The organism is Clostridium uliginosum, from assembly GCF_900112485.1.
GTDB classification, from domain to species: Bacteria; Bacillota; Clostridia; order Clostridiales; family Clostridiaceae; genus Clostridium; species Clostridium uliginosum.
This window is the reverse complement of record NZ_FOMG01000024.1, coordinates 1-57,671: the sequence shown is the minus strand read 5'-3', so window position 1 is coordinate 57,671 and position 57,671 is coordinate 1. Positions and strand designations below refer to the sequence as shown.

Below are 57,671 nucleotides of genomic sequence, written 5' to 3'. Positions count from 1 at the left end.
TAGTTGATCCGTCATCAGTTGAAGTACTTTGAGTAGTTTGTTTGCTTTGAGCACCTGTAGTAGTATTAGCACCACATCCCACCATTAAAGTAGTTGTTAACACTATACCAGCTAATGTATAAATAATCTTTTTCATCTTAATCCTCCAATGTAAAATATTATATAGATTTATTACTACTTTAAATAATACAACGATAATGTAACAGTTATATGACAATTTTGTTACTTAAACGACACAAATAAAAATTATTATAAGTATATAGTTAAATTTAAAATAAGTCGTAACATTATGTATCTTGGAATGTCAGCAATAATATTAGGTATTTCCTTTTATGAATAAATTAGAAGGAGCGGATCACATCACTATTGTTAAAAATATTTATAACACCTTTATAAATTAGAATAAATATGTAAAATTACTTATAAGTAAATTAGTTGATGGCGTGATATTTGCATCAGGTGGATTTAAGGTGTTAATTAGAGAAGGATATAGAGTGCCGAAAGATATTTCTATTTTAGGCTATGACAATATAAATATATCATATATACTAGAGCCTGAATTAACTACTATTGCTCAGCCAATTTATGAAATGGGACAAAGTGCCTGTGAATTATTAGTAAATATGATTAATGGGACTACAGAGAATTTAACCATAAGTTTAGATCCTACTTTAATAGAGAGAGATACTGTTAGTTAGTTACTACTTTAATTAATTAACTAATTAGACCCCCAACAAAGTACAGCCTATTATCCTGCTGTACTTTGTTGGGGGTCTAATTATGTTTTCTTATTTTACTTTATTTTTCTCTAATTTTTCTACCACTATACAAAGCTTCATAGGTTGAGGATATTTTATTCCAAGTAATTTCATCAACTACTCCAGTAACTTTTAATCCAAGTTGTTTTTGTAATTTTTCAACTGCAATCTTAGTATCATTATCAAATTTACCAGTTCTAGGTATCTCACTTATCCTACAATTATTTTTTGCAATAACATTTATATAGTCTTGTAATACCATAACATAGCCATCTTGATCCCCAAACCCAAGATCGAAACCAGGATACTCATATAATATATCAGATTTATTAACATTCTCTACACTATCTAAGCTAGTATATACTAATATTAATTTTCCCCAATCATTAACTCCAATTCTTCCATTAACATCTAATCCGAAGATTTTTTGAAAAATCATTACAGAACTTTTTGTTTTTTTATTAAACACTCCATCTACACATATACTTGGTATTTGTTTATAACGTTTTGCTATTGCTTGTAAATAAGTCTGTAACCACTTAACATCCTCACCAACTAAACACTCCCTTAGTACATATCCTGGGTATTGACCATCGAAATCTGGTTGTACATACCCAGATGGTTTTTCTTCATTATACTCAGGCTCTTGTTCAAGCTCTGCTAATCTCTTTACACCAACATAAATACTTGATATCCTATACCAAGTAGCCCTTCCTACAATTCCATCTTGAGTAAGATTAAAGACCTTCTGAAACATCTTAACAGCATCCTCAGTTTGCTTATCAAATTTCCCATCCTCAGATGGTATTTTAGGAATAGCTGGAAAGTTTTTAGATATTCTATTTAATTGTTTTTGAATAACCTTAACATTATTATTTTCATCATTAAGCCTAAGGGCAGTACCTGGATAAGATTCTGGTATTCCTTCAATCGTTGTTGCTCTAACTAAAGTTTTATCATAGCCAAAATAATACTGAATAATATCTAAAGCCTCCATACCGGCATTAGCTAAATCTACAGACCCCCATTGTGATAATCCATCACATTTAACTGTTGTTCCATTACAATACTGTGCAAAAAATGGTGTCTTATTTCCAACCGTTATAATGTATTTACTAAAAATTTCATCAACTATTTTGCTTATATTTTCAAATATATTTCTACCTTTTATAAAGTATTGATCATAAGCAGTTGAATTTGTTATTTGGAAAGAGTATCCCTTATTTCTATACCATTCTGTATAAATTCTATTTAACGCAAATGATATCTGACAATAAATGTTAGCCTTTAGGGATTCTTCTGGCCAAGTCGGGTAAATTTCACTTGATGCAACATTTTTAATATAATCAACAAATCCTACTGTTACATTTTCTGCTGCTGAACTCGGAGATCCCAAATGCACTACAATAAATTCTGGTATATAAGGTTTATCCAATACAAATGGTTGAACCATTGTACCCATTTGTTTATCTCTTGGAGCTTTAAGTACAAGTTGTTCAGGTGGTATAACAATTTTTTCTGGTGAAACATTAAATTCACTAATTTCATTTTCCTCGATTACCTCAATATTCTGTATTGAAGTATTTTCTTCAAAAACACTTACTCCCTCTACAATAACTTCTTTAAAACCTTTAGCTAAAATATCGATGTTATAAAGTCCATAAGGAATTACACCCTCTTCATATGGTTTTTGAGATAAACTTTTTTCAGGAGTAGTAACTTCTATTATTTCACTTCTTCCACTGATATCAAACGCATCATTATTTTCATAAATTACATTGCCGTTTTCAGCATTAGTAATCTTAAGCTTTGCATCTGTTTTAGGTAAAGCCTCTTTAACCTTAAATAGCCTTACTAATATATATCCTTTTGCCAAAGTAATCTCCTCACAAATTATTCTTACATTAATTTATGAAGATCACATACAAATGGTGCTATCTGTTTATTAGTGATATAACCTGGATTTTCATAAAACACCTTACATATTAAAATTAAAGAATCACCCTGACAGCCATCAGAGTGATTCTAATAGTATAAAGTTCTACTAATACTTGATTTAATAACTTTTTCACTATTACTCTTTTAAAATGTCATAGTTCTTTTATTTATATCATTTATTGTTTTATAATTATATTCGTGCATCACACTTTAATAAAGTAAATGTACATTATATTATATTGATTTCATAGTATTTGTACAATTTATTTATGTCTGAACTAGACAATATATCTATGCTATTTTTAATATGATTTTCTTCCCAATCCCACCATTTCATTTTAAGTAACATATCTATCTTATCTTTATCAAATCTTTCTTTTATATGTTTTGCAGGATTTCCTCCTACAACAGTATAAGGATCTACATCTTTTGTAACTACTGATCTAGATGCAATTATTGCACCATCTCCAATTGTAATTCCTGGCATAATCATTGCTTCTGTACCAATCCATACGTCATTACCTATAATTGTATCTCCTTTGGGCTTATATGAATCTAATAACTTATCTTTAAATGGATATACAGTTATCCAGTTAGGGTTATGATTGTGATTTCCTCCCATCATAAATATTACTCCGCTAGCAATACAACAATATTTACCTATTTTTATTCTATCTAAAGTCCATCCGTAGTCTTCTATAGGATTATACATTTCTTTAGATTTTTCATCGCCCCATATATATCTTACACATATATCTTCAAAATCTCCACCTGCGTAATATCCTGAATAATAAGTGTATTCTCCAACTTCAATTAAGGGATTTTTTATTGTATCCTTTAAATATTTTATTTCTGTCCAATGATTAAATGTATTATTCATCTTATCCTCCTAAATTTAATCTTCTAAATATCCCTTAACTTAATTCACACTGCCACATTCCTAAACTTTTTAATTCTCTTTACCATTCTAAGATACTTCCTTAAATTTTATTATTTCTTATATATAAGTGAATCTGTGTCAATATTTTAGACATAAATAATTAAAGTACGCTCTCTATTTTTTCATACTCACCTAAGATTATAAACCAAATACTTCTATGTATTTTTTTCATATTATACCATCCTTATGAACGAATATGTATTCATATAACAAAAGATATTACCATAATGTTATGACAATACTTTTTCATGGATTTCAATGGTTGAAACAATGTATACCTTACTACTATAATCTTATTTTAGTAAAAACCTCATTTATTTATGGTATGGTTCTCCATTACTTATTCTAAAGTTCCTATAAATTTGTTCTAGTAACATAACTCTAAAAAGTTGATGTGGAAATGTCATCTTACTAAAGCAAAGACTATAGTTAGCTCTTTTTAAAACTGAATCACTTAAGCCTAAACTACCTCCAATAATAAAACATAGATTACTATTTCCTCTTACTCCGCAATCATGAATAAACTTAGATAATTCTTCTGAAGATAACGTTTTTCCTTTAAGATCTAATGTAATTACAAACATATTATCTTTTATAATATTTAAAATTTTATTTCCTTCTTTATCTTTTATTATAAGTTCATCCTTTAATGATGCATTATCAGGTGTTTTCTCATCATCTAATTCAACTATATTCAATTTACAGTAACGTGATAATCTCTTTGAATATTCTTCAATTGCATGCTTTAAGTATTTTTCTTTAAGTTTTCCTACTGAAATAATTGTTATGTTCATAAAATCTCCTTAACTTAATATATTCATTAGTTTAAACATAATGAAAGAAAATAACAAATCAAAGTTGCAAAATAAACTAGCTGACTTAATTGTTATTTTTTTAATATGCCTTATATTAGGCTATGTTTTAAAATAGTGTTGATATTTTAAAACATAGCCTAAATAAAAGTAGCACCAATTCGGGATTTCTCCTGCACTGATGCTTCCATAGCTTAATATATTATATTTTTAATATCCTAAACTAGTATTCATAAAAATTACATGTATTCTATCTTTATCTACTTGCCTTTTTATTACTATGTATTCATTACATAGTCTTTCTTTGCTATTACAATCCATACAAGTACCTACTTTTGCACATGGCGTTACTCTATTTAACCTCTTTGCATTTGCTGGTGCAGATACTTGTCTATTTCTTTGTATAGCACCTTCTAGTGTTGGTACAATCTTATTAACTCCAACAATCACTATTACCCTTTTAGGCCCATATAACATAGCCGCAACTCTATTTCCAGTTCCATCAACATTATATAATTCCCCGTCTTCAGTAATTGCATTTGAGCTCACAAAATATGCATCACTGCTAAAAGCTTGAGTATAAATATCTTTAACTTCATCTTGTGTAATTCCAGGTCTATTTCTATCTAAAAAATCATATTTTCCATTTTTAAGATAATCAATAATACCTGACTCAAATAAAGTCATAGAACCTCCACATGTAACTGTACTTCCCGGCTTTACTATTTGTTCTATTGTATTTATTAACTCTTCTTTAGTAGCTACTAGATATCCATTCATGTTATTTTCTTTTAATGATTTTATTGTTCTTAGAATTTTTTGTTCATTTAACTGCATCATATTATTATCCATATCTATACCCCCAAAAGCTCTTTAATGTATTCCATTATATTATTGCTTCATAAATATTACTATAAATGTACTCTTAAATATCTATAAATTATACATATTAAATTAAAGTAAGTTTATATATAAGTAAATATATTAACAAGTTAAAAATACACATGTATTAACTAATACTTTAAATAAGAAACTTATGCGACTTTAATAAATATTATTTTGTTTATTACTTAATAATATAATTAAATGGAGTTATCTCAAGATACTTTTGAGACAACTCCTAATCATTTATCAGATAGCTGCATCCATAATACTCCTACTTCTACAATTGCAAGATAATGGCTACACGTTCCTAGATAAGCTCTTCTAATCTTCAGATATAGATTGATACTGCTATTATAAAAACTCCCTCTGAAGATAGGAATCACCTTATACTATTTGCCTTGTCCACAACATTTTTTATATTTTTTACCACTTCCACATGGACATAAATCATTTCTTCCTACTTTTTCAATGTTTCTAACAATTTTAGAATCTCTAAATTGTTTTTGAATTTCTTTTCTCTTTTCTTCAGAAAAAATTCCATCCCATTGAGGTAAAGTATAAAGATATTCAGCCTTTGCATCTAACATATTGTAGTATAAAGTTTCTAAATTGATATCTAATACTATTTCTGTATCTGCATCTATAATTTCAAGATCATATTGATCCTTTAAGCTATCATTTATTCCATCAATGAATCCCATCGTAAATTCTAATGAAGAATCATATTGCTTTGCTAATTCAGTAATTGTAGTCTTTTTAATTTCCTTATGTTTAGCTAATAAATCCTTATATATGCTCTTTTCTAACTTACTATATTCTTGCCAAAAAGCATTTTCCCCTTTATTCTTTACATAATCTACAACCATGTCAGTCCAATTTGTATATAAACTCATTTTTAAAATCCTCCCTTAAACTCATTAATTTATATTCTATTTATAAATTATAATTTTAACTAATTTATAATAAACCAAGCATATTTTTAGATTTGTATATATTCACTTGGTTGATTTCTATTTGCCATAGTTAATGTTATGTCGTGCTCATCACTGATTCCATTCTCTCTTAATACATTTATTACTGTTTGATATGCTAAGTCTGGTTGATTATTAGTATTACTTAAATGTCCTAAAATTACTCTTTTATTAAGACCATTTCTAACTAATTCTACAACTGCTAAAGCACAATCATCATTAGATAAATGTCCTATTTCACTTAGTATTCTTCTTTTTAATGAATATGGATATGGTCCATATTTGAGCATACTAACATCATGATTACTTTCAAGCAAAATAACTTGTGATTCTTTAATATTATCATAGATTTCTTTTGTGAATGTGCCTATATCAGTTGCTACACTAACTTGCTTATTATTATTGCTCACAGTATATCCCATTGGAGATATTGAATCATGAGGAATATTAAATGCTTTTACATCTAAATCATTTATTTGAGTAACTGATCTTTTATCGATAATTTTTATATTATGTTCTTTTATTTTGCCAATTAATGACTCCATTTTATCCCACGTATCACAATTTGCATATATTGGTATATCATATTTTCTAGATAGAACTCCTACTCCTTTAATATGATCACCATGTTCATGTGTAACAAAAATTCCATTTAACTCTTTTGGATTTTGGTTTATTTGTTTCAATGCTTCATCAATTTTTTTACCTGGAAGTCCTGCATCTATTAATATTTTTGCTTTATCAGAAGCAACAAACATACTGTTACCACTACTCCCGCTATATAAAGAACAAAATATCATTCAAATTCCCCCTATGATGACATTAAAAAATTATTCTTCGACTCTAATTCTTTTAATATCTGCTCCTAAAGCTTTAAATTTGTTTTCTATATGTGGATATCCTCTATCTATATGTTCTATACTTGTTATCTCAGTTGTACCTTCAGCTAACAGTCCAGCTATAACCATAGCAGCACCAGCTCTTAAATCTGTTGCTTTTACTACTGCTCCTGTAAGTTTATTAACACCTTCAATAATTGCTACTCTACCTTCTACTTTAATATTCGCACCCATTTTTTTAAGTTCATCTATGTGTTTAAGTCTGTTTTCCCAAATTGATTCAGTTATTAAACTTTTGCCTGGTATAATGCTCAGTAATGTTGACATAGGTTGTTGAATATCTGTTGGAAATCCAGGATATGGAGTTGTTTTTATATTAACACTCTTTAATTCCTTATCAACAGAAACCCTTATGCAATCATCACCTTCCTCAATTATTGCACCCATTTCTTTAAGCTTTGCTGAAATTGATTCTAAATGCTTTGGAATAACATTTTTTACATAAACATCGCCACGAGTTGCAGCAGCAGCTATCATAAATGTACCTGCTTCAATTTGATCGGGTATTACACTATAAGAACAACCCTTTAATTTTTCTACGCCTTGAATTCTAATTACATCTGTACCAGCACCTTTTATATTAGCACCCATTGTATTTAAAAAATTTGCTACATCAACCACATGAGGTTCTTTAGCTACATTTTCTAATACAGTAACTCCATCTGCTAACGTTGCTGCTATCATCACATTTATTGTAGCCCCAACTGATACCACATCAAAAAATATGTTAGCTCCAATTAATTTTTTTGCCTTAACGCTTACTGCGCCATGCTCTATTACAACATCTGCACCAAGTGCTTCAAATCCCTTTATATGTTGATCTATTGGTCTAACCCCTATCGGACATCCGCCTGGAAGTACTACTCTAGCTTCTTTAAATCTCGATAACAAAGCTCCTATAAAATAATATGAAGCTCTCATTCTTCTAACATCATCTGTAGATGCATCAAATTTATTTACATTTGTACTATCTATCTCTAATGTATTGTTATCTATCTTAACTGTATTGCAACCTAAACTTTTAAGTATTCTCTCTAAGCAGTGTACATCTTCAATATCTGGTATGTTATCAATTGTGCATTTGCCTTCACTAGCCATTATAGCTGCTGGTAATATTGCAACAGCTGCATTTTTAGCTCCAGTGATATCAACACAGCCTCTGAGGATATTCCCTCCGTTTATAACTAATCTTTCCATTGAATCCACCCTATTCATAAAATATATATTAATTATTTCGTTAAATTTTCATTATATTTATATTAACTAGACATTATTGCCCTATTTTATTATTAAAATCTACTTTAATCATTATATCATAAACTAAATTTATTTAAATATATTTTTTCCTTATATTAATAGTTTTTTCAAACATTTTACTTGATAAATTCCCTTATTTAGGATTTTAGATGAAATATAGTTATTTTTTACTTTAATATAAGCATATCTAGTAATTATTATATTAAATATTTCGTTACAAATTTATTATCCTCATTCATTATTTAATTATTCTTCTATTCTTTTCTTTTACTTATTATGTTATAATTTATTAAAACTTTGTAATTAAGAAAATAATTCAGATTGTGAGGTTTACATGAAATATTATATAGTTGCATTATTTGATGATGAAACATATCAAGTAATTTCACCAATTCAAAAAAATATGTCAAAAAAATTTAGAGCTAGTAGAAATTCTACTATGCCTTTTATTCCATTAGGTATAGTTGATAATCCAAATTTAGATAAATTATATCCTGTTATTCAAAAGATTATCTCACCATATAAAACTTTTAGAATTGATGCTACTGATTCTGTGTATTTATATGATAACACTAAAAGCATTAATTTAAGAATTGATAATAAGGGCTATATTAATAGAATTTCACGTTCACTTAAAGATATGCTTATATTAAATGGGTTTAATGTGAAATTTTTTGAAGATAACTTTATTTTTCTTGCTAGTATGGGATATATATCAAAAGATTATAAAAAACAAGATGTAAAATTAAATTTTCCTAATATATATAAAGATAATTCTTTTATAAAATTAAGAATTAAAAAAATAGAAGTATGGAAAATTCCTACAATAAAAAAAGATATTCCATTAAAGTCATATATATTAAAAGAATTTTAATTATGCAAGATATTTTAGAGGAATTGTTATATATACAATTCCTTTTTTCGTTGTAATTTTCTGAAATAGCAAGAAAATTTAAAAAATTTTTTTTGTATTCGTTTTCTGAGCTTTATTTTATTATAATTTTTTTGTAAAATGGTAATAATGATTTTAAAAGCAGGAGGATTCAGAATGGATATTAAAAACCTCTTTAAAGCTCAAAGAACGTATAATAGTCATTTAAGCTTAAATGATGAATTGGATTATTACAAATTAGAAACACGAAAGCATTTAGAATTTCATGTTAAAATTAGTGATTTAGCAAATGAAACAAAATGTTTTAAGTATTGGAAAGACAATAACAACCTTATAGATATGCAGGTAATATTTAAAAAATATATAACTTGTTTATCTCAAATTTTAACTTTAGGTATTGATAATAATTATGATGACATAACAGATGTTTGTGTAAAACCTAACGACTATTGTTTAAGTGATCAATTCTTAAATCTATACATTGATATTAATGACTTAATAATATCACCATCAAAAGATCATTATCTTACTATATTTGAAGATCTTTTAAGTTTGGGTATAACCTTAGGTTTTACACAAAATCAAATTCAAAATGAATTTTCAAAAAACATGTATGAAAAAGTAGCTCTTTAATGAGCTACTTTTTTTATTTTCTTATATTTACTATATCAAAGGGCATACTACTTTTGAGGTGATTTTTATGATGGGAATAATTTACGCAATAATTTCAGGAGTTTCTATGACTCTACAAGGTATATTTAACACAAAGCTCGGAGAAAAAATAGGTCTATGGGAAACAAATGTTATAGTTCAACTTACAGGACTAATAGTAACCCTAATTATTGCCTTTATTTGGGGTAAAGGTAATTACAGCAACATAAAAGATACCAATAAGATATTTTTATTAGGCGGATTGCTAAGCGTTATTATAATATTTACAGTAATGAAAAGTATAGGTGGAATGGGTACTACTTATGCTATTGGAATTATTTTGATAGCACAATTACTGTCTGCTGCTATAATTGATACTCTTGGTTTATTTGGTAACGAAAAAATTAAATTTTCATTACATGAATTTATAGGTGTTGCTATTATGATAATTGGTATTGTAATATTTAAGTGGAAACATTAAGCATATTCAAAAAATAACAAGTCAGTATGACTAGTCTATTTTCTTTCATGTACCTTAAGTGTTTTTGATAATGTCTTAGGAAGGAAGTATTAATTTTGAACTTTTTTAATAATATAAATTTTCTATTCCACTTAACTAGTAACAATGTAAAGGAATATTTTAAAAAAAGAATAAATACAAAATCTGATGATTTAATGTTAGATTCTATTAATTGGTTTGGTCATGCAACCACAGTTATGAATTTATCTGATAAGATTATTATTACTGATCCAGTATTATCTGATCTTTTAGGATATTTTAAGAGAGTTGTTGATAAACCTACCTATTTACAAAATATAAAAGTAGATTATATTCTTTTATCTCATGGGCACATGGATCATATGCATTTCCCATCTCTTCGTAAATTAAATAAAGATGCAATTGTAATAGTACCTAAGGGATATAAAAAAATTCTTAAACTATTAGGTTTTAAAAACGTATTTTTATTACATCCTGGTGAAATTTATGAAGATAATAATTTAAGAGTTACTGCTTATGAAGCAAAACATGATGGAAGAAGATTTTATGTTGGTTTAGATAATGAAAGTCTCTCCTACTTAATTGAAAGAAATGATAAAAAAGTTTTCTTTGCTGGAGATACTGCTTTAACAAATAATTTTAAAAATATTACTTGTGATGTTGCTTTGATGCCTGTTGGATGCTATAAACCCGAGAGATTTTCTCATATGCATTGTACTCCTAATCAAAGCTATGAAATGTTTAAAATGATGAATTGTCCTATAATGATTCCTATACATTACAAGACTTTTAAACTATCATTAGAAGACTTTGAAGAAACTAATTCTCTGTTATTAAATTTAAAAGACAACAATGTTAAAATAATTAATATCGGTGAAACTTATATGTTTTAATGCATTTGTAGTAATAACATCTTTTGCTTTATGGCAAGTGATAAAAGTAATATTAAACTTTTATATGTCTTTATGTATTAACAAACCAATTGTTATTCATATACTATATATTGAAATAAATAATTGGGAGAAAAATATGTTTTCATATAAAAATAAATTAGATTGTAATCTAAAGTACTACATGACTCATAATTCCTATAAAAATTATAGAGTACTTATAAAATATAGGAATTTTCAATCTTCTTTAGAAAAAAAAATAAGTTCATATAAAGGAAAAGTGCATTATATAATAGAGTGTGCAAATATTATAAGTGCAGATTTAAATACTAAGGGTATTGAACGAATTATAGAATATCCTGAAATAGAGAGAATTTGTTTAGATGAATATTTATTTCTTTGTGGCATGAGTGTTACAACTGCTAATAAAGTACATTTTGCAGATAAACATAGCTTGTCTGGTTGTGGCGTTGGTATAGGTGTTGTAGATAGTGGAGTATTTCCACATATAGATTTACTATCTCCTAGTAATAAAATTGCTCTTTTTATAGATGTGGTTAATAAATTAAAATATCCTTATGATGATAATGGTCATGGAACATCAATAAGTGGTATTTTATGTAGTAGTGGACTTTCTTCAAATAATATGTATAAGGGTATAGCACATAAAAGTAAGCTTTTTTGTTACAAAGCCTTTGATAAACTAGGCAAAGGCTTTGCTTCTGACATACTATTTTCAATTGAATCATTAATTAATATATCTAAAGAAAATAACATAAAAATATTGTGCCTACCATTTGAGCTTTTAACTCATAATACATTTATTACTTCTTGCTTTGAGTCAATTTTTGCATATGCTGTATCTAAAGATATTATACCTATAGTTCCTAGTGGAAGTAACTTAAATAATTCATCACCCATCATGGGAATTGCCACCTTAAATAATTGTATTACTGTAGGTGGTTTAAATACAGTTAATCCTTCAATAAGAGCATATGATTTTTCTTCATCAGGTTCATTTGGCAAATCAGCTAAGCCTAATTTATGTGCTGCTTGTGTTAATATAGTTTCTTTAAATAGTGATATTAATTATATTTGTGAAAAAAATGGTATTAAACTTTATCCAAACAAACTAGATGCCCCTTATAAAACTTTTACAGGAACTTCATTATCTACTGCCTATGTTAGTGGATTATGTGCTTTATTATTTGAAAATAATCCAAATTTAAACTTTAATGATATTCTTTCACTATTCAAGATTTCATGCGAAGCTGTTGAGGATATTCCTAAAGTTATTCAAGGAGAAGGAATAATAAATATTGATAAATTAATACCTTAGCCATTATTAAGGCATATGGAATAAATCAAATATTACTTTTATATTGGATTTATTTTTATATTTTCTTTCATATACCTAAAATATAACTTTCTGGATTTATAGGACTACCTTTTGATCTTAATTCAAAGTGCAAGTGTGGTCCTGTACTTCTTCCAGTATTACCCACTTCTCCAATAATATCACCCTTTTGAACTTGTTGTCCTTTGTTCACCTTAATTGTACTTAGGTGCCCATAAATAGTATCTATACTATCTTCATGCTTTATCATAATCATATTTCCATAGCCGTTTACCCATCCAGCTTCTTCTATTACACCATTATAAGCTGCTGTAACAGGTTCCCCTATATTCCCTGCTATATCTATTCCGTTGTGATTTCTGCCCCATCTTGCTCCAAATTTAGATGTAATTCCGCCTCCTCTTGTCGGACGTTCCAAAAAAGCAATATTATTTCCTATTGGGGTCTTAACTCCTCTGTACTCTAACCTATCTTTAGCTTGTTTTATAATATTTTCTGAAATAATCTTCTCTCTAGTTTTTGTTCCATTGCAATATACTACTTCTGCAATTACATTTTTACTTCCAGCTTCACCCTCTATTACTTTATTTTCTCCTATATACATTGATTCATCTAATTGAATTTTAGTTTTTGGATCTATTATAACCTCTTTATCTTCTTTGAGTTTTACTTCTATTTTTATATCATTTTTTATTGAATTATCATTATTTATATTGTCTACAATTTGCTTAACGTTATTAAGCTTTGAAACAGCAACTTTAGTATCTATATATTTAATATCAGCATCAACATTAATCTCTATAATGTTTTTTTCATCTGCCTTTAGGTTGTTTAAATAATATCTAGTTAAACTTTTAAGTATTTCATTCCCTTCTTCTTTATTAACTATTATTCCACAATTTTTATTATTAACATTAATAATTTTAGCATCAATTTCTGCATCCATAGTTTGCATAATATTTTTTTCAATCTGCTCTTTAGTAAATGCTTCTACTTGTTCTCTAGTATTTTTAAATTTCACCTTTTTTGTCTTAATTATTCCAGTTCCTATTCTATTACTTAATTTTTCTTTAAACTCCTTATATACATCTTTAAATTCCTTTTTATTATCAACATATCCTACTAGCCTATCATCAACGTAAGCTTCATATATTCTGTTGACATCAGCATTAACTATTAAGCTTACTGAATTAAATAAAAATATAATGCATATTATAAGTTTAATCTTTTTTATTTTTCTTGTGTTCATAACCTAATCCTTTCATTACATGCTTAAAAACAATACATCTTATAATTTATCCTATTAAATATATATTATTCATTTTTAAATAACTTAGTTATTTTGCCTCTTTATTGTGGTTATAATATTCGTTTGCTATAATTAATTTATAAAGAACTTAGACACATTCAAAAAATAACAGACCGGTACGCTTGTCTATTTTATTTCATGTGTCTTATTATGAAAGGTAGGTAGTAAAAAGAATGAGCACATTTATGCTTAAAAATAAATCTTTAACATTTACTCCTGTAAGTAATGTATTTATTGAAAAATACATGCCAAGTGCCCGAGGAGAATTTATTAAAGTTTATCTATTGATGCTAAAGTACAGTATTTGTGATGAATTAGGAGTTAGCTCTTCAATACTAGCTTCCTCACTTAACTTATTAGAATCTGATGTTATGAATGCCTTCAATTATTGGAATAATGAAGGAGTTATAAGGTTTACTCCTATTGATAAAATGGGCAATTTTAATGTAGAATTTGTAAATTTATCTGAAGAATCACTTGAAAATAATAGACAAGTAGATTTATTAGAAGCTTTAAACAGCGATGTTACAAAAGATATGTTAAAAGATATTGAAAAACTTTTAGCTAGACCTCTATCCCCTAAAGAAATGTCTGTTTATTTAAATTGGCAGAAAGAACTAGGGTTCTCTTCTGAATTAATTTTGATACTAATGGAATACTGTATATCAAAAGGAAAAGTTGATTCACGTTATATAGAGAAAGTTGCTTTATCTTGGCATGATCTAAAAATAACAACAATAGAGCAAGCTCAAAATTTAATAAAACAAACTGAAGATAAATGGATTAATATTAGAAAGATATTAAATTATTTAGGAATAAAAAATACCGATATTATGAAACCCCAACAAGATTTAATAGAAAAGTGGCTATTTATTTACAAATTTTCAACAGAGATTATATTCAAGGCTTGTGATATATGTTGTGAAAGATTAAATAGAGCGGATTTTAAATATATTGATGGAATATTATCCAAATGGCAAAAAAGTAATATAAAAACACTAGAAGACATAGCCCTTAAAGATAAAGCACCTAAGAACAATAATAACTATAGGAAAACACCTTATACAGCTCAAAAACCAACTCTTAAATTCAATGACTTTGAAGCAAGAGAATATGATTATGATTCTTTAGAAAAAAAATTATTAGGATGGGATAATAATGATTAAAGGGTATCAAAATGAAGTTTTAAAGATCTATGAGCAAATTAGAGAAACTGAAGCTAAAAATTTAAAGTTACGTAAAATAGAGATATCTACTAAGTTCCCTAATATTATTAACTTAGATAATAATATTAAAAAAATGTCTTTAAAAATGTCCTTAGATATCCTTAAAGCAGATGATCCAGAGAAAGTTTTGGATCACTTTAAAGAAAGAATTACTGATTTAAGAATGAGAAAATGTGAAATGCTAGTAGAAAATGGATATGATCCAGAATATCTAAATTTACATTTTAGATGTAATAAGTGTAAAGATACAGGTTTTATAAATTCAATTAAATGCAACTGTTATAAAGAAAAACTAGTTAAGCTATATTATAAAGATTCTGAATTAGAAAATACAATAAAATATAACAATTTTAATAATTTTGACTTAACCTTATTCTCAAATCGTAAACTTGAAGATGAAAAGTTTTCTCCAAGAAAAAATATGGAGAATAATTTAGAGTATATATTGAAGGAATATATACCAAATTTTTCAACAATATCAACTAACTTATTATTTTTTGGTAATCCAGGTAGTGGTAAAACTTTCTTATCTTATTGCCTATCTAAAGCTATATTAGATAAAGGATACTTGGTAGTATATAGAACTTCTGATGAGTTAATTAAGAACCTAAGAGATGTCAGATTTAATAATGATTCTAATTTAGAAGCATTATTGTTAGATTGTGACTTATTAATAATAGATGATTTAGGTGCTGAACATCTTAATGAATTCTCTATAACTGAGTTGTTTAATATTATTAATAAAAGGATACTTATTCAAAAGAAAATGTTAATTTCCACTAATTTTACATTACCAAAAATCACCAAACACTATAGTGAAAGAATTGCTTCTAGATTAATAGGTGATTTTAAACTTTGCAAATTCTACTCAGAAGATATAAGAATCAAAAAGAATTTACAAAGAAACAGATAAAAGACTAGAATATAAATATAATTAATTGCAAATTAAAAAGGATTGATTTTTACTTTATTAAAATCAATCCTTTTTATATTTGGCTATGTTTTAAGTGAGTGTTGATATTGTAATATAAAGCTCATGGACAGTGGAATTCACTTTAAGAACTCTAAAATAAATATTAGTCCTATTAATGCATGCTCCCAATCAAAGATCGTGACAAGCAATTAATAGTACAAATATTTATTAAGAGTTCTACAAAGTAAATTCCAATGCCAGTTCGCCTTTATATTAAAATATCAACACTATTTTAAAACATAACTTTATATTAAAAAAGTTTTAATTTATATTATATATTTCAAGTAACGATGTACAATCGACAATTTACAATGTATGATAAAGCTTTCTGTATTCTTTAATAATTCAGTAATTTAAATATTTAAAGTTAATTAAAACATATTACATTAATAATTCTTAATGTAATATGCCATACTATTAGTTATTCTTAAGTAAGTTTATTTTTTTGTAAATAAAAAAACTCTAGTATAAAACTAGAGTTTAATTGGCGACTCAGAAGGGACTCGAACCCTCGACCTCCGGCGTGACAGGCCGGCACTCTAACCAACTGAGCTACTGAGCCATCTCATGGTGGGCACAACAGGGCTCGAACCTGTGACCCTCTGCTTGTAAGGCAGATGCTCTCCCAGCTGAGCTATGCGCCCATAAGATGAAAAATGGTGACTCCTAGGGGAATCGAACCCCTGTTACCACCGTGAAAGGGTGGTGTCTTAACCGCTTGACCAAGGAGCCAAGTATTTAATTTTTTAAAATGGAGCTGGCAATAGGAATCGAACCTACAACCTGCTGATTACAAGTCAGCTGCTCTACCGTTGAGCCATGCCAGCAATTTTAAATTGGCGACTCAGAAGGGACTCGAACCCTCGACCTCCGGCGTGACAGGCCGGCACTCTAACCAACTGAGCTACTGAGCCATCTCATGGTGGGCACAACAGGGCTCGAACCTGTGACCCTCTGCTTGTAAGGCAGATGCTCTCCCAGCTGAGCTATGCGCCCATAAGATGAAAAATGGTGACTCCTAGGGGAATCGAACCCCTGTTACCACCGTGAAAGGGTGGTGTCTTAACCGCTTGACCAAGGAGCCATGCTATGTATTTGTATCTGTAATCATGTCGCTGACCACATAGACTATAATACATAAAATTAGATTATGTGTCAACACATTTTTTAATTTTTTTTGTAATTATCTTATTTTCTAACATTAAATTAATAATTTTTTATCACTTTCATAGTGTTCTTTTATTGAAGTTATAGCCTCTCCAAAACTTGATAACATCTTGTTTTTGCAGTCTATTTCTTTTTCTATATTAGTAATTTCATTACAACAAGTATTTAAAAAATCTTGTTTTGATATTTTATTTATTATTATGTTATATCCATCCCTTTTAAAATTCTGACCTGATGAATTAACTTCTATTGCAAACTTATTATTTACAAATAATAATATTTCCTTATCCCATATTCCTCTTTTATTAATTTTATATTTATCTCTTAAAACATTTAAGTGAACTACTCTTTCATCTATTTCATCTTCTATTGAATTGAGTAATGCATTATAAAAAGATACAGATATTCCTCTTTTTAGTTTAATTTTTAAAAATTCTTTATTGTTTAATAAAAATTCATCAATTTTGTTTTCTGAAATTAATTCTAAATCTTCTAAAGAAAAAACCTTTAGTCCATCTCCAGTTGGATAATTTATAACAGCTTGGTCAAAATTCATTCTTCTAACACCAAACAATCTCTCATAATCTTCTAAATCTTTATTAATTATTTTTGCCTTCACAATATCCCACCTCAATTTTATTTAATATTTTAAGTTTATAATTTTCTAACTTATAAGTTTATTATTCCTTGCTTTTAAGATTTATATTACTATGATAAAATTTATTTAAGTATTTAAAAAAAATAATTATGCAAAATAAAAAATAAATAATGCTTATTATTTTTTATAATTTCTAATCTTAGGCATATTCAAAAAAATAACAGGTTAATATATTAGTTATTTTCTTTAATATGCCTTAAATACAAGGAGAATTAATAAATATGATTAATCATGATTTAATAATTGTTGGTGCTGGTGCATCTGGCTTAATAGCTGGAATAATAGCTAAAGATTTAGGCATAGATGTTGCTATTGTAGAAGCAAATGATAGAATTGGTAAAAAGATTCTTACTACTGGAAATGGTAGATGTAATATTACAAATTCTACAATATCACATCCATATAATAATTTTCATAGTGAAAATAATGATTTTTTTATAGAAGCTTTAAACAATTTTACATTTGACGATACAAAGAACTTATTCTTATCATTAGGACTTCCTTTAAAAGAGCTTGAAAATGGTAAAATGTATCCTAGATCTCTCCAGGCTTCTTCTGTAATAGATATTTTTAGAATGGCTTTAGAAGATAAAAAAATACCCTTATACACAAATTCAAAAATTACTTACATAAAAAAACATAAAAAATTTATTTTATCCACAAGCAATGATGAATTTAAAGAATTTTCTTGTGGAAAACTTATTTTAAGTTGTGGAGGAAAATCCGCCCCTAAAACAGGTTCTGATGGATCAGCTTATAAAATTAGCAAGTCATTAGGCCATAGTGTAATTGAACCTCTTCCTGGAATTGTACAGCTTAAATTAGATTATCCATATTTAAAAGCTTTATCTGGAGTAAAATTTGATGGAGAAGTTAGTATCATAATAGATGATGAGATAATACGTAGAGAAAAAGGGGAAGTGCTGTTTACCGACTATGGAATATCAGGTCCTCCTATATTACAACTATCCTCTTATGCTTCTAAAGCTCTATATGAAGGTAAGAACGTAAAATTAAGACTTGATATGTTTCCTGAAGAAAATAAGAATGATATCGAAAATTTCTTTTATACCCACTTTTCTGTTTTTAACTATAGAGAAATTTCCTCTGGCTTGATAGGAGTAATAAATAAGAAATTAATTTCAACACTTTTAAAAGATGTTGGAATAACAAATATTCATTCTTCTTGTGATGAAATAGATTGGAAAAATAAAAATATTTTAATTGATAGATTTAAAAAATGGGATTTCAAATGTATTGGCACTAACGGCTTCCCTAACGCTCAAGTTACATTAGGAGGAATAAACACTAAGGAGGTAGATAGCCTGACCTTAGAATCTAAAATAGTGGATAATCTTTATTTCTGTGGTGAAATACTAGATGTTCATGGTGACTGTGGTGGATTTAATCTTCAATGGGCTTGGAGTTCTGGATATTTGGCTGGAAAATCTGCTTCTAAAAATTAGACTATGTTTTAGCAGAGTGTTGATACAAAGCTAAAAATTAAAACCTGGTTTAGGATAAAATCCTAAACCAGGTTTTTTTCTATCTTTCTCCACTCTGTTTCTAAAATAGTTAATTTATTTCCATTATTATTCCTTATTCTATGATAAGATTTTAAATTATTTTCATCAATTTGTTTTACAGTTGCTGTTACTGATACTTTATCTCCATAAGTAGTTTCCTTCTCAAATATTACTTTAATCCTATTTAATTCATAATCTTTTACTACTTCTAATGGAACTGCTTCAATTGCCCATTCAATATATTTCACATTATTTACATGTTTGTTTGAATCAATATCACTATATCTTATTTCAAATTCTCTATGAAATTGCTCTTCATCAATCTTTTCAACATCATCCATTTGTACATTACAACTCAAATCAGTATCTACACCATAAAAATCATATTGTTCTTTTTGTATTCTCATAGGTCTTCTCTTTTCAATGTTTATCAAGAAAAATAATGCTAGTGCTTCTCCAATTAAGTTGCCATCAGAGTCTTTAATATAATATTTTCTTAATCCATAAAACTTTTTAAAACCTATAGCTTCTGTAGTTAAACTTATAGTTTCTCCATACTTTGGATATCTGGACATTTTTATATCATACTTATAGAAAACCCATGCACAATTATTACTTTTACAATATTCCATTCCACCACCAATTAATTCTGACTGTTGTGTTCCTATATCACATATAAAATCTATTATAGATGATAGTTTACATTTCAATTTATAATCTACTTCATAATAATGTATTTCATACGTTTTTGTAAAACTTTTACCCACACTTACACCTACCTTCAAAAAATCTAGTATTTATTTTAAATATTCTGCAATATTTAATCAGCCCTCCCCCCATATATTTTACTGATATGTTATTTTTTGAATGTGACTTATTGCTATTTTAGTACCTAATCACACAAAAAGACTATAGTAAATTCCCTAAAACCTACTATAGTCCTAAACATATATCTTGAAAACAAATTTTTATATAAGGAATTACTTATACCTTTATTATACTATATTATTCTCTTTTTTCTATTAATAAAAAAAGAGATTTTCTAATTTAAAGAAAATCTCTTTTTATAAACTTATTATTATTTATTTAATGCTTCTAATAACTCTTCTAATTTTATTCCATGTACCATAGCAGCTTCTTCTATAGTTTCTGCTTGTGCTGATGGACATCCAACACAACCCATTCCAAAGCTCATTAGTATTTCTGCTTTAGATGAATTATCTCTAACTACTTCACCAATTGTCATGTCTTTTGTTATCATACTTTTCACCTTCTTTTTATAAAATAAATCTTTACAGAATATTATCTATCAAAAATTATATTTTATACTAAAAATAAAGTCAAGAATTTAATACCATAAGTTTCTATATAGCATCTATTCTCATAGTTTGATCTCTCTTAGGACCAACTCCAACTATTGAAATTTTAGTATCTGTAAACTCAGCTATTCTAGCTAAATATTTTTTTGCATTTTCAGGTAATTCATCATAGCTTCTAACATCAGCTACACTATCATCCCAACCTTCAAATTCCTCATAAATTGGTTCACATTTAGCTAAATCCTCTAAACTAGCTGGAAAATAATCAATAACTTTATTATCAAATTTATATCCAACACAAACTTTAATCTTATCAAGTCCTGCTAATGTATCAATCTTAGTAACTGCTAATGAAGTTAATCCACTTACTCTTGCAGTTGTCTTAAGTATAACTAAATCTAACCATCCACATCTTCTTGATCTTCCTGTAGTTACACCATATTCATGACCTTTTTCTCTAATCCAATCTCCAGTTTCATCAAGTAATTCTGTTGGGAATGGTCCTTTACCAACTCTTGTTGTATATGCTTTAGCTATTCCTACAGCATTTGTTATCATAGTTGGTCCTATTCCGATTCCACTGCTTACTCCACCTGCTGTTGTGTTAGATGAAGTTACATATGGATATGTTCCAAAATCAATATCTAAAAGCATTCCTTGTGCACCTTCAAATAATACAGTCTTATCAGCCTTAATTTCATTATATACTTTAACAGAAGCATCTTGAACAAATGGTCTAATCTTTTTACCAAATTCTAAATACTCTTTTAATATTTCATCAAAATTTAAAGGTTCCCCACCTAATACCTTAGTTATGTAATCATTTTTCATTTCAATGTTTTCTTTTAACTTAGAGATAAACACATCTTCATGTAAAAGATCACACACTCTAATTCCACATCTTTCAAATTTATCTGTATAACATGGACCTATACCTTTACCTGTAGTTCCTATGTCATTTTTACCTCTAGCTTTTTCTTTTAAGTTATCTAACACCTTATGATATGGCATAATAAGTTGTGCTCTATCACTTATTATTAACTTTTCTGGTGTAACACTAACACCTACACCTTCTAAATAACCTATTTCTTCAAATAGAGCCTTAGGGTCTACAACTACACCATTTCCTATTACATTTAATTTATTATCATATAGAATTCCTGATGGAATCAAGTGAAGTTTATATTGCTTATCGCCAACTTCTACAGTATGACCAGCATTGTTTCCTCCTTGAAATCTAACAACTACCTCAGCTTCTTCTGCTAAATAATCTGTCATCTTTCCTTTTCCTTCATCTCCCCATTGGGCTCCTAAAACAATAAATGCTGACATTTGTTTGCCTCCTTAAATAAGCTTATTAGCTTTAATTTAAATTACTATTTTGATTTTTATAATTGTTATTTTAAAAATATATTTAAGATAACAACTTCTACTTTTAAATAGTAGCAAAGTAGTTTAACTCGGTCAACCATATATCGAATATTTTTTTGCTTTTTTTCTATATAATTCGTATAATTAAGTTATATTATTAAATTTTCTACTAAAATACATAGTATATAAGGTATATTTGAAACAAAATACCTAGATCTCATTAAAACTATAGAGGAGTGTTTTTATGAATATTTATGAAGAAGCTTTAAAGTTTCACCAAGAAAAAAGAGGTAAAATAGAAATCAAATCAACCTGTGAAGTAAAAAATGCTAAAGATTTAAGTCTTGCATATACTCCAGGTGTTGCTGAACCTTGTCGTGAAATACACAAAGATCCTAGTAAAGTATATACCTACACTAGAAAATGGAATTCAGTAGCTGTTATTTCTGATGGTACTGCTGTTTTAGGACTTGGAGATATTGGTCCACTTGCAGCTTTACCTGTTATGGAAGGTAAAAGTGTTTTATTTAAAGAATTTGCAAATGTGGATGCATTCCCTATAGTTTTAGATACTAAAGACGTGGATGAAATTGTTAATACTATTTGTAACATAGCGCCAACTTTAGGTGCTATAAATTTAGAGGATATCTCAGCTCCTCGATGTTTTGATGTAGAAAAAAAATTAAAGGAAAGATTAGATATACCAGTATTTCATGATGATCAACATGGAACTGCAATTGTTGTTTTAGCTGGTGTAATAAATGCTTTAAAAATAGTAAATAAAAGTCTAAAAGATATAAAAATCGTAATAAATGGTTCTGGTTCTGCTGGCACTGCTATATGTAAATTATTACTTTCTTCTGGTGTTAAAAACATAGTAATGTGTGATATAAACGGTATAATTACTAAAAATAAAGAATTAAACAATATGTATATGGAAGAATTAGCTCAAATAACTAATCCTAATAATGAAACAGGTATGCTAAAGGATGCTATAAAATATGCAGATATATTTATTGGTGTTTCAGCTCCGAATATAGTTTCAAAAGAAATGGTTAAAACAATGAATAAAGATGGAATAATCTTTGCTATGGCAAATCCCACCCCTGAAATCTTCCCTGAAGATGCTAAGGAAGCTGGTATTGCTATAATGGGTACCGGTCGTTCTGATTACCCTAACCAAATAAATAATGTTTTAGCCTTCCCTGGAGTATTTAGAGGCGCATTAGATGTTAGAGCATCAGATATCAATGAAGAAATGAAAGTAGCTGCTGCCTATGCTATTGCAAATGCTATCTCTCCTAAAGATTTAAATCCTGAATTTATAATTCCTAAAGCGTTTGATTTAAATGTTCAAACTTTAGTGGCTGAAGCTGTTAAAGAGGCTGCAATTAAAAGCGGAGTTGCTCGTATTTAATATTTAATAAAAATAAAAAGGCTGATTCATATTAACTTTGTACTTTATATTGAGTCAATCTTTTTGTGTTTTTATTTCTAAATAAGGCATATTAAAATAAATAACAAGTCATTATGCTAGTATATTTGACTTGTTATTTTCTTTAATATGCCTAATATGAAAAAACTTATCCAGCTACTAGCTATAGTATAAAAATAATTTTTATTCACAATAATTATATTTAATTTTTATCCACACATTTTAAAATTATTATTATCCACAATAATTTAAGTTAAATTATATCCTCAGTATTATTTTATTACTTATCCACAATAATAAATGTAATTTACATATTTTTAGATTTATCTGCACATTTAACCATTGCTTCTATAACTGCACTTCTAAATCCTTGCTTTTCTAATTCAGCTACTGCATCTATTGTAGTTCCTGCTGGAGAACATACCATATCTTTTAAAAATGCTGGATGTTTTCCTGTGTCTAAAACCATCTTAGCTGATCCAAGTAAAGATTGTGCTGCCATCTTATATGCTTTATCTCTAGTTATTCCAAGCTTTACTGCGCCATCTGCCATAGCTTCTATAAACATAAATATATATGCAGGTGAAGATCCACATAAAGCAATAAATCCATGAAAATCTTTTTCTGCAAGTTCTACACATTCTCCAAAGCTTTGAAAAATTTTAGTACAATATTCCATATCTTCTTTAGTTACATTTATATTTGGACAAATAGCTGACATTGCTTGACCAACAAGTGCTGGAGTATTCGGCATACTTCTAACTATCTTATAATCTGATCCTACCCAATTTTCCATATTTTCAATAGTTATTCCTGCTGCTATGCTTATAATTAATTTATCTTTAGTTAATTCTTCTTTAATCTCATTAATAACATCTTTATACATATATGGTTTTACAGCCAATATTAAAATATCTGCACTTTTTGCAACTAATTTGCTATCTAAAGTTGTTATTATCTTAAATTCATCTTTTAACTTTTTTGCTGAGGCTTCTGTTTTAGTAGAAACAATTATTTCATTAGACTTTAAAAATCCAGACTTAATTAATCCTTGGACCATAGAACTTCCCATATTTCCACAACCTATGAATCCTACTTTATTGCTCATAATTAATCCCCCAATTTTTTAATTTAAATTCTATTTTTAAGTTTTTCTCCACTATAATCATAGTATAGCTAGTATCATATTTCACAAACTATATTTACTTAGAAGGGAGGTTATATCTATGAATAAAATTCCTATAATTCATTCTAATTCTTTAATAAATAAGGAAGAATTTATTGATTTTTTTTTAGATAAACCTATCATAAGTTCAAAAATCCCAACTATAGATATAGAGGAAACATCTAGAAGTTATTACATTAGCATTTACTTTTTTTCATATAAAAATCATTTTTTAAAAATGCACTATAAAAATAATTTTTTAATTCTTGAAATGCACAAAATTAATAAGGACGTAGACAAGTCTTTAAAAAGAATGTTTTATTTAAAAGACATAAATTTAGATAAAATTTTTCTTTATGATTATAAGGATAAAATTAAACTTATCATTCCTAAGTTTTAAACGATTTTTAATATATATCTTCTAACTAAATTTATACATTTGAATTACTTAATTATTAAAAAATACATAAATATTTATCCCACATTTTTAATTGAAACATATATATAATTATTTATTAAATATAAATTAGTTTGTTCAAAAACAAACTAATTTATGTTTTTATTCTTTATGAATAACATCTAAATTTTCAAACTTACTATATTGACCAAGCCATGCAAGTTTAGCAGTTCCTACTGGACCATTTCTTTGTTTTGCTATTATGCACTCAGCAATATTTCTATCTTCTGTTTCCTTATTATAATACTCATCCCTATATAAAAACATAACAATATCTGCATCCTGTTCTATAGATCCTGATTCTCTTAAATCAGATAACATAGGTCTATGGTCTGCTCTTTGTTCAGGAGCACGAGATAATTGCGATAAAGCTATTACTGGGCATTCCATTTCTTTGGCTAAAGCCTTAATAGATCTAGATATTTCTGACACCTCTTGTTGCCTGTTATCTGTAGAAGAACTTCCTGACATAAGTTGCAAGTAATCAATAATAATTATATCTATTCCATATTCCATCTTTAATCTTCTACATTTAGATCTCATCTCCATAACAGAAACTCCAGCAGAATCATCTATATATACTTTAGCTTTAGATAAAGGACCTGTTGCTCTAGCAATATTTTCCCAATCTTTATCATCTAATTCACCAGTTCTTAATTTTAACATATCAACATTTGCTTCAGAGCAAAGTAGCTTATATGCTAATTGTTCCTTAGACATTTCTAAAGAAAATACTACTACACTCTTTCCTTCTCTTAATGCTGCATTTTCTGCTATATTAAGAGCAAAAGTTGTTTTTCCCATAGAAGGTCTTGCTGCAATAAGAACCATATCTCCCTTTTGAAAACCTGAGGTCTTAGAATCTAAATCATTAAATCCAGATCCTACTCCAGTAATTTCACCTTTATTATTAAAAAGTCTTTCTATCTCTATGAATCCTCTCTCAAGAACATCACTTAAAGGTTCAAAGTCCTTTGAAGTCTTCTTTTCAGCTATATCAAATATCTTCTTTTCAGCTATATCTAATACACCTTCTACTTCTCCTTGCTTATTATAGCTTTCCTCAATTATTGATGTTGAAGCTTTAATAAGTTTCCTTAAAATAGATTTTTCTTCTACTATTTTTATGTATGAAGCTAAGTTTGCAGTAGTAGGTACTGATGAACTTATCTCACTTATATATGTTACCCCTCCAGCTCTTTCAAGCATATCTATACTTTTTAAGTACTCTAAGAGAGTTACTAGATCTACTGCTATATCCTTCTTAAACATTTCTAATATAGCTTTAAACACTATTTTATGTCCATCTCTATAAAAGTCTTCTTCTTCTAACTTCTCTAAAGTTTTAGCAATAGCACCTTTATCTATAATCATAGATCCAATTACTGATTGTTCAGCTTCTATACTTTGAGGTAAGCTCCTCATAACCGATGTTTCCAAATAATATTCCTCCTTTCTTAACTCTAATTCTAAAATAATTATAATAACACAAGAAAAATCTATAATAATTAATTTAATTTTTTATAATTTAAAATAAGCTTCCTATTAAAGGAAGCTCATTTATTACTTAAACACAATATCCATAAGTTCTTCTATAGTGCTTACAGTCATAACCTCTATATCCTTAAGTCTTGAAGGAATTTCTTTTTGATTATCTTTTGGCACTAAAACTAGATTTATTCCTTTTCTTCTAGCACCATATATCTTTTCAAATATTCCTCCTACAGGTTTAACCTTTCCTCTTATAGATATCTCACCTGTAATTGCTATATCTTGTTTTATAGGTTTCTTAAGTAATGCACTTATTATACATAAAGTAATGGCTGCTCCTGCTGAAGGACCATCTATTTTACCTCCACCTATAACATTAACATGAATATCATAATCTTTAATATCCTTATGTGTTATTGCTCTTATAACTGAAGCCGCATTGAAGACAGAATCCTTAGCCATTGAACCAGCAGTTTCATTAAATCTAACTACACCAGTTCCCTTTTTTCTAGCTTCAAAAACATTAGCTTCAATTTCAATTGTAGAACCTAAAAAGCCACTTACTCCTAATCCATAAATATGTCCTATTTCATATTCTTCAGTATTGTCGAATCTTTCAAAAGGAACATATCTACCTATTGATAATATCTCATCTAGGTAATCTAACTTTATATGAATATTATCAGTAGATTCCTTATTTATATATAAAGCATAACCATATGTATCAGTTAATATATTTACAGCTCTTCTACCTTCGAATGTATAATTGCTGATTTTATCAGCAACTCCATCTTCTAATGTAACTTTTAACTTTTTTGCTGCATCTTCCACTATAAGCTTTATATCTGATGATGAAAGTGGTTCAAAATAAACTTCTGTTGTTCTAGATCTTAATGCTGGATTAATTTCACTTGGACTCTTAGTTGTAGCTCCAATTAAAACAAAATCAGCTGGTGCTCCATTGTCAAACAGATATTTTACATACTTAGGAGTCGTCTCATCATCTGGATCATAATAAGATGATGAAAATTCAACTCTCTTATCTTCTAGCACCTTTAAAAGTTTATTTTGAAGTATGTAATCTAATTCTCCTATTTCATCGATAAATAATACTCCACCATGAGCTTCAGTAACTAAACCTGGCTTTGGTTCTGGCACACCAGCCTCAGATAGATATCTCTTACTTCCTTGATATATTGGATCATGAACTGATCCCAATAAAGGATTAGTTATTTCCCTCGGATCCCATCTTAATGTAGTTCCATCCACTTCAACAAATTTTGAATTATCATCAAATGGTGTAAAACCTAATTTTTTTGCTTCTTTAAGTGCAAGCCTTGCTGCTGTTGTTTTTCCTACTCCTGGTGGTCCATATAATATTATGTGTTGTGGATAAGGGGATGAAAGCTTTGATATTAATGACTTAATAGCCCTTTCCTGCCCCACTATCTCTTCAAAACTATTTGGTCTTAAAAAGCTCATAATATTCTTGCTTGTCACCTTATTATCAAGCTCAACTAAATGATCAAATTTACCAATGGTTTTTTTATTTTCAACACCTTTTTGTTTTTTTATAATTGAAAGTTTAACTTCATCAATATACTTTTCCTGCTTTTCTATAATTGCTTGTTCAACTTTCATTTCTATTTTACTTTGAACATACCTTTTTGCTATTTCATCTACAATTAAATCTACAGTATTATTAATAACTTCCTCTAATTCATTCTCTTTTGGAATCACTTTTATTCCATTTCCTTCAGATAATATTGTATTCAAAGCAAATATTCTTTCGCAATTATTTGATGATTTTATAAATTTATCTAATTTAAATCTAATAATTCTAGACTTAAATGCACCTTTATCTAAGATATTTTTTGTTATATTAAATAATGCATCTATTTGAGATTCTAAAGATAAATCACCTTCAATTATATCCTTTAATAAGTTTGTTTCTTCATTTAAATTCAAAACAAATCCTCCTTATTATTGTGGAACTATAATTACTTTCATTTTAGTACTAACCTCTGGATATAATTTAACTTCTATTTCATGGTTACCAGCTAATTTTATTGTATCCATAACGATTTTTTTCTTATCTATTGTAACCTTATATTGATTGTTTATTAATTCAGCAATATCCTTACTTGTAATAGCTCCAAATAGTTTTCCACTTTCTCCTGTTTTAGCTTTTATTGTTATTTCTTTTCCTTTTAATTCACTTGCTAATTTTTGCGCTGCTTCAAGATCAGCTAACTTTTGTTTTCTTTCATTTTCCTTTTTGTTATTTAAGATATGCATGTTTGTATCACTAGCTTCTTGAGCTAATTTCCTTGGAAATAAAAAGTTTCTTGCATATCCATCTGATGCTTCAATAACATCACCTTTTTTACCTATTTTTTTAACATCTTGTAATAAAATAACCTTCATATTAATCTCCCACCTTTAAGTATTTTTTTATTGCTTCTTCTAAATCACGAAGCACGTCTTCAACTTTAGAATTAGACAATTTAGCACCTGCTATATTCATATGTCCTCCACCACCTAAAGTTTCTAGTACCACTTGAACATTAATATCTCCAACTGATCTGCCACTAATATATACCTCATCATTTACTTGTGCTAAAACAAATGACACATTAATACCTGATATATTTAAAAGTTCATCTGCAGACTTTGCCACAATTACAGTATCTACGTTTTTAGGCGATATTGCAATAGCTATGTTGTTCTTTACATCTGCAGATTTTATTGTGTCTGCAATAAGTAAATAATTCTCTAAATCATCAGTAAACATCTTCTTTATTTCAATAGTATCTGCACCTGCTTTTCTTAAGAAAGATGCTGCTTCGAATGTTCTAACACCAGTCTTAAATGAGAACCCTTTTGTATCCATAAATATACCTGCTAATAACCCTTCTGCCTCCAGCCTTGTTAATTTAGGTTTATCAACCATATATTGAATAATTTCAGTTATCATTTCTGATGTAGAAGATGCATATACCTCTATATAATTCAATATATCTCCTTCAATCATGTCAGGGCTTCTTCTATGATGATCTATTATTACTTTTCTCTTTGCTTTATCCATTAAATCCAAATCTGCAACATAACTCTTGTTATGAACATCTACAATTATAACTAAAGTCTCATCATCTAAATCATTTTTTCCTTTTTCTGCTGATATAAATAAATCATCATACTTAGATTCTTTCATTAGATTATCTAAATAATACTCTATAGCATTAATATCATTTTGTAATATTATTTTGCATGATTTACCAAGTTGTTTTATTACACTAGATAATCCAACGGCAGATCCGAAACAATCCATATCAGGATTTTTATGTCCTATAATATATACTTTACTACTTAAATAAATTAATTCAGTCAATGCATGAGCTACAACCCTAGCTCTAACCTTAGTTCTCTTTTCTATTTCTTTAGTATTACCACCAAAAAATTTTATATCATCATTCTTTTTAACTACTGCCTGATCTCCACCTCTACCTAAAGCTAATTCTTTTGCAGTATTTGCATATTTATAATTTTCTAGAGGAGATACCCCACCTCTTCCAACTCCAATGCTTAGTGTAACCTCAAGCTTATTTCCTTTGTCAATATTGGAAATTTCATCTAACAATTTAAATTTTTCATCTATTTGCTTTTTTATATAGTTATCTTGAATAGATAATACATATTTATTTGTGTCATACTTTTTAATCATTGCTTTTAAATTATTGGCATAAGAATTTATAGTTCTTTCTATTTCAGCTACTAATAATGGTCTGTTACTTTCTTCTGTTGTATCTAAGGCTTCAGTAAAATTATCTACTTCAATTAACATAATACTCTCTTTAGTAGTTTCATATCCTATAAGTTCTGTTATGTCATTAAAGTATACTAAGTATACATCATCACTTTTATCCTTTATTTCAATTTTAGTCGCATAAGAATCATATAACTTTTGTTTTATTTTCAATCTTTGATGTAAATTACCCTTAGGATTTAAAATACGATCTAAATTTAGCCCTCTAGCAATACTTAAAATATTTTTTTCAGAAGATTCTTCACTAGTCTTTAAATAATTAAAAATATTATTATTCCATAATATATTTCCATTTTTTTCTATTAACGCCAATGGATATATAAATTGAAATATATTATTCTCTATTCCTTTGTTTAAATTCTTTATAAATTCATTAAGATTATTATCTTGTTGCCAATAATAATTTAATTGATAAAAATTATCTATCAAATAAATTAAAAATATTACTAACGCTATACCTATATAACTATAATAACATAAAATTAGTGAACTGATAATTAAGATAATAGGCTTAAGTAATCTTTTAAGTGTTGTTACTATATTCATAAAAAAAGCCTCCTATGTTATTAGTCTCTCCTATTATTAATGTAACATTTCAATTTACTTAAACTTTTACCTTCCTTCTCAACTTGATCTTCTGCACGTACCCCTAATTCTAACTTTTCTTTCATAACATGATCAACTTCCTGAAATGAATATCCTAATTTTTCAGCGAGAACATATAGTATACTTATTGCACCTGAAATACAATCCAATATTGAATTACGAGTTACATTACTGCCTTTTGTTAAAAGTCTAAAAAATTCTCCTATAATACAAAGCAATTGGGCTTTTAAGTTTTCTATTATTTTAACACTAGCCATTATATTTAATTCTTGTTTTTTCATCTATATCACCTCACATCTTCAGTCCTTGTATACTTATTTTAAATTTTTTTACTTATTAATGCAAGATATTATAGTACTATTTTGTATTTATTTTCCAATTATTATTTTATATAGCAAAAAACCCCTGATTTCTCAGGGGAATTATTATTATTCCTATTCAGTTGTGAATGGTAATAATGCTATGTTTCTTGCTCTCTTAATTGATTCAGTAACTTGTCTTTGATGTTTAGCACAAGTTCCAGAAATTCTTCTAGGAAGTATCTTACCTCTTTCTGTAACATACTTTCTAAGCTTATTTATATCTTTATAGTCAATAGATTCAGCTTTATCTGCACAAAAAGCACAAACTTTTCTTTTAGATCTTCTAACTCTACCGCCAGATCTTCTATTATTATCTTCTCTGCTCATCTTATTCCCTCCTTACCTTAAATAATTTAGAATGGCATATCTCCATCATCTACTGGAGTTATATCCTCTTCAAAATTCATACCATCAAATGGATTACTTGATGGTGCTGAATATTCAGTGCTGTTACCATTACTAGTTCCAGCATTATTTGAAGCATTTCCCTTACTTAAAAATTGTACTTCTGTAGCAACTACTTCTGTAACATACCTTTTAGTACCGTCTTTTGCTTCATAACTTCTGGTTTGAATTCTACCGCTGATAGCCATTTGACTACCCTTACTCATGTAATTTGCGGTACTTTCAGCTTGTTTGCCCCATACTACTACAGGTACAAAATCTGCTTCTTTTTGACCAGATTTAGCATTATACTTATCAACTGCTAATGTTAAAGTTGTTACTGCTGTTCCATTGCCTGGAGTAAATCTTAGTTCTGGATCTTTAGTTAATCTTCCAATTAGAACTACTTTGTTCATTTACAACACCGCCTTAAACTTCTTCCTTAACAATAATATGTCTAATGATACCATCAGTGATTCTGAATATTCTATCTAATTCTCTTGGTAATTCAGGATTTGCAGTAAAGCTAAATAATGTATAATAACCATCACTAACTTTTGAGATTTCATAAGCAAGCTTTCTCTTACCCCAAAAATCAACATTGTCTACTGTTCCTCCACCATTTTCTATAACACCTTTAAACTTTTCAATGTTAGCTTTAACAGTTTCTTCATCGAATGATGGGTGTTGTATAAATATAGTTTCGTACTTTCTCATCAATTTCACCTCCTTTGGACTAACGGCTGTGCAATTACACAGCAGGGATTACAATTCATAATTATATCAGTTTAAAAGCATCAATTCAAGTTTTTTTTATTTTTCATCATATTTACTACTTTTTATTACCTTTTTGGCACCTTTTTGAAATTTACTTCTCGGAATCATAATTATCCTACCACATCCGGTGCACTTTATCTTTATATCTGCCCCTGTTCTTATTATTTCAAATTCAAAAGAACCACAAGGATGTTTCTTTTTCATTTCAACTATTTCACCTAATTCAAATGTTTCTATCATAATTCTCTCCCTTTTCTATATTAACATTAATTAATTGAGTTTTAGTATGTGGTATTTCTATGTCTTTCTCATCTAACTTTAACTTTATTAACTTTCTCAATTCCCTTTCCATTCCCCACTGTTTAAGAGGTATGGTTTTTCCTATTACTCTTATAGTAACACTAGATGCATTTAAAGAATCTACTCCTAATACTTGTATAGGTTCTTTTATATCTTCATTATCTTTCTGAAATTCATCACATACTTCCTTAATCGCATTAATCGCATTATCTATATTTTCTTCATATGAAATATAAACATCAACCATAAATCTTATATTTCCCCTTGAATGATTTGTAACTTCAATTATGGCTCCATTTGGTATTGAATGAATATCACCAGTAAAATCCTTAATTGTTGTAGTTCTAATTCCTATGCTTTCAACAATACCATTAAATTTTCCTATAGTTATATGATCCCCAACTCCAAATTGGTCTTCAAATAGGATAAAAAAACCATTAATTAAATCTTTAATTAAACTTTGAGTTCCAAAACCTACTGCAAAGCCTCCTATACTTGCAAATGTAAAAGACATTCCACTAAATAAATTAGATAATATTGTAGCTATCCCTATAAAATATACTGCATATTTTAAGACACTCTTCATTACTTCTCCAAGAGTCTTTGCCCTTTGTGACTCTAATGATAATCTTGCATTGCTTTTTATTTGTCTTTTTACAAATTTTTTAATTAAGTAATTTCCTATTTTTACAGTCAAATACATTACTATAATAGTGAAAACAATCATTAATAATTTATTTATTATTTTTTCAATATTTTCTAAACTTATATATTTACCTATTATAAGCTCATTTTCATCTAATTGTAATTTTATCAAGTAATTATACATTATCTAATTAATCACTCTCCCCATTTGAAATTATTAAATTAGAATATACTCATGTTTATTCTTTAAATATATATTTTTATATTCAAAGACACCATTTTTAATTATTTTATCTAATTCAACTTTATCATCAATTCTTATACATATACCACAACTTTTAGCTATTGATGTTGGTGTTGGCATTATTGTAAACCTGTAACTTGATTGTTCTAAATCTTTTTCTGCTGCCATTGCATCATAAGTATTTTTAAAAACTATTATATAATAAATCACTTTAACACCTACCCTTATCATTTATATATATGTTCCAATTAAGTTTATACATTTGAATTACTGAATTGTTAAAAAATACAGAAATATTTATCCTGCATTGTAAATTATCAATTGAAACATATATATATTATATCTATGTTTTTATGATTTATAAATATATAAACTCATAGTTGTTTATTCCAACGTATATAATTATAATGAATAATTATATACAATACATTATAATTATATATGATTACGGTTATAGGGAGAATACAATGTTATCTTTATCAATTATTTTTAAGTCTATATTTATAGGCTTTTTTACAGGATTTATTGCTTCAATTCCTTTAGGACCATCAGGTTTAGAATCAATAAATAGATCTATTTCTCATGGATTTAAAGAGGGGTACAAAGTATCATTAGGCGCAGTATCTGCTGATATTTTCTATATAATAGTTATAAATCTAGGTTTATTAAAAATTTTAAGTCATAATCAACGATTTGAAGGACTATTTTGGATAGTATCAGGTTTTGTTTTAATACTCTTTAATAAAATTTCTAAAAAAACAGTTAGTTCAAATTCCAATACAAGGAAACTATGTACACACCATGCTTCTAATAGCTTTTTCACAGGATTTTTTATAACACTATTAAACCCAACTACTCCATCTTTATGGATTGCCATAAGTGGAACAGTGTTAAGTGTTTGGAGGCTTCATGGTAGACTATATTATTCATTTGCTTTATGTTCTATGATATTAGGTAGTATAAGTTGGTTTTTCATACTTAACTTCTTGGCAATTAAAGGAGTTAAGATGTTAAAATCTGATTTTTCTGCTAAAACATCACAAATATTAAATTATTTACTCTTTATACTTGGTATATTCTTTATTATTTTAGGATTGTTTAAATTTATTTTTAGAGGTGGATTTATATGAATGTTTACTTAGACAATGCATCAACAACTTTTCCAAAACCTAAACAAGTTATTGATGCAATGTATAATTATATGCTTAATATAGGTGCTAATGCAGGTAGAGGTAATTACAGTAATTCCATGCAAAGTAATAGATATTTATATGAAGCACGAGAGACTATTTCTAATTTTTTTGGATTTAACAGTCCTAAACATGTAATATTTACTAATAATGTTACCACTTCTTTAAATATTTTAATTAAAGGAATTTTAAAGCCTGGTGATCATGTCATTACATCTTCAATGGAGCATAATTCTGTCATTAGACCTATTTATCACTTAAAAGAAAATAATAAAATCAATTTAGATATAGTAAATGCAAATTCATTAGGATTTATTAATCCAAAAGATTTAGAAAATAAAATAACTTCTAAAACAAAGCTTGTAATTATTACTCAAGCATCTAATGTTACAGGATCAATCCAAGATATTAAATCCATAGGGGATATCTGTAAAAAACATAATGTGTTTTTTATTGTTGATTCTTCTCAAGGCGCTGGTGTGCTTGATATTAATATGAATACTATTAATGCAAATGTGATAGCTTTTACAGGTCATAAAAGTTTATTAGGTCCACAAGGTACAGGTGGATTTATATTAGATGATAGTTTTAATGATTCGTGCACTACATTACTACAAGGAGGTACTGGTAGTTCATCATCTTCTTTAATTCAACCAGACTTCTTACCTGATAAATTTGAATGTGGAACTCTTAATCTACCAGGAATTATTGGATTATCTGAAGGAATTAAGTACATAAATTCAATAGGATTAAATACAATCTATGAACATAATCAATATATATTAAAACATTTACTAAATGGATTATTAAATATTGATGGCTTAATTGTTTATGGAGATTTGTCTGGTAACAATTCAACTACATGTGTATCTATTAATACAAATGGTTTCGATGCTTCTGAAACTGGTTATTATTTAGATTGTAATAATATTAAAACTAGAACTGGCTTACATTGTGCACCTTTAGCACATAAAACTATAGGCACTTATCCTTGTGGTACCGTCAGACTAAGTATTAGTTATTTTACATCAATAAATGATATTAACTATACATTAATGATATTAAATAAACTTATGCGAGATAGGATAATATAAATATATATCCCATTATTTGGAATTGATTAAAAACTTCTGCTACTGAATCTATTAATCAATTCATAAACGTCGGAGTAGCTATTGGATCAAGTATTGTATCCGGAATGCTTGCACTAGTAGATTATATTCCATATATTGGAATAGTGGTTGTATTTACCTTACTTTTAACTCATTTCTTTACTAAAAGCATTTGTAGTTCAAATACAAAAGAATTAATAAGTAAATTTTCTTTTGGTGATAAAAAATTTATTAATGAATTAACTCATTCAAAAAAATTAGTATTAAAAATTTATTATTATAATATCTCAATATATGAATAAACCCTCCTTTTTATGGAAATAATTCCTTTAAAGGAGGGTTTGTTATGGCTGAAGTATTTTCTATTGATTCAAAGATATCTAGTTCATATATAAAAATACGTGATTATCTATTTGAAGAATTACAACATGTCTTAAAACAGGGAAGATGTATTGTATTTCTTTGTATTGGTACTGATCGTTCAACAGGTGATTGTCTTGGTCCCTTGATTGGATATAAACTAGAATTTTTATCTAGAGATAATATTCATATTTTTGGGACTTTACAAAATCCTATTCATTCAAAAAATTTAGTTGAAAAGTTAGATCAAATAAATTTAAAATTTAACAATCCATATATTATTGCTATAGATGCTTGTTTAGGAGGAATAAATAATATTGGTAAAATCTTTATAGAAAAGAAATCACTTTTGCCTGGTATCGCTTTAAATAAAAATCTTCCTGCTGTTGGTCAAATGAGTATAACTGGAATAGTTAATATTTCTGGTAATTTTGATTTTTTGGTTTTACAAAATACTAGATTAAATACTGTAATGATGATTTCTGATATAATTTCTAAAGGAATTTATCACTTTGTATTAAAGAGCACAACAAATAATAGTCATTCTAAAAATCATCAAGTTATATCATTTCCTAGCAAATAATTAGTACTTGTTTTTAAAAAATCTATTATATTTTATAATAATTTAATTTTTATTAAAAAATTAAAAATAATTAAATATTTCTATTTATATAAAAAAGTAAGTACATAAATTTGTACTTACTTTTTAGTATTGTTATATTTATTAGATGCCTCACTTAATACATACAGTTCCTCTTCTGAAAGATCATATCTTGATATTCCTTTATCTACTGGTTTTGCATAAGTTGTACTTTCTTGTCTTCCATAGATACCTGTTAGAATTAATCCATCATTATTATCATCTAAGATTGCAATAGAGAAACTCAAGTCACTACCTACATCTTCAAAAGCTTTATATCTCATTATAGCAACCTTTTGTATACATTGTTTTATCTTAATATCTACTCTGCTGCATTCTTCTAATGCTTTTTTAGAAATCTCTTTAGCTTCTTCAATACTATCAAGTTTTTCTGTTAGCATTTCTTCTAAATTTCTACTATTTGTTCCTCTCATTATTCTTCTATATTTATTTTCTAATTTATTTATTGATTTTATTAGAATTATAATTAGAATAAATAGTATAGTAATTATGACTGCCATTCCTATTATTAGATATGGCGTAATTTGATTAATAGTATCAAGTAGTATATTCATTTTTTCATTCCTTTCATTAATTGTTTCACGTGAAACACTCTCTTACATCTTCATAATATCTAAAATTCTTTGTAAATCATCTTCTGAGTAATACTCTATTTCTATTTTTCCTTTATTTTTTTTATTAGATAGATTTACCTTTGTTCCAAAATAATTTTGAAGTTGAGTTCGTATTTCTTTATAATACTGATTTAATGTCTCTTCTTTTGTATTGCTGCTTTTATCTTTATCTTCATTTATATTTTTAATTAATTTTTCTAATTCTCTAACTGATAACTTATTATCAATTACCTGTTGTGCAAGATCATATTGTAAATCTTTATTATCTATTCCAAGAAGTGTTCTGCCATGCCCTTCACTGATAATGCCTTCAATTAAATACTGTTGAACTCTATTATCCAAATTTATTAATCTCATTGTATTTGTAATAGAAACTCTAGACTTACCAAGTCTATTGCTTAATTCTGATTGGGTTATTTGAAAATCATCCAATAGTTTTTTATAAGCTAATGCTTCTTCAATTGGATTTAAATCTTCTCTTTGAATATTTTCAATTAATGAAATTTCTAATACATCCCTATCACTTAATTCCATAATTACACATGGTATCTCTTTTAGTCCTGATATTTTAGCCGCTCTCCATCGTCGTTCACCTGCAACTATAACATATTGGTCATCATCTTTTTCTCTTACTATCAACGGTTGAATTATACCATGAAGTTTAATAGATTGTGCTAATTCAATGATTTTTTCAGAGTCAAAATTTTTTCTTGGCTGTTCTATATTACTTTTAATCTTATTTATAGAAATAAGAATATTATTTTTTTCTTTAATATTATTTTCTATTTCATCAGGTATAAGTGCTCCCAGTCCTTTACCTAGTGCAAATTTTTTTCCCATTATGCTCCTCCTACTCCTGTCTATTTAAAAATTCTTTACTTAAATTAATGTATGCTTCAGCGCCCTTGCATTTATCATCATATAACATAATTGGTAAGCCAAAACTAGGAGCTTCTGCTAATCTAATATTCCTTGGAATAGTTGTTTCATAAACTTTATCCTTAAAATATTTCTTAACCTCTTTAAATACTTCATTACTAAGATTTGTTCTATAATCAAACATAGTCATGATTACTCCTTCAATTTTCAAATCCTTATTAAGAGATTTTTTTACTAATTGAATTGTATTAACTAATTGACTAACACCCTCTAATGCATAAAATTCACATTGGATGGGAATTAAAACCGAGTCTGCACAAGTTAATGCATTTATGGTTAATACTCCTAGTGAAGGTGGACAATCTATGAATACATAATCATAATCTTCTGCAATATCTTTTAATTTATTTTTTATAATATTCTCTCTGTCTTTTCTTCCTATAACTTCAACTTCTGCTCCAGCTAACTCCATAGTTGAAGGTGATATGAATAAGTTCTGTACTAAATCAGTTCTTAATATTGAATCCTTAATAGATATATCTGTTGTTAAAACATCATACATTGATACCTCTAAATTTCTTTTATCTAATCCAAGTCCACTTGTAGTGTTCCCCTGAGGATCTATATCTATAGTTAAAACCTTATATCCGTCCATAGCTAAATAACCACACAAATTTATATTAGTAGTAGTCTTTCCAACTCCACCCTTTTGATTAAAAATACAAATTGTCTTCATAATTAAGCCCTCTAAGAGCCTACACCCCCTTTCCCATATTAACATTATATATATATTCAATACATAATAAAAGAACAATGTAATAAAAATTAAAGAATAGTTCATAAATTTATTAAAAAATTTATTTTTCTAACTAATTATTATATTAATATCCTTATATTTAACAACAAATTCTATAATTATAGGAACAATAAAAAGATATATTATACGCTTATTATTTTAAGCACTTATGTATAATATATCTTTTAAAATAAAATATTAATATATATTTTAATAAATTTTCTGCATTTTTAATTTTATCTTTAAGTAGTTATCCTGCTAATTACTTTATTTATTAACTATCTATAAATGTTAAATTTCTTTAAATATACTCTATATAAAAATTTTATCTTTTATTTTTAAAAATTTTTACTGTTACTTCAATAAAATCCTCTTCATCTTTACATTTGTATTCAGCTGGTATATTAAATTTTTGAAGTACCTGTTTAATGGTGTTCATATATAATTTTGCAGGTAGTGCAGTTTTTATTTTACTCTTACTTTTATTCTTTAACTGTTTACCTTCTAATTTAAGTAATTCTTTATTAATCAGTTCTTCAGTCTTCTTTACATTAAGTCCATCTTTTAATACTTTATCTAAAATTTTTAATTGAAGCTCTGGATTAGAAACACTAAGAAGTGCTCTTGCATGTCTTTCTGTTAAATTATTTTCTAGGCATAGTTGTCTAACCTTAAAATCTAATTTTAATAATCTTAATTTATTAGCAATAGTTGATTGCTTTTTACCCATTCTTCTTGCCAAATCTTCTTGAGTGAAGTTATGCTCATTAAGTAAATTATTATATGCTTCAGCTTCTTCCATATAATTCAAATCTTCTCTTTGAAGATTTTCCAATAATGCTATTTCAGCTGATTCATAGTCAGTTATATTTACTATGTTACATGGTACCATTTGTAATTCTGCTAACTTAGCAGCTCTAAGTCTTCGTTCTCCTGCTACTAATTCATAAATTTCTCCCATCTTCCTTACGGTAAGTGGTTGTATAATTCCATGTTCTTTTATTGACTGTGATAATTCAGCAAGTGCTTCTTCTTTAAAATATTTACGTGGTTGATAAATATTTGGAACTATTTTCTCTATATCTATTTTTATTATTTCATCATTCATGTGTCTCAACCCATCCCCTATTAAATTACTCTAACAATATTAGACTACTATCACTACTATATAATTCTATAATAACTATATTTTTCCTCTATTTATATTATTAATTAATAATACAAATTAATTTAAAAACACCTATTTAAATACATATTTTTCTATTTATAGATGTTAATTTCCAATCAAATTATTTATTTCTTCTGCAATAACGCAATAAAATATAATTATACTATAAAAAGTACTTGTTAATATAAATTTATTTTAGTGGTTTCTTAGTAACAATTCCTGCTTTTCTAGGATATTTATTAGAAGATTTGTTAATCTTCTTTATAATAACTAAATTATGTCTTAATTCAGTATCTTCAATATTAACTTCACATATATCTACTAATTTGCCTCCAAGAAGTGAAATTGCTGTTTTACTTTCTTCTATTTCTTCATCTACGGATGGACCTTTTAATGCTATGAAATTGCCTCCAACCTTAACATATGGTAAACAAAATTCAGATAATACGCTCATATTAGCAACCGCTCTAGATGTTGCTATGTCAAAATTTTCTCTAAGATTATCTTGCCTTGCACCATCTTCTGCTCTCGAATGAATAGTTATTACATTTTTAAGCTTTAATTCTTTAACAACTGCATCTAAAAAGTTAACTCTTTTATTTAAAGAATCTAGTAATGTAACTTTTATATCATCTTTCATAATAGCTATTGGAATTCCTGGGAAACCAGCTCCTGTTCCAACATCTATTAATGTATTTGCACTCTTGAATTCGTCTCTTTTAAATGCTTTAATTGAATCAATAAAATGCTTTTTAATTATTTCTTCATCTTCAGTTATGGCAGTTAAATTTACTTTTTCATTCCATTCTTGAAGAAGATTCTTATAAATTATAAATTTTTCATATTGTTGCTTTGATAGTTCTAATCCAACATCTTGTGCTGCTTTAGCCATTAAATCATAAAATTCCATAGTTACCTCCAGTAAAAATTAATGTTGTTTATTATAATAATGTTCAAGATATATAAGTAACACAGAAATATCAGCTGGTGATACTCCTGAAATACGAGATGCTTGCCCTATACTTATAGGCTTAATATTATTTAACTTTTGTTCTGCTTCAGTTCTTAATCCCTTTACATTTATGTAATCAATATCTTTAGGTAGTAATTTCTTTTCAAACTTCTTGAATTGTGCAACTTGTTCAAGTTGATTAGTTATATATCCTTCATATTTTGCAATTATATTAATTTGTTCACCAATATCATCTGGTAATTTTTGTCTATCTGGATCTAAAGCTACTAAACTAAAATAATCTACCTCTGTTCTTTTTATCAATTCAAAGAAGCTAATAGGTTTTTTTAATTCAGATGAATTTAAAGATACTAATAATTCATTTACTTCTTTCTTATTAGTTATTTTTAAATTCTTTAACCTATCTAATTCACCTTCAATAGCATTTTTTCTTGTTAAGAATTTTTCATACCTATCTTCAGTTACTAATCCAATTTCATGACCTATATCTGTCAACCTAAAATCTGCATTATCTTGTCTTAATAACAGCCTATATTCAGCTCTTGAAGTCATCATTCTATAAGGTTCATTAGTTCCCTTAGTAACTAAATCATCTATAAGGACTCCAATATACGCATCAGAACGAGTTAAGATAAGCGGTTCCTTACCCTTTATTTTTAATCCTGCATTTATACCTGCTACTAATCCTTGAGCTGCAGCCTCTTCATATCCTGAACTACCATTAAATTGCCCAGCTCCATATAAGCCTTCAATGGCTTTAAATTCTAACGTTGGATTTAGTTCAGTAGGGTCAATTGAATCATATTCTATTGCATATGCTGTTCTCATCATCTCTACATTTTCTAATCCAGCTAATGTCCTAAGCATCTTAATTTGAACTTCCTCTGGTAAAGATGAAGACATTCCTCCTACATACATCTCTAATGTATCTAAACCTTCTGGTTCAATAAATATTTGATGTTGTTCTTTATCTGGAAATCTCATAACCTTATCTTCAACAGATGGACAATATCTAGGTCCTACACCTTTAATTGTTCCATTATATATAGGAGATCTATTTATATTTTGTCTAATTATATTATGAGTATTGTTGTTAGTATACGTTAAGTAACAAGATATTTGTTCTTTATCTATATTTTCACTCATAAATGAAAAAGGTACAATTTTATCATCACCTTTTTGTTCAATCATCTTTGAAAAATCAACAGATCTCTTATTAATTCTTGCTGGAGTACCAGTTTTAAACCTTCTTAAAGTAATTCCTAAATCTAATAATGATTGTGATAAATCATTAGCTGGGAATAAACCGTTAGGTCCACCGCTATAACTAACCTCTCCAATAATAATTTTTCCTTTTAAATATGTACCAGTTGCTAAAACGACAGCTTTACATTTGAATATAGCTCCATTTTTAGTAACTACTCCTGTAATATTTCCATCTTCAACCTTAACTTCTGTAACTTCAATTTGTCTTATTTGAAGGTTTTCCTGTTCTTCTAATACTTTTTTCATCCTAAATTGATAATCTTTTTTATCTGCTTGAGCTCTTAATGAATGAACTGCTGGTCCTTTAGAAGTATTTAGCATTCTTGATTGAATAAATGTATTATCAATATTTATTCCCATTTCTCCGCCTAAAGCGTCAATTTCTCTAACTAAATGTCCTTTTGCAGTTCCTCCTATATTAGGATTACAAGGCATCATTGCTATTGAGTCTAAATTTATAGTACAAATTAATGTACTTAATCCTAACCTTGCCGAAGCCAATGCAGCTTCACATCCAGCATGACCAGCTCCAATAACTACTATATCAAATTCCCCAGCTTCATAATTTAATTTCATATACCTTTCCTACTTTCCTACACAAAATTCACTAAAAATTTTATTTAATACATCTTCTTCTAATTCATCACCTGTTATTTCTCCTAAAGCTTTCATTGCTGCAGTTACATAAATTGAAATTAAATCAAGATATTCATTCGCATTAACTCTGTCTAATCCTATCGTACAGTTTTCTAATGCTCTGTATAGAGCCTGTTTATGCCTCACATTAGAAACAATCAAACTTTCACTATCAATTTCACCATTAAAAAATAAAGTTTTTATCTTTTCTTTTAATTTTTCAATTCCTTCTCCAGTCTTAGCTGAAATTTCAATTTGATTATCTAAATCAGTTAACATATCTTTTGATATTTTTTTATTTAAATCTATTTTATTTAATATTACTATATGATTTTTATTCTTTATTGTATTAATTACTTCCTTATCTTCATCTTCAATTTCCTGAGATGAATCAAGTATTAACACAATTAAATCTGCTTCTTCAATTTTTTCTCTTGATCTTTCTACACCTATCTTTTCAACAGTATCATTAGTTTCTCTAATTCCTGCTGTATCAGTTATTTTAATAGGTATTCCATCTATATTTAAGTACTCCTCAATTATATCTCTTGTAGTTCCAGGAATATCAGTTACAATTGCTCTTTTTTCTTTTAATAACATATTAAGTAAAGATGATTTTCCTACATTAGGTTTTCCTACAATAACCATATTCAGTCCATCTCTTATGATTTTTCCTTCATCAGCATTTTTCAATAAATCTTTTATCTTTGATATAGTCTTAGCAATTCCATCCTTCACTTTTATAACTAAGCTGTCATCTATCTCTTCATCATCTTCTGTAAAATCTATTCCGTATTCTATTAAAGCTAAAACATCTAATAGATATTTCCTTAAATCAGTTATTTGCTTTGAAAGAGCTCCACTGCTTTGCATCATTGCTGACTTCATAGATAAATCAGTCTTAGCTCTAATTATATCAATAACTGCTTCTGCTTGACTTAAATCAATTCTACCATTTAAAAATGCTCTTTTAGTAAATTCACCTGGTTCAGCTAGCCTTGCACCAGCTTTAACGACCTCATTTATTACACTATTAGTTGATATAACACCACCATGACAATTAATCTCTATTATATCTTCAGTTGTGTAACTATGTGGTCCTTTCATATAGCTTATAATGACTTCATCAATTTTATCTTTAGTTTCTTGTTCTATTATATTTCCATATTTCATAGTATAAGTCTTCATATCTTTAACATTTGTATTATTTTTTCCAATAAAAATTTTCGTTATTATATCTAAAGCTTTATTTCCAGAAATTCTAATAATAGAAATTCCGCCTTCTCCAATGGGTGTTGCTATGCCACAAATCGTATCAAACTCTTTCATTCTAAGATTCTCCTTATATAATTAATTTTGTAATTTATTTCTATTATTATAACCATTCAAAACAAATCTAAATAAATAATTGATAATTTATAATAATACTTTTTATAGATTTACTCGTTCAAAAAATTTATCTAAAACATTGAAAACACTATAACTTCTTATACTTTTAAGTTTTTATCAATATATCTTTTTATACTTTTTATCATATACAATATAATTTTAAAAAACAATTGTCAGGAAAATTTGTATATCTCTATCATTTATCTAATAATTAAATATTATAGTCTTGAAATAAATTTTACATAACAAAATTAAATTAGTCAAAGTATGATTTATTTATTTTTAAACTTAAAAAGAAAGCCAATTAAGGCTTTCTTTTATTAATTTCTTTTCAACTCAACAACTACTCTTCTGAAAGGTTCCTTACCTTCACTATACGTATCAACAAAGGTATTTTCTTGAAGAGTAGAATGAATAATTCTTCTCTCATAAGGATTCATTGGTTCTAACTTAAATGCCTTACCTGTTCTTTTTACTTTTATTGCAGTCTTTGCTGCAACTCTTTTAAGCGTTTCTTCTCTTTTTATTCTATAGTTTTCAGTATCTAATATAACTCTTTTATAAGAAGTATCATTATTTTTATTAACCATTAATGAAATTAGACATTGTAATGAATCTAAGGTTTCTCCCCTATATCCAATTATCAACCCCATCTTTTCTCCATACATATTAATACTAATAACATTATTCTCTTCTTTTATATCTATTTTAGCTTGTATATCCATATATCCAATAATTGTACTTATAAAGTTTCTTATATCTTCAATATAGTTACGTTTAAGAGTTACCTTCACTTTTGCTGGCTTAGACCCTATAAAGTTAAATAATCCCTTCGAGCCATGCTCTAAAACTTCAACTTCCACCATATCTTCACTTACATTTAGTTTAATTAAAGCTTTATTTAAGGCTTCTTCAACAGTCTTTCCTTCTAGCTCTATTGACTTCATCCCTAATTCACCACCTTAATATCCATAGCAAATCTTAAATAAATCTATTTCTTCTTTTTCTTTTTTGTACTAGCTAAATTTTTAGGTGATTCAACATCCATAACAAAACTGTTATCTGCAACTTCACCATTAACTATCTGTGAATTTGCTAGTTCTAATTTTTTCTTTACAGGTCTATAATTTAAGTAATATGTTTGTACTGTTTGAATAACATTTCCGATTATCCAATATAAAACTAATATTGACTTAAAGTTTAATGACATAAAACCCATCATTCCTGCCATAACTAAACTCATAGTTCCCATATTCATAGGTGAACTATCTGCTGGTGTTGATTTACTCATCAAATAAGATGGTAGATATGTTGACACCGCAGCTAAAATAGGTAATATATATACTGTATCTTTACCACCTAAGTCCTTAATCCATAAAAATGACACTCCATTCATACCATCTATTCTATAGAATACATAATATAATGCCATTAATATTGGTAATGGTAATAAAGAAGGTAAACATCCTCCAGTTACACTAACATTTCTTTCTTTATAAAGCTTCATCATCTCTGCATTTAACATTTCAGAATTACCTTTATACTTCTCTTGAAGTTTTTTAACCTCTGGTTGAACTTCTTGCATTCTTTGAGTTGACTTTGCTGCTTTAATGTTAAATGGCAAGATAAGTACTCTAATAATCAATGTAAATACAAGTATAGCTAATACATAAGATAATCCTTTATCCTGAACTCCTATATTAACTATAAAAGTGTGTAAAGAATTAAATATATCAGCCATAAATCCAATTATTTTTTCAAACATTAAAATCTATACCTCCTAATATGTTACTTTACGGGATCATACCCACCTTTACAAAAAGGATTACACCTTAATATTCTATAAATTGCCATTATGCTACCCTTGATGGTACCATACTTATCTATAGAATCTAAAGCATACTGTGAGCAAGTTGGCGTAAATCTACAACATGGATTTCTCCGAGGTGAAATAGATCTTCTATAAAATTTAATTAGACTTATTAAGAATTTTTTCATCATTACATAAGCCTGCCTTTTTAATTAAATTCTTCATCGCCTTTTCAGTTTCAAAGTAATTTTTATTTTTCATGGGGTTTCTTGCTATAAAAATACAATCATACCCCTTTATTATATTATCATAATTTAATCTAAAACTTTCAGTTATTAATCTTTTACATTTGCTTCTAACAACACTATTACCAACTTTTTTACTTACAGAAATACCTACTTTATTATATACTATGCCATCTTTATCCTTATTTTTTTTGTTCTTTAACATATACATTACTAAGGTATTATTTGCAAATGACTTTCCTCTTTTATATACAATTATAAACTCTATATTTTTTTTCAATCTATAAATCATAGGTATTTCCATTACTCCTTTTTTCCTGCATTTGCAGAAAAAAGGCCACTTAATGCGGCCCTTATGCTGTTAATTTTTTTCTTCCTTTTTGTCTTCTTTTTCTAAGAATGTTTCTTCCTGATTGAGTGCTCATTCTTTTTCTGAAGCCATGCTCCCTTTTTCTTTGTTTCTTTTTTGGTTGATAAGTCATGAACATTTAACTGCACCCCCTTAAATTTATTATTTATAGTAAAAACTATACTTTCTGTGATTTTAAATTTTACTTTTCTATTATATATATATCCTAATTTTATGTCAAGACAATACTAAATGTTGATAAATAGATTTTTATAGATATATTTTTGTGGATAACTTCTTGAATATGCACAATTACTTATGTTATTATAAATACTGTAACTGTGTATAACTTAATTTTAATTGTTTTTATCCACAGCTGTGGATAAATATGTGCATAACTTGTTCATTTTTCATATTTATATGATTCTATCACATTATATTTTGCTTATTTTATCTCAAATTATGCACTTTTAATAATATTCTTATACATAATTTTATTATTGTTGATAACTATCTGTATAGATATTTTTTTAAATAACTTATTAACATGTGTATAACTTTATGCTCTTAGTCAACAATTAAAACATACTACATATTATATTGTTGATATCTATGTTAATAATCTATATATTACAACCCAAAAATTTTTTCTTAAAATAATATTGGAGGATTAAAAATGGATGCTGACCTTAAACAATTATGGGGAAAAACCCTAAATATTATAAAAAGTGAAATGAGTGAAGTCAGCTTTAATACTTGGATCAAGAGCTGTGAACCAATCTCTATATCTGATAAAAGCATAAAAATAAGTGTTCCTAACTCTTTTACTCAAGATATTTTAGATAAAAGATATAAAAGCCTAGTTGCTAATTCTATAGAAGCTGTTTGCTCAAAATTATATGAAATCGAATTTTTTATAGCATCAGATAATGATATTGATGATAAAACTCAAAATAATAAAATAAAAAAAAATATCATTGTTAATGATGAAATGTCTTCTACTTTAAATCCTAAATATACTTTTAATTCATTTGTAATAGGTAATAGTAATAGATTTGCTCATGCTGCATCCTTAGCTGTTGCTGAGTCCCCAGCTAAAGCTTATAATCCTTTGTTTATTTATGGAGGAGTAGGACTTGGAAAGACTCATTTAATGCATGCAATTGGCCATTATATCCTACAAAACAATATAAATGCTAAAGTAGTTTATGTGTCATCAGAAAAATTTACAAATGAATTAATTAATGCTATTAAAGATGATAAAAATGAAGAGTTTAGAAATAAATATAGAAATGTAGATGTTTTGCTTATAGATGATATACAATTCATAGCTGGTAAAGAACGTACTCAAGAAGAATTCTTTCATACATTTAATGAATTGCATGATGCTAATAAACAAATAATATTATCATCTGACCGTCCACCAAAAGAAATTCCAACATTAGAAGATAGATTAAGATCTAGATTTGAATGGGGGTTAATTGCTGACATCCAAGTTCCAGATTTTGAAACTAGAATGGCTATTCTTAAGAAAAAAGCTGATGTAGAAAACTTAAATGTTGCAAATGAAGTTATGGGATATATAGCAACAAAAATTAAATCTAATATTAGAGAATTAGAAGGCGCTTTAATAAGAATAATAGCGTATTCATCATTAACTAATAGAGAAGTTACTGTTGATCTAGCTTCCGAAGCTCTTAAAGATATAATATCTAAAAAACAAGGAAAACATGTAACTATTGATTCTATTCAAGATATAGTTGCTAATTATTTTAATTTAAAAGTAGAAGAGTTAAAATCTCAAAGAAGAACAAGAAATGTTGCCTATCCAAGACAAATAGCTATGTATTTAACTAGAAAGTTAACTGATATGTCTCTACCTAAAATTGGAGAAGAATTTGGAGGGAGAGACCATACTACTGTAATACATGCTTATGAAAAAATTTCTGAAAACCTAAAGAGCGATGAGAGCTTGCAGCATACTGTTGCTGATATAACAAAAAAGGTAACTCAAAACTAATTAACATATTTACATAATAACTATTGAATAACTTGTGGATAACATCATTATATTGAAATTATATCAAAAGCTGTGGATAAGATGAGCAATTTGTTACCGACTTATCCACAATCTTTTTGCATAAAAATATGTTGATATCACTGCATTACACTGGGTTATCAACAAATTCACACTCCCTACTACTACTATTACTATATATTTATATATCTATCTATCCTAATTAAGCCTTTAAAGACATGTTAATAACAAGGAGGAACTTATATGATTTTTATATGTGAAAAACATAAATTACTAGAAGGTATTTCAATAGCTCAAAAAGCTATTACTGGAAAATCAACTATGCAAATTTTAGAGGGTATCTACATAAATGCTACTAAAAGTGGTTTAACACTAATTGGTTCAGATATGGATATTAGTATACAAACAACAGTAAAAGCAGATGTTATAGAAAATGGTGAAATAGTTATTGATGCAAAAATATTTGGAGAAATAATTAGAAAGTTTCCTAATTCAAATATAAAGATAGAAACAACTGAAGATGGCTTAATACAGATTACTTGTGAGAGATCAGTATTTAATATTGTGTATATGAATGCAAATGAATATCCATCAATTCCAGATATAGATGAAAATTTAAAAATAGAAGTAAATGAAAGTATACTTAGAAATATGATTAAAGGTACGTCTTTTGCAATCGCTCAAGATGAAACTAGACCAATACTTCAAGGAATACTATTTAAAGTTAAAAATAAAAATTTGAATTTAGTGTCATTAGATGGATATAGATTAGCTATAAGAAGTGAATTTCTAGATACCGATATTGATATCGAAGTCGTTATCCCTGGAAGAACTTTAGTTGAAGTATCTAAAATTTTAGAAGATAATGATAAAAGTGTATATATAACATTTACTAATAATCATATATTATTTAATTTAGAAAACACTAAAATAATATCTAGATTATTAGATGGAAAATTTGTAAATTATAATTCACTATTACCACAAGAACATAAATTACTAGTTACTATAAATAGACAAGAATTACAAAATGGTATAGAAAGAGCATCTTTAATGGCTAAGGATGGAAATACTAATTTGATAAAATTAGATGTTCAAGATGATGCTTTAATAATCACATCTAATTCTCAATTGGGAAAAGTCAGGGAAGAAGTTGCAATGAAATTGCAAGGTGACGAAATTCAAATTGCATTTAATTCAAGATATTTATTAGACGTTTTAAAAAATATGGAAGACGATGAAATTGTTATGGAAATGACATCAGGAATAAGTCCATGTGTAATTAAAGAAAAAGATAGTGAGAGTTCAAAATATTTAGTATTACCAGTAAGATTAATGAGATAGGAGGAAATAAATATTTTAGAATATTTATACATTAAAAATGAATAAAGTTAAGATTAATACTGAAATTATAAAATTAGATGCATTTTTAAAGTGGAGTGGAATAGCTTCATTAGGATCAGAAGCTAAAATATATATACAAGAAGGTTTAATAAAAATTAATGGAGAGATATGTCTTCAAAGAGGTAAAAAATTAAAAATTGGTGATGTTATAGAATTTGAAAATGAAGAATTTGAAATAATATAGATATTTAATTTGTGTAATAAACAAGCGGTTACTTTTTTATTATGCTATAATTAATATAGGTGTATTTTTATGTATATTAAAACGATAATGTTAGCTAATTATAGAAATTATAAACAATTACAAATAAATTTGGGTCAAAACGTTAATGTGTTTATAGGTGATAATGCTCAAGGCAAAACAAATATCCTAGAAGCTATTTATTATTGCGCATTTTCTAAATCTCATAGAACTTCAAGAGATAAGGATTTGATAAATTGGAATAATAATGAGGCTTATATAAGTTTGTTTGTAGGGAAAATGAGATTAGATAAAAAAATAGATATAAAAATATTGAGAGATGGAAAAAAAGCTATAAAAGTAAATTCTATAAAAATAAATAAGATAGATGAACTTTTTGGAACATTCAATGTGGTTATGTTTTCACCGGAGGATTTAAAAATTATAAAAGAATCTCCAGGTATAAGAAGAAAATTTTTAGATATGGAATTATGCCAAATAAATAAAAAATATTATTTTAACTTAGTTCAATATAATAAAACATTGAATGAAAGAAATATTCTTTTAAGGTCAAGAAACTTTAATGAGGATATGTTGGAAGTATATAATTTACAATTATCACAATATGCTGATTATATTATCCAAGAAAGGTTAAAATATATAGATAAGATAAATTTTTATGGAAATAAAATCCATGATGAAATAACTTCCGGAAAAGAAAAAATAAGTTTCAAATATGATTCTATAATTAAATTTACAAATAATTTTAGAGATAACTTCTTAGAAAAACTAAGGGATAATATTTCAAGAGACAGAGAAAAAGGATTAACTTCAATAGGACCGCATAGAGATGATTTTAATGTGTTTATAAATAATGTTGATGTTAAAAAATTTGGATCACAGGGACAACAGAGGACTGCAGTTTTAACTATGAAATTTTCTTCTCTTAAGATTATTAAAGAAACAACAGGGGAATATCCTGTTTTATTATTAGATGATGTTCTTTCTGAGCTTGATATAAATAGAAAAAGATATGTATTAGGTACTCTTAACAACATACAAACAATAATAACATGTACTGGAATTAACGATTTGAAGGATTATTTAGACGAGAATTCTAATATTTTTGAAGTATATGATGGAGAAATCTTAAATTAAAGGAGGCATATTTAGTGTTTTTGCATTTAGGAGAAAATGTTGTGGTCCCTATAAAAGATATTATTGGAATATTTGATTTAGAAAATACAATGTATAGCTCTGATACTATACAATTTTTAAGAATGGCAGAAGAAGATGGATTTGTAGAAAAAATAACGAATGAAAAGCCAAAATCATTTGTTATTGCAGAAGTTAATAATATGAGTAAAATATATATTTCACCAATATCATCAGCTACATTAACTAAAAGAACTCATATAGAATATAATTCTTAAAATAATATTGATTTTAAATATTTATTAAATTTAGGAGGAGTCTGTTTTGGAACAAAATAATCAAAGATATGATGAAGATCAGATTCAAGTACTTGAGGGGTTAGAGGCAGTTAGAAAAAGGCCAGGTATGTACATAGGTAGTACCAGTTCAAGAGGACTTCATCATCTTGTATATGAAATAGTTGATAATAGTATAGATGAGGCCTTAGCTGGATACTGTAATAATATAGAAGTTACTATTAACGAAGACAATTCTATTACAGAATGTGATGACGGAAGAGGTATGCCTGTTGGTATGCATCCTAAAATGCATAAATCTACAGTAGAAGTTATTATGACTATATTACATGCAGGTGGTAAGTTTGGTGGGGGAGGATACAAAGTATCTGGTGGATTACATGGCGTTGGTGCATCTGTAGTTAATGCTCTCTCAGAAAAGTGTGTTGTTACAATAAAAAGAGATGGGTATATATGGGAACAAGAATATTCGCGTGGTAAAGCTGTTGCAGACATTTCAAAAATAGGTGAGACAACTGAGACTGGTACTGAAGTATATTTTAAGCCTGATGAAGAAATATTTGAAGAAATTATATTTGATTTTGAAATATTATCTCAAAGGTTAAGAGAGCTAGCATTTTTGAACAAAGGAATTAATATCAAGTTAATTGATAAGAGAAATGATAAAGAAGAAAATTATCACTATGAAGGTGGAATTAAATCTTTTGTAGCCTATTTGAATAGAAATAAGGCAGTATTACATGAAGAACCTATATATGTAGAAGGATTAAAGGACGGAATTTTAGTTGAAGTAGCTTTACAATATAACGATGGATATACTGAGAACTTATTCTCCTTTGCAAATAATATAGATACTATTGAAGGTGGAACTCATTTAGCTGGATTTAAAACAGCATTAACAAGAGCTTTCAATGATTATGTAAAACGATATGGATTCCTTAAGGATAATGATAAAAACCTTTCTGGAGATGATATAAGAGAAGGCCTTACTGCAGTAGTTTCTGTTAAAATTGAGGAACCACAATTCGAAGGGCAAACAAAAACTAAACTAGGAAATAGTGAAGTTAAAGGTATTGTTGATTCTATTGTTAGCGAATCAGTAGGAGCATTCTTAGAAGAAAATCCTAATATCGGTAAAATAATTGTAGATAAGGCATTAATGGCCGCTAGAGCTAGGGATGCTGCTAGAAAAGCGAGGGAACTTACTAGAAAATCTATATTAGAAAGAACGACATTGCCAGGGAAATTATCAGATTGTTCATCGAAAGATCCTAGAGAATGCGAAATATATATAGTCGAAGGAGATTCGGCGGGTGGATCAGCTAAGCAAGGAAGAAATAGAAAGTTTCAAGCTATTTTACCATTAAGAGGTAAAATAATGAATGTTGAAAAGCAAAGGTTAGATAAAATATTAAATTCAGATACTATAAGATCTATGATTACTGCATTTGGTGCTGGTATTGGAAAAGATTTTGATGTTGAAAAAATTAGATATAATAGAATTATAATTATGACAGATGCTGATGTAGATGGAGCACATATAAGAACATTATTATTAACATTCTTTTATAGATATATGAGAGAGCTAGTCGATCAAGGGCATGTATATATTGCTCAACCACCTTTATTTAAAGTAAGTAAAGGTAAAAAGGAAATGTATGCTTATTCCGATAAGGAATTAGATCAAGCGTTACAAGAAATTGGTGGCAAAGATAATTCAGTAGATATACAAAGATATAAAGGTCTTGGAGAAATGAATGCTAATCAATTATGGGAAACAACTATGGATCCAGAAAAAAGAATTTTATTAAAGGCTAATGTAGAAGATGCTATGGCTGCAGATGAGATATTTACAATACTTATGGGCGAAAAGGTTGAACCAAGAAGAGAATTTATAGAAAAAAATGCTAAAAATGTTGTTAATTTAGATATTTAGTACTGAATATGAGGTGAAGTACATGGAATTCAATGAGGGAAAAATTATACCTGTAGATATAAAAAACGAAATGAAAAAATGTTATATAGACTATGCCATGAGTGTTATAGTAGGTCGTGCATTACCAGATGTTAGAGATGGATTAAAGCCTGTACATAGAAGAATACTATATTCTATGCAAGTATTAGGTTTATCACCAGAAAAAGGATACAGAAAGTGTGCTAGAATAGTTGGAGATGTTTTAGGTAAGTATCATCCACATGGAGATTCTTCTGTTTATGATGCATTAGTTAGAATGGCGCAAGATTTTTCAATGAGATATATGCTAGTCGATGGACATGGTAACTTTGGATCTGTTGATGGTGACAGTGCAGCTGCAATGAGATATACAGAGGCTAAAATGAATAAAATAGCTGTAGAAATGCTGAGAGATATAAATAAAGATACAGTTAATTTTATGCCTAATTTTGATGGTGAAGAACAAGAACCAACAGTATTACCATCTAGATTTCCCAATTTATTAGTTAATGGTTCATCTGGTATTGCAGTTGGAATGGCAACTAATATACCACCACATAACTTAGGTGAAGTAATAGATGGAACTATAATGCTTATAGATAATCCAGAAGCAACAATATTAGAACTTATGACTATAATCAAAGGACCAGATTTTCCAACAGGTGCTACAATAATGGGTAAAGCAGGAATAAGAGCAGCTTATGAAACTGGAAGAGGAAAAATTGTAGTTAGAGCTAAATCTGAAATTGAAGAGGAGAATGGAAGACATAAAATAATAGTTAGTGAAATTCCATATCAAGTAAATAAAGCAAGACTTATAGAAAATATTGCTGATTTAGTAAAAGATAAAAAAATTACTGGTATATCTGATTTAAGAGACGAATCAGATAGAGACGGTATGAGAATAGTAATTGAATTAAAAAGGGATTCTAATCCTAGCATAGTATTAAATTTATTATATAAACATACAAAATTACAAGATACCTTTGGTGTTATTATGTTAGCGTTAGTAAACAATGAAACTAAGGTGTTAAATTTAAAACAAGTATTAACTCATTATATAGATTTCCAAAAGGAAGTCATAACAAGAAGAACTGTTTTTGAATTAAATAAAGCTGAAGCAAGAGCACATATATTAGAAGGTCTAAGAATTGCCCTTGATAATATAGATAGAGTTATAAGTATAATTAGAAGTTCACCTACAAGTGAAATTGCTAAGAACTTATTGATAGAGGAATTTAGTCTTTCAGAGAAACAATGTCAAGCTATATTAGAAATGAAGTTAAGAAGATTAACAGGATTAGAACGAGGAAAGATTGAAGAAGAATATGCAGAGTTAATGAAACAAATGGAATATTTAAAATCTATATTAGCTAGTGAAGAAAAATTATTAGGAGTTATAAAAGATGAACTCTTAGAAATAAAAGCTAAATATGGAGATGAGAGAAGAAGTGATATTGAGAAGGTTGTTAATGAAATAGATATCGAAGATCTTATCCAAGAAGAAGATGTTGTTATTACATTAACTAAGTCGGGATATATCAAGAGAATTTCATCAGATGCTTATTCAGCACAAAGAAGAGGCGGCAGAGGAATACAAGCAATGTCTACCAAAGATGATGATTTTGTTGATCATATAATGATAACTTCTACTCACTCTGATGTATTATTCTTTACTAACAGGGGAAGAGTTTATAAATTAAGAGCATATGAAATACCTGATGCAGGAAGACAGGCAAAAGGTACTAATCTTATTAATTTAATAGCTATTGAGCCTAATGAAAAGATACAAACTGTATTAACAGTAACAGATAAGCGTAAAGAAGGATTTTTATTTATGGGTACGAAGCAAGGTATTGTAAAAAAGACTCCTTTAAGCGAATTTAAGAATTTAAGGAAAAATGGATTAATATCAATTAACTTAAGAGATGGTGATGAATTATTAAAAGTTAAAATAACTTATGGTGATGCTAATATTATGGTAGTAACTCAAAATGGTTATGCTGTAAGATTTAATGAAAAAAATGTTAGAGCCATGGGAAGAACAGCATCAGGGGTTAAAGCTATTAATTTAAAACATGATGATATAGCTGTATGTATGGATATTGCAGTTGATGACGAAGAACTATTAGTAATTAGTGAAAATGGGTTTGGAAAAAGAACTCCAGTTAGTGAATATAAAATTCAAAATAGAGGTGGAGTAGGTTTAATAACATATAAAATCAGTGAAAAAACAGGTAAATTAGTTGCAGCTACAATTTGCAAAGTTGACGACGAGTTAATGCTTATAAATACAAATGGTGTAGCAATTAGAATAAATGTATCTGATATTTCTATTACAAGCAGGTCTGCAATGGGTGTAACCTTAATGAGGACTAATGACGAAGAAAAAGTAGTAGCAATAGCTAAAATATTAAGTAGTGATATATCGATAGAAGACGATGATAAAATAGATGAATCAGATAATAGTATCGATAATGGATCAGATAATAGTATAGAAAGATTAATAAACAAAGCAACTAATGATACGGATGATGAGTCAGAAGAATAAACTAATAGGTTTATTTAAATACTAAAAGTAATATTAATTAATATGAGAACTATGAAGTAGATGTATAATTTATTTCATAGTTCTTTTTTTAACTCTAATTTAAAGTAATTATAGGTATATGTTATAAATAAATGTTACAAAATCAGTATTATAATCATTATTTAATACGTACAGACACAAAAAAACACGTAATATGTTCCTAGTGTGTCTATATAAGAATAATTAAGAATAATTAAGTATTTATAAGTAAATACAATTTATTTAATTATATTGTTGATATAATTGTAATGATTATTATATTATGTATGGTAAGATAAAACACGTCGCTAAGAGATGTACACAACAAGATGAGCTAAGAAAAACATCTGGAAAGAAAGTTTGAAAGCTTAAAAAAACTTGTTGACAATATCTAAACCAAGTGATATACTAAGGAAGTCGCTTGAGGGTGACAAGTTAAAACAAAAGCCGACAACGTAATGTTGAAAGCGAAAGAATATGGTCTTTGAAAATTGAACAGAATATAGATAAATACATTTAAGTAAACCAGCAATTCTTTTTAGAGTAAGCTAAGATTAAACTTTTTAATGAGAGTTTGATCCTGGCTCAGGACGAACGCTGGCGGCGTGCCTAACACATGCAAGTCGAGCGATGAAG

Annotated in this window: 58 protein-coding genes, 7 tRNA genes and 1 rRNA gene (1 of these 66 running past the window's edge); 22 read left to right on the top strand and 44 right to left on the bottom strand. The window is 27.6% G+C overall.

The window, feature by feature from the left end; translation table 11 throughout:
- Positions 1 to 136 carry the beginning of a hypothetical protein gene (locus BM027_RS13940; protein ID WP_090093077.1) on the bottom strand. It extends 425 nt beyond the left edge of the window, so 136 of the gene's 561 nt are visible here — the first part of the coding sequence; its start codon is at positions 134 to 136; the stop codon falls past the left edge of the window.
- Positions 137 to 443: 307 nt separating this feature from the next.
- On the opposite strand from BM027_RS13940, the gene BM027_RS13935 reads away from it, so the two are divergent.
- Positions 444 to 698, top strand: coding sequence for a substrate-binding domain-containing protein (locus tag BM027_RS13935; protein ID WP_423230335.1), 255 nt, complete (start codon positions 444 to 446; stop codon positions 696 to 698).
- A 100-nt stretch (positions 699 to 798) separates the two neighbouring features.
- Here the strand turns inward: BM027_RS13935 and BM027_RS13930 are convergent, their stop codons facing one another.
- The 7 genes from BM027_RS13930 to BM027_RS13900 all read right to left on the bottom strand — a co-directional run bounded on the left by BM027_RS13930 (position 799) and on the right by BM027_RS13900 (position 8,400).
- Positions 799 to 2,634, bottom strand: coding sequence for a peptidoglycan-binding domain-containing protein (locus BM027_RS13930; RefSeq protein ID WP_090093072.1), 1,836 nt, complete (start codon positions 2,632 to 2,634; stop codon positions 799 to 801).
- A gap of 291 nt (positions 2,635 to 2,925) precedes the next feature.
- Complete coding sequence (locus BM027_RS13925) at positions 2,926 to 3,576, bottom strand: CatB-related O-acetyltransferase (RefSeq protein WP_090093069.1); 651 nt, start codon at positions 3,574 to 3,576, stop codon at positions 2,926 to 2,928.
- Positions 3,577 to 3,950: 374 nt separating this feature from the next.
- Positions 3,951 to 4,430 (bottom strand): 23S rRNA (pseudouridine(1915)-N(3))-methyltransferase RlmH, encoded by a 480-nt coding sequence (rlmH, locus tag BM027_RS13920; protein WP_090093066.1) that lies wholly within the window; start codon positions 4,428 to 4,430, stop codon positions 3,951 to 3,953.
- A 228-nt stretch (positions 4,431 to 4,658) separates the two neighbouring features.
- Positions 4,659 to 5,300 carry a lactate utilization protein gene (locus BM027_RS13915; protein WP_090093063.1) on the bottom strand — a complete coding sequence of 214 codons (642 nt, stop codon included), beginning with the start codon at positions 5,298 to 5,300 and terminating at the stop codon, positions 4,659 to 4,661.
- A gap of 422 nt (positions 5,301 to 5,722) precedes the next feature.
- Positions 5,723 to 6,226, bottom strand: a complete 504-nt coding sequence (locus BM027_RS13910; protein ID WP_090093061.1) for an SEC-C metal-binding domain-containing protein — start codon at positions 6,224 to 6,226, stop codon at positions 5,723 to 5,725.
- Between the two features lie 86 nt (positions 6,227 to 6,312).
- A complete protein-coding gene (locus tag BM027_RS13905; protein ID WP_090093059.1) occupies positions 6,313 to 7,104 on the bottom strand; it encodes an MBL fold metallo-hydrolase in 792 nt (263 codons plus the stop codon).
- 30 nt (positions 7,105 to 7,134) lie between these two features.
- Positions 7,135 to 8,400, bottom strand: coding sequence for a UDP-N-acetylglucosamine 1-carboxyvinyltransferase (locus tag BM027_RS13900; protein WP_090093057.1), 1,266 nt, complete (start codon positions 8,398 to 8,400; stop codon positions 7,135 to 7,137).
- 394 nt (positions 8,401 to 8,794) lie between these two features.
- On the opposite strand from BM027_RS13900, the gene BM027_RS13895 reads away from it, so the two are divergent.
- From BM027_RS13895 to BM027_RS13875, 5 genes are all read left to right on the top strand, one after another.
- On the top strand, positions 8,795 to 9,334 hold the full coding sequence (locus BM027_RS13895; protein ID WP_090093055.1) for a hypothetical protein: 540 nt from the start codon (positions 8,795 to 8,797) through the stop codon (positions 9,332 to 9,334).
- A gap of 174 nt (positions 9,335 to 9,508) precedes the next feature.
- On the top strand, positions 9,509 to 9,985 hold the full coding sequence (locus BM027_RS13890; protein ID WP_090093052.1) for a dUTP diphosphatase: 477 nt from the start codon (positions 9,509 to 9,511) through the stop codon (positions 9,983 to 9,985).
- Positions 9,986 to 10,052: 67 nt separating this feature from the next.
- A complete protein-coding gene (locus BM027_RS13885; protein ID WP_090093048.1) occupies positions 10,053 to 10,484 on the top strand; it encodes a DMT family transporter in 432 nt (143 codons plus the stop codon).
- A 95-nt stretch (positions 10,485 to 10,579) separates the two neighbouring features.
- Positions 10,580 to 11,395 (top strand): MBL fold metallo-hydrolase, encoded by an 816-nt coding sequence (locus tag BM027_RS13880; RefSeq protein ID WP_090093045.1) that lies wholly within the window; start codon positions 10,580 to 10,582, stop codon positions 11,393 to 11,395.
- Between the two features lie 136 nt (positions 11,396 to 11,531).
- Positions 11,532 to 12,731: a S8 family serine peptidase gene (locus tag BM027_RS13875; protein WP_090093042.1), complete on the top strand. Its 1,200-nt coding sequence runs from the start codon at positions 11,532 to 11,534 to the stop codon at positions 12,729 to 12,731.
- 67 nt (positions 12,732 to 12,798) lie between these two features.
- Here the strand turns inward: BM027_RS13875 and BM027_RS13870 are convergent, their stop codons facing one another.
- A complete protein-coding gene (locus tag BM027_RS13870; protein WP_090093041.1) occupies positions 12,799 to 13,998 on the bottom strand; it encodes a M23 family metallopeptidase in 1,200 nt (399 codons plus the stop codon).
- Between the two features lie 233 nt (positions 13,999 to 14,231).
- Between BM027_RS13870 and BM027_RS13865 the strand changes: the two genes are divergently transcribed.
- Together BM027_RS13865 and BM027_RS13860 are read left to right on the top strand one after the other, a co-directional pair.
- Positions 14,232 to 15,224: a DnaD domain protein gene (locus tag BM027_RS13865; RefSeq protein ID WP_090093040.1), complete on the top strand. Its 993-nt coding sequence runs from the start codon at positions 14,232 to 14,234 to the stop codon at positions 15,222 to 15,224.
- Entirely contained in the window at positions 15,217 to 16,197 is a 981-nt protein-coding gene (locus BM027_RS13860; protein ID WP_090093037.1) for an ATP-binding protein, read from the top strand. The genes BM027_RS13865 and BM027_RS13860 overlap by 8 nt, the downstream gene beginning before the upstream one ends.
- Before the next feature lie 545 nt (positions 16,198 to 16,742).
- Here BM027_RS13860 and BM027_RS13855 read toward each other — a convergent pair.
- From BM027_RS13855 to BM027_RS13820, 8 genes are all read right to left on the bottom strand, one after another.
- A tRNA-Asp gene (locus BM027_RS13855) sits at positions 16,743 to 16,819 on the bottom strand.
- Between the two features lie 6 nt (positions 16,820 to 16,825).
- Positions 16,826 to 16,901, bottom strand: a tRNA-Val gene (locus BM027_RS13850).
- 13 nt (positions 16,902 to 16,914) lie between these two features.
- Positions 16,915 to 16,989 (bottom strand) — tRNA-Glu (locus BM027_RS13845).
- A 20-nt stretch (positions 16,990 to 17,009) separates the two neighbouring features.
- Positions 17,010 to 17,084 (bottom strand) — tRNA-Thr (locus BM027_RS13840).
- A gap of 10 nt (positions 17,085 to 17,094) precedes the next feature.
- Positions 17,095 to 17,171, bottom strand: a tRNA-Asp gene (locus BM027_RS13835).
- A gap of 6 nt (positions 17,172 to 17,177) precedes the next feature.
- Positions 17,178 to 17,253 (bottom strand) — tRNA-Val (locus BM027_RS13830).
- Positions 17,254 to 17,266: 13 nt separating this feature from the next.
- Positions 17,267 to 17,341, bottom strand: a tRNA-Glu gene (locus BM027_RS13825).
- Positions 17,342 to 17,458: 117 nt separating this feature from the next.
- A complete protein-coding gene (locus BM027_RS13820; protein ID WP_090093034.1) occupies positions 17,459 to 18,043 on the bottom strand; it encodes a hypothetical protein in 585 nt (194 codons plus the stop codon).
- 260 nt (positions 18,044 to 18,303) lie between these two features.
- On the opposite strand from BM027_RS13820, the gene BM027_RS13815 reads away from it, so the two are divergent.
- The gene (locus BM027_RS13815) at positions 18,304 to 19,548 is read left to right on the top strand and encodes a BaiN/RdsA family NAD(P)/FAD-dependent oxidoreductase (RefSeq protein WP_090093031.1); all 1,245 of its coding nucleotides are present in this window, start codon (positions 18,304 to 18,306) and stop codon (positions 19,546 to 19,548) included.
- Between the two features lie 62 nt (positions 19,549 to 19,610).
- Here the strand turns inward: BM027_RS13815 and BM027_RS13810 are convergent, their stop codons facing one another.
- The 3 genes from BM027_RS13810 to BM027_RS13800 all read right to left on the bottom strand — a co-directional run bounded on the left by BM027_RS13810 (position 19,611) and on the right by BM027_RS13800 (position 22,259).
- A complete protein-coding gene (locus tag BM027_RS13810; RefSeq protein WP_090093028.1) occupies positions 19,611 to 20,375 on the bottom strand; it encodes an acyl-[acyl-carrier-protein] thioesterase in 765 nt (254 codons plus the stop codon).
- A gap of 311 nt (positions 20,376 to 20,686) precedes the next feature.
- The gene (locus BM027_RS13805) at positions 20,687 to 20,869 is read right to left on the bottom strand and encodes a DUF1858 domain-containing protein (protein WP_090093026.1); all 183 of its coding nucleotides are present in this window, start codon (positions 20,867 to 20,869) and stop codon (positions 20,687 to 20,689) included.
- Positions 20,870 to 20,972: 103 nt separating this feature from the next.
- Entirely contained in the window at positions 20,973 to 22,259 is a 1,287-nt protein-coding gene (locus BM027_RS13800) for an adenylosuccinate synthase (protein ID WP_090093024.1), read from the bottom strand.
- A 283-nt stretch (positions 22,260 to 22,542) separates the two neighbouring features.
- On the opposite strand from BM027_RS13800, the gene BM027_RS13795 reads away from it, so the two are divergent.
- Positions 22,543 to 23,715: an NAD(P)-dependent malic enzyme gene (locus BM027_RS13795; RefSeq protein ID WP_090093022.1), complete on the top strand. Its 1,173-nt coding sequence runs from the start codon at positions 22,543 to 22,545 to the stop codon at positions 23,713 to 23,715.
- A gap of 325 nt (positions 23,716 to 24,040) precedes the next feature.
- Here the strand turns inward: BM027_RS13795 and proC are convergent, their stop codons facing one another.
- Positions 24,041 to 24,841 (bottom strand): pyrroline-5-carboxylate reductase, encoded by an 801-nt coding sequence (gene proC / locus BM027_RS13790; RefSeq protein WP_090093020.1) that lies wholly within the window; start codon positions 24,839 to 24,841, stop codon positions 24,041 to 24,043.
- A 118-nt stretch (positions 24,842 to 24,959) separates the two neighbouring features.
- On the opposite strand from proC, the gene BM027_RS13785 reads away from it, so the two are divergent.
- Positions 24,960 to 25,298 carry a hypothetical protein gene (locus tag BM027_RS13785; protein WP_090093018.1) on the top strand — a complete coding sequence of 113 codons (339 nt, stop codon included), beginning with the start codon at positions 24,960 to 24,962 and terminating at the stop codon, positions 25,296 to 25,298.
- Positions 25,299 to 25,457: 159 nt separating this feature from the next.
- Here the strand turns inward: BM027_RS13785 and BM027_RS13780 are convergent, their stop codons facing one another.
- The 11 genes from BM027_RS13780 to BM027_RS13730 form a co-directional block, all read right to left on the bottom strand.
- Complete coding sequence (locus BM027_RS13780; RefSeq protein ID WP_090093016.1) at positions 25,458 to 26,795, bottom strand: replicative DNA helicase; 1,338 nt, start codon at positions 26,793 to 26,795, stop codon at positions 25,458 to 25,460.
- A 123-nt stretch (positions 26,796 to 26,918) separates the two neighbouring features.
- Complete coding sequence (gene lonC, locus BM027_RS13775) at positions 26,919 to 28,814, bottom strand: Lon family ATP-dependent protease (RefSeq protein ID WP_090093014.1); 1,896 nt, start codon at positions 28,812 to 28,814, stop codon at positions 26,919 to 26,921.
- A 15-nt stretch (positions 28,815 to 28,829) separates the two neighbouring features.
- Positions 28,830 to 29,273, bottom strand: a complete 444-nt coding sequence (rplI, locus tag BM027_RS13770) for a 50S ribosomal protein L9 (protein ID WP_090093012.1) — start codon at positions 29,271 to 29,273, stop codon at positions 28,830 to 28,832.
- A 1-nt stretch (position 29,274) separates the two neighbouring features.
- Entirely contained in the window at positions 29,275 to 31,218 is a 1,944-nt protein-coding gene (locus tag BM027_RS13765; protein ID WP_090093010.1) for a DHH family phosphoesterase, read from the bottom strand.
- Positions 31,219 to 31,238: 20 nt separating this feature from the next.
- Positions 31,239 to 31,559 (bottom strand): MazG-like family protein, encoded by a 321-nt coding sequence (locus BM027_RS13760; RefSeq protein ID WP_090093008.1) that lies wholly within the window; start codon positions 31,557 to 31,559, stop codon positions 31,239 to 31,241.
- A 153-nt stretch (positions 31,560 to 31,712) separates the two neighbouring features.
- Entirely contained in the window at positions 31,713 to 31,967 is a 255-nt protein-coding gene (rpsR, locus tag BM027_RS13755; RefSeq protein WP_090093007.1) for a 30S ribosomal protein S18, read from the bottom strand.
- A gap of 26 nt (positions 31,968 to 31,993) precedes the next feature.
- Positions 31,994 to 32,440, bottom strand: coding sequence for a single-stranded DNA-binding protein (locus BM027_RS13750; protein WP_090093005.1), 447 nt, complete (start codon positions 32,438 to 32,440; stop codon positions 31,994 to 31,996).
- A 13-nt stretch (positions 32,441 to 32,453) separates the two neighbouring features.
- Complete coding sequence (gene rpsF, locus BM027_RS13745; RefSeq protein WP_090093002.1) at positions 32,454 to 32,741, bottom strand: 30S ribosomal protein S6; 288 nt, start codon at positions 32,739 to 32,741, stop codon at positions 32,454 to 32,456.
- A 96-nt stretch (positions 32,742 to 32,837) separates the two neighbouring features.
- A complete protein-coding gene (locus tag BM027_RS13740; RefSeq protein WP_090093001.1) occupies positions 32,838 to 33,041 on the bottom strand; it encodes a DUF951 domain-containing protein in 204 nt (67 codons plus the stop codon).
- Positions 33,025 to 33,930, bottom strand: coding sequence for a mechanosensitive ion channel family protein (locus BM027_RS13735; protein ID WP_090093000.1), 906 nt, complete (start codon positions 33,928 to 33,930; stop codon positions 33,025 to 33,027). The genes BM027_RS13740 and BM027_RS13735 overlap by 17 nt, the downstream gene beginning before the upstream one ends.
- A gap of 33 nt (positions 33,931 to 33,963) precedes the next feature.
- A complete protein-coding gene (locus tag BM027_RS13730; protein ID WP_090093091.1) occupies positions 33,964 to 34,200 on the bottom strand; it encodes a putative Se/S carrier protein in 237 nt (78 codons plus the stop codon).
- A gap of 257 nt (positions 34,201 to 34,457) precedes the next feature.
- Here BM027_RS13730 and BM027_RS13725 point away from each other — a divergent pair, with 257 nt between their 5' ends.
- The 3 genes from BM027_RS13725 to yyaC all read left to right on the top strand — a co-directional run bounded on the left by BM027_RS13725 (position 34,458) and on the right by yyaC (position 37,235).
- Entirely contained in the window at positions 34,458 to 35,120 is a 663-nt protein-coding gene (locus BM027_RS13725) for a LysE family transporter (protein ID WP_090092998.1), read from the top strand.
- A complete protein-coding gene (locus BM027_RS13720) occupies positions 35,117 to 36,274 on the top strand; it encodes an aminotransferase class V-fold PLP-dependent enzyme (protein ID WP_090092995.1) in 1,158 nt (385 codons plus the stop codon). Before BM027_RS13725 ends, BM027_RS13720 begins: the two co-directional genes overlap by 4 nt.
- 364 nt (positions 36,275 to 36,638) lie before the next feature.
- On the top strand, positions 36,639 to 37,235 hold the full coding sequence (gene yyaC / locus BM027_RS13710; RefSeq protein ID WP_090092990.1) for a spore protease YyaC: 597 nt from the start codon (positions 36,639 to 36,641) through the stop codon (positions 37,233 to 37,235).
- Positions 37,236 to 37,351: 116 nt separating this feature from the next.
- Here the strand turns inward: yyaC and BM027_RS13705 are convergent, their stop codons facing one another.
- The 12 genes from BM027_RS13705 to rpmH all read right to left on the bottom strand — a co-directional run bounded on the left by BM027_RS13705 (position 37,352) and on the right by rpmH (position 47,577).
- Positions 37,352 to 37,867: a DUF4446 family protein gene (locus BM027_RS13705; protein ID WP_090092988.1), complete on the bottom strand. Its 516-nt coding sequence runs from the start codon at positions 37,865 to 37,867 to the stop codon at positions 37,352 to 37,354.
- Between the two features lie 42 nt (positions 37,868 to 37,909).
- Positions 37,910 to 38,767 carry a ParB/RepB/Spo0J family partition protein gene (locus BM027_RS13700; RefSeq protein ID WP_090092985.1) on the bottom strand — a complete coding sequence of 286 codons (858 nt, stop codon included), beginning with the start codon at positions 38,765 to 38,767 and terminating at the stop codon, positions 37,910 to 37,912.
- Positions 38,768 to 38,777: 10 nt separating this feature from the next.
- Positions 38,778 to 39,542 carry a ParA family protein gene (locus tag BM027_RS13695; RefSeq protein WP_090092982.1) on the bottom strand — a complete coding sequence of 255 codons (765 nt, stop codon included), beginning with the start codon at positions 39,540 to 39,542 and terminating at the stop codon, positions 38,778 to 38,780.
- Between the two features lie 385 nt (positions 39,543 to 39,927).
- Positions 39,928 to 40,710 (bottom strand): nucleoid occlusion protein, encoded by a 783-nt coding sequence (gene noc, locus BM027_RS13690; protein ID WP_090092980.1) that lies wholly within the window; start codon positions 40,708 to 40,710, stop codon positions 39,928 to 39,930.
- 250 nt (positions 40,711 to 40,960) lie between these two features.
- Positions 40,961 to 41,680 (bottom strand): 16S rRNA (guanine(527)-N(7))-methyltransferase RsmG, encoded by a 720-nt coding sequence (rsmG, locus tag BM027_RS13685; protein ID WP_090092978.1) that lies wholly within the window; start codon positions 41,678 to 41,680, stop codon positions 40,961 to 40,963.
- Positions 41,681 to 41,698: 18 nt separating this feature from the next.
- A complete protein-coding gene (gene mnmG, locus BM027_RS13680) occupies positions 41,699 to 43,585 on the bottom strand; it encodes a tRNA uridine-5-carboxymethylaminomethyl(34) synthesis enzyme MnmG (RefSeq protein WP_090092976.1) in 1,887 nt (628 codons plus the stop codon).
- A gap of 9 nt (positions 43,586 to 43,594) precedes the next feature.
- Entirely contained in the window at positions 43,595 to 44,974 is a 1,380-nt protein-coding gene (gene mnmE, locus BM027_RS13675; protein WP_090092973.1) for a tRNA uridine-5-carboxymethylaminomethyl(34) synthesis GTPase MnmE, read from the bottom strand.
- A gap of 380 nt (positions 44,975 to 45,354) precedes the next feature.
- A complete protein-coding gene (gene jag / locus BM027_RS13670; protein WP_090092971.1) occupies positions 45,355 to 45,981 on the bottom strand; it encodes an RNA-binding cell elongation regulator Jag/EloR in 627 nt (208 codons plus the stop codon).
- 44 nt (positions 45,982 to 46,025) lie between these two features.
- The gene (locus tag BM027_RS13665; RefSeq protein WP_090092968.1) at positions 46,026 to 46,799 is read right to left on the bottom strand and encodes a membrane protein insertase YidC; all 774 of its coding nucleotides are present in this window, start codon (positions 46,797 to 46,799) and stop codon (positions 46,026 to 46,028) included.
- A gap of 23 nt (positions 46,800 to 46,822) precedes the next feature.
- A complete protein-coding gene (yidD, locus tag BM027_RS13660) occupies positions 46,823 to 47,032 on the bottom strand; it encodes a membrane protein insertion efficiency factor YidD (RefSeq protein ID WP_090093085.1) in 210 nt (69 codons plus the stop codon).
- Positions 47,004 to 47,381 carry a ribonuclease P protein component gene (rnpA, locus tag BM027_RS13655; RefSeq protein ID WP_090093088.1) on the bottom strand — a complete coding sequence of 126 codons (378 nt, stop codon included), beginning with the start codon at positions 47,379 to 47,381 and terminating at the stop codon, positions 47,004 to 47,006. Before rnpA ends, yidD begins: the two co-directional genes overlap by 29 nt.
- 61 nt (positions 47,382 to 47,442) lie before the next feature.
- Positions 47,443 to 47,577: a 50S ribosomal protein L34 gene (gene rpmH, locus BM027_RS13650; RefSeq protein WP_090092966.1), complete on the bottom strand. Its 135-nt coding sequence runs from the start codon at positions 47,575 to 47,577 to the stop codon at positions 47,443 to 47,445.
- Between the two features lie 537 nt (positions 47,578 to 48,114).
- On the opposite strand from rpmH, the gene dnaA reads away from it, so the two are divergent.
- The 8 genes from dnaA to BM027_RS13610 form a co-directional block, all read left to right on the top strand.
- Complete coding sequence (gene dnaA, locus BM027_RS13645; protein WP_090092964.1) at positions 48,115 to 49,458, top strand: chromosomal replication initiator protein DnaA; 1,344 nt, start codon at positions 48,115 to 48,117, stop codon at positions 49,456 to 49,458.
- 261 nt (positions 49,459 to 49,719) lie between these two features.
- Positions 49,720 to 50,820 carry a DNA polymerase III subunit beta gene (dnaN, locus tag BM027_RS13640; protein ID WP_090092961.1) on the top strand — a complete coding sequence of 367 codons (1,101 nt, stop codon included), beginning with the start codon at positions 49,720 to 49,722 and terminating at the stop codon, positions 50,818 to 50,820.
- A 37-nt stretch (positions 50,821 to 50,857) separates the two neighbouring features.
- Positions 50,858 to 51,064 (top strand): RNA-binding S4 domain-containing protein, encoded by a 207-nt coding sequence (locus BM027_RS13635; protein ID WP_090092959.1) that lies wholly within the window; start codon positions 50,858 to 50,860, stop codon positions 51,062 to 51,064.
- 69 nt (positions 51,065 to 51,133) lie between these two features.
- Positions 51,134 to 52,219 (top strand): DNA replication/repair protein RecF, encoded by a 1,086-nt coding sequence (recF, locus tag BM027_RS13630; RefSeq protein ID WP_090092957.1) that lies wholly within the window; start codon positions 51,134 to 51,136, stop codon positions 52,217 to 52,219.
- Between the two features lie 14 nt (positions 52,220 to 52,233).
- Positions 52,234 to 52,494 carry an extracellular matrix regulator RemB gene (remB, locus tag BM027_RS13625; protein ID WP_090092953.1) on the top strand — a complete coding sequence of 87 codons (261 nt, stop codon included), beginning with the start codon at positions 52,234 to 52,236 and terminating at the stop codon, positions 52,492 to 52,494.
- Between the two features lie 46 nt (positions 52,495 to 52,540).
- Positions 52,541 to 54,448 carry a DNA topoisomerase (ATP-hydrolyzing) subunit B gene (gyrB, locus tag BM027_RS13620; protein ID WP_090092947.1) on the top strand — a complete coding sequence of 636 codons (1,908 nt, stop codon included), beginning with the start codon at positions 52,541 to 52,543 and terminating at the stop codon, positions 54,446 to 54,448.
- A 22-nt stretch (positions 54,449 to 54,470) separates the two neighbouring features.
- Entirely contained in the window at positions 54,471 to 57,017 is a 2,547-nt protein-coding gene (gene gyrA, locus BM027_RS13615) for a DNA gyrase subunit A (RefSeq protein WP_090092945.1), read from the top strand.
- 580 nt (positions 57,018 to 57,597) lie between these two features.
- Positions 57,598 to 57,671 (top strand): 16S ribosomal RNA (locus BM027_RS13610); the annotation flags it as partial.

Coding starts and splice junctions, on each gene's coding strand:
- BM027_RS13795 (WP_090093022.1), top strand. CDS start 22,543: ATGAATATTTATGAAGAAGCTTTAAAGTTTCACCAAGAAAAAAGAGGT.
- rpsR (WP_090093007.1), bottom strand. CDS start 31,967: ATGAGCAGAGAAGATAATAATAGAAGATCTGGCGGTAGAGTTAGAAGA.
- BM027_RS13800 (WP_090093024.1), bottom strand. CDS start 22,259: ATGTCAGCATTTATTGTTTTAGGAGCCCAATGGGGAGATGAAGGAAAA.
- BM027_RS13635 (WP_090092959.1), top strand. CDS start 50,858: ATGAATAAAGTTAAGATTAATACTGAAATTATAAAATTAGATGCATTT.
- dnaN (WP_090092961.1), top strand. CDS start 49,720: ATGATTTTTATATGTGAAAAACATAAATTACTAGAAGGTATTTCAATA.
- BM027_RS13805 (WP_090093026.1), bottom strand. CDS start 20,869: ATGATAACAAAAGACATGACAATTGGTGAAGTAGTTAGAGATAATTCA.
- BM027_RS13910 (WP_090093061.1), bottom strand. CDS start 6,226: ATGAGTTTATATACAAATTGGACTGACATGGTTGTAGATTATGTAAAG.
- BM027_RS13875 (WP_090093042.1), top strand. CDS start 11,532: ATGTTTTCATATAAAAATAAATTAGATTGTAATCTAAAGTACTACATG.
- BM027_RS13870 (WP_090093041.1), bottom strand. CDS start 13,998: ATGAACACAAGAAAAATAAAAAAGATTAAACTTATAATATGCATTATA.
- BM027_RS13740 (WP_090093001.1), bottom strand. CDS start 33,041: ATGATAGAAACATTTGAATTAGGTGAAATAGTTGAAATGAAAAAGAAA.
- recF (WP_090092957.1), top strand. CDS start 51,134: ATGTATATTAAAACGATAATGTTAGCTAATTATAGAAATTATAAACAA.
- BM027_RS13895 (WP_090093055.1), top strand. CDS start 8,795: ATGAAATATTATATAGTTGCATTATTTGATGATGAAACATATCAAGTA.
- BM027_RS13765 (WP_090093010.1), bottom strand. CDS start 31,218: ATGAATATAGTAACAACACTTAAAAGATTACTTAAGCCTATTATCTTA.
- BM027_RS13785 (WP_090093018.1), top strand. CDS start 24,960: ATGAATAAAATTCCTATAATTCATTCTAATTCTTTAATAAATAAGGAA.
- BM027_RS13760 (WP_090093008.1), bottom strand. CDS start 31,559: ATGAAAAAACAAGAATTAAATATAATGGCTAGTGTTAAAATAATAGAA.
- mnmE (WP_090092973.1), bottom strand. CDS start 44,974: ATGAAAGAGTTTGATACGATTTGTGGCATAGCAACACCCATTGGAGAA.
- rplI (WP_090093012.1), bottom strand. CDS start 29,273: ATGAAGGTTATTTTATTACAAGATGTTAAAAAAATAGGTAAAAAAGGT.
- BM027_RS13665 (WP_090092968.1), bottom strand. CDS start 46,799: ATGTTTGAAAAAATAATTGGATTTATGGCTGATATATTTAATTCTTTA.
- yyaC (WP_090092990.1), top strand. CDS start 36,639: ATGGCTGAAGTATTTTCTATTGATTCAAAGATATCTAGTTCATATATA.
- BM027_RS13725 (WP_090092998.1), top strand. CDS start 34,458: ATGTTATCTTTATCAATTATTTTTAAGTCTATATTTATAGGCTTTTTT.
- BM027_RS13900 (WP_090093057.1), bottom strand. CDS start 8,400: ATGGAAAGATTAGTTATAAACGGAGGGAATATCCTCAGAGGCTGTGTT.
- BM027_RS13885 (WP_090093048.1), top strand. CDS start 10,053: ATGATGGGAATAATTTACGCAATAATTTCAGGAGTTTCTATGACTCTA.
- BM027_RS13915 (WP_090093063.1), bottom strand. CDS start 5,300: ATGGATAATAATATGATGCAGTTAAATGAACAAAAAATTCTAAGAACA.
- gyrA (WP_090092945.1), top strand. CDS start 54,471: ATGGAATTCAATGAGGGAAAAATTATACCTGTAGATATAAAAAACGAA.
- proC (WP_090093020.1), bottom strand. CDS start 24,841: ATGAGCAATAAAGTAGGATTCATAGGTTGTGGAAATATGGGAAGTTCT.
- BM027_RS13905 (WP_090093059.1), bottom strand. CDS start 7,104: ATGATATTTTGTTCTTTATATAGCGGGAGTAGTGGTAACAGTATGTTT.
- BM027_RS13750 (WP_090093005.1), bottom strand. CDS start 32,440: ATGAACAAAGTAGTTCTAATTGGAAGATTAACTAAAGATCCAGAACTA.
- BM027_RS13925 (WP_090093069.1), bottom strand. CDS start 3,576: ATGAATAATACATTTAATCATTGGACAGAAATAAAATATTTAAAGGAT.
- BM027_RS13860 (WP_090093037.1), top strand. CDS start 15,217: ATGATTAAAGGGTATCAAAATGAAGTTTTAAAGATCTATGAGCAAATT.
- dnaA (WP_090092964.1), top strand. CDS start 48,115: ATGGATGCTGACCTTAAACAATTATGGGGAAAAACCCTAAATATTATA.
- yidD (WP_090093085.1), bottom strand. CDS start 47,032: ATGAAAAAATTCTTAATAAGTCTAATTAAATTTTATAGAAGATCTATT.
- jag (WP_090092971.1), bottom strand. CDS start 45,981: ATGAAGTCAATAGAGCTAGAAGGAAAGACTGTTGAAGAAGCCTTAAAT.
- rsmG (WP_090092978.1), bottom strand. CDS start 41,680: ATGGAATTTTATGATTTAATGGCTAAAGCAGCACAAGATGTTGGATTA.
- BM027_RS13720 (WP_090092995.1), top strand. CDS start 35,117: ATGAATGTTTACTTAGACAATGCATCAACAACTTTTCCAAAACCTAAA.
- BM027_RS13865 (WP_090093040.1), top strand. CDS start 14,232: ATGAGCACATTTATGCTTAAAAATAAATCTTTAACATTTACTCCTGTA.
- rnpA (WP_090093088.1), bottom strand. CDS start 47,381: ATGATTTATAGATTGAAAAAAAATATAGAGTTTATAATTGTATATAAA.
- noc (WP_090092980.1), bottom strand. CDS start 40,710: ATGAATGATGAAATAATAAAAATAGATATAGAGAAAATAGTTCCAAAT.
- BM027_RS13705 (WP_090092988.1), bottom strand. CDS start 37,867: ATGAATATACTACTTGATACTATTAATCAAATTACGCCATATCTAATA.
- BM027_RS13695 (WP_090092982.1), bottom strand. CDS start 39,542: ATGAAGACAATTTGTATTTTTAATCAAAAGGGTGGAGTTGGAAAGACT.
- BM027_RS13735 (WP_090093000.1), bottom strand. CDS start 33,930: ATGTATAATTACTTGATAAAATTACAATTAGATGAAAATGAGCTTATA.
- rpmH (WP_090092966.1), bottom strand. CDS start 47,577: ATGTTCATGACTTATCAACCAAAAAAGAAACAAAGAAAAAGGGAGCAT.
- BM027_RS13815 (WP_090093031.1), top strand. CDS start 18,304: ATGATTAATCATGATTTAATAATTGTTGGTGCTGGTGCATCTGGCTTA.
- rpsF (WP_090093002.1), bottom strand. CDS start 32,741: ATGAGAAAGTACGAAACTATATTTATACAACACCCATCATTCGATGAA.
- BM027_RS13700 (WP_090092985.1), bottom strand. CDS start 38,767: ATGGGAAAAAAATTTGCACTAGGTAAAGGACTGGGAGCACTTATACCT.
- BM027_RS13890 (WP_090093052.1), top strand. CDS start 9,509: ATGGATATTAAAAACCTCTTTAAAGCTCAAAGAACGTATAATAGTCAT.
- mnmG (WP_090092976.1), bottom strand. CDS start 43,585: ATGAAATTAAATTATGAAGCTGGGGAATTTGATATAGTAGTTATTGGA.
- rlmH (WP_090093066.1), bottom strand. CDS start 4,430: ATGAACATAACAATTATTTCAGTAGGAAAACTTAAAGAAAAATACTTA.